We start from the raw sequence: 57,671 nt of genomic DNA, 5'->3' as shown, positions 1-57,671 counted from the left end.
TTAAAGCCCATTGTCTTTTACAAAATAGAAAATGTTGTATTCCACTCAAGAGCAAATAGTCATCAGGATTATACATCTTATAAACCTACAAAATGTTCTACACTTATGCCTAAATCTTCATATTCCTTTAATTTCTCTTCATCTAATCTAAAGTTATAATCTTCATATTTTTTGTCTTTATTTTCTTCTTGATCTAGGTCATAGATAAGCATATCCTTTAACTTTCCACTAGATACATCGCCTATTTTTGAAGAATGATTTATCCAATATATATCTTTTACTTCCATGGAGCCATCAGGTCTTGCAGACGATACATCATTTATAAATAATGTCCTAATTGCTTCTTTTAGCACTTCTAAGTCTTTTTCATCAAAACCAGTTTTTTCTGCAAAATACGCATTTACGCTACCATTTACTACATAAACAGCATAGTCTATATAGTGTTTTGATCCAATAGTATCAGAAGATTTTTTTCCGTCTTTCATTTCTTGCCCATTTACACTTTTTGTTATTTGCATAGTTGTTATTATAGCTGGTTCTACTGACTTAGCTATTGATATAGAAACTGGGCCTCTTATCCCAACTGATTTTTTTAAATAAGTAACAACTTGCCCAAAAGACCTTACGTCTAACCAATATTCACATGATTTCTCTTCAATTTCTTGATTTGTACTCTTATTATCAAATTTAGAAGAAAATCTTGCTTCTAGAGAATTAAATCCATCATCGCTCCTGTTTTCAGATTTTACAAATATTTCGTGCCCCATATCTTGCATTCTATTTCTTATTTTTCTTTTTAAACATACATCACTTATTTCTCCATATCCTCTAGAATCTATTCTAGGCATATTACCTGCTAATGGATCTCCATTTGGATTTGCTCCCTCTACTTTAATTGTAAAAATAAAATCTACTTTGTTATTAATCATCGTTTCCCTCCCTATTTGATTTTTTAGTAAATATATCTTTCATTTGTGCTTCATATCCAAACATAAATCCTGGACCTAAAGGAATATTACTAGATTGTTTTTTATAATTATAATTTTCATCTATTAAGTTAATAACCTCTCTCATTTCATTTTTAAGTTTAAAGTAAATTCCTCTTTTATTCTCATTTATCATTAGTTTATTATGGTATGGCATAATCATGTTTCTTAATCTTGTACTAATTAATACAGGGTTATTAATATATGATGTCCATAGTTTTTCTGCATTTGAAACTCTTATGTCATCATCTTTATCAAAACAAGATTTTTCTATTCTTTCATATATGGCAAGTAGTCTTCCATATAAGTATGACCTATCTTTATTTTCTCTATCTAGCATATTTGTATCTATGTCCTCCTTATATCTTAAAATTGCCATAGCACAATTTTTCATTCTATTCCATGTTTTATCATATCTTTGCCTTTGTTTTAGGTTATTCTCTAATGCTTTTTCAATATTATCGCTTATATCTTTACCTTCAACAATAGAAGAGATTATTATTTGTAATTGACTTTGCAAGAATTTATCGCTTGCTATTTTTAAAGTACTATCTCTTTCTATTCCATAGGCTGAAACTAATATATTGTAAGGACTTGGTGTAAATACCACCTCTTCATCTAATTCTTTATTGTAGCTAAACCAATAATATTTATTTTGCCATTTTCCTAAATTTTCTTTTAATATGGATGTATCCATTTCTTTGAAATATTTGGCTGCCGACCTTCCATTACTTACCTTGTCAAATATTGCCACATAGTATTTAGATGAATCAGAAAATAATATTTTTCCTTTTAAAAATGATTCTCCTATATCTTTACTTGTATCAGTTCCTATCGGAGTAATAGTTTTTATAATTTTAAATACACTAGAATTTAGATTTAACTTAGAATCATTTTTAATATCATCTGAAAACCAATTAACTAAATATGAGTTTGAACCCAACCACACCGAGGTTTTCTTAGATGATAATAAATATTTTGCCATCAAATGAATTTTCTGGCTTGAGTCAGTACCTATCTCTATAGTTTGATCTGGATTAGAAAATCTTCCTAAATAATTTTCATCACTTGCTGTTATTTGAGAAATCAACCTAGCTGTTCCCATTAAAGGTCTATGCTTTGTACATAGATAATCCTCTTTCCCACTTATATTACAAATGATTTTCTCTTTTTCTTCATCATTTTCATTTGAGTATTTTACATATTTAATATATGCTTCATGTAACTTTTTATTTTCACTAACTGATATGTCTTTTATTCCATCATAGTCTTCAATAACGAATGTAAAAAACACTTTAGAAAAATCAAAAGTTTTAGCTTTCTTTTCCCCTTCTTTCTTGTATTCTATTTTCACCCCTTTTCCTATAACATAATGGTTATAAAATTTATCTACAATTAATTTAAAGGAATCATCTTTTGATATAAAATTATATATAATTTTTAAGAAGTCATCTTCTGAGTAGTCTATCCATTCCTCTAATTGTTTTTTATATGCTTCTTCTTTTTTTGAATCCTTATCAAACAAATATGCACCATTATCTACTAGAGGATGTGGTGCTACCCCACTTGATCTTGCTACAGAATCCTCCGTTATAGGAAAAACTATAATTTCATTTTTTTCAAGGAAATTCGCATCTATTATATTAGATTTTTTATCTATTTTTACACTTATTATATTTTTTCCATCAGACTTCTTCTTTTCATGATACATAGGTAGAATAACATCACTTCCATCAAGCTTATCTACCATCTTATTTTTTTCAGCATATTCATATGAATTATAAAGTACTTGAAGTAAACTCATAGGCTATCTCCATAATCTTTTAATTCCTCGTCGACACTCTTAGTTAAGTCAGCTACTTTAAAACTATAATCGTCTAATTCATTTACAATTTCACATTCCTCTGGACGGATAAATTTAATTCTTCCATTTCTCATATCTATATTTGTAAAGGTTGATTTTAATTTATCTCCAGATTCTTTAGGATATATAAAACCATTAAACATTATTCCAAACGATAAACTCTTATTATCATAATATCCTATATCTTTTTCATATTGGTTTTTATCTAGGATTTCAATATATCCAAGGCATTCGCTAACTCCTAAAAATATCGGCCTTCTTCCACCTCTTTTTAAAGATCTTTTTGTTATTTCTTCATGTTTTCTCATATTCCTATCATTTTTAAGGTCAGGCCTATTCTCATTCCATTCGAAATGAAACTTAACATAGTAGCAAACATCAGTCAAATAGGTATATGCACTTAAATCTGACTTATAGCTATTTAACAACAACCTTGTACCTACAGTATAAGTTTCAATTTTTTTTATTACCCTAACTTCATCTATTTCATTTCTGATTGTGGGTTTAAAATAGTTTGAATCTATAATCCCTCTTAAAGATTCTCTTGTTGGGATTTGATAAGTAAGCTTTTCTCCCCCGCTCTTAGATTCTGGAGTAGTCCACAAGGCCCTATCCCCATAAACTTTCGCGTAAAAATATTGTGATTTTTCCATTTTTCCTCCTTTCTATTTTCATGTTATTATTAGTGTAATATATGATTCATTATTTGTCAACTTATTTTTTATTAATAATAATTTTGGGTATAATTTATATATCAGAGTAAACTCTGTGGATTGAAATATGTTTTTATTTGTGTAAGGAGCTGTAGCTCCTTTTAAATTATAAACAAATCATTACTTTCAAAATTAACTCCTATTTTATCGTCATAAAACTCATTATTTAGTATATAAATTTTTCCATCTAAAATCTCTTCACAAGATTCCAAATTGTTTTTTCCAATACTAACACTATATGGATTTAATTTCCTTACTATATTTTTCATTTTCTTAAGTAAGGAAAAATCATAACTTTCTCTAAAGCTTATCTCTAAGTCTCTAATATCATTTATATAATCTTTGGTATCTTCACACTCCACTATGGCTGTGTCCATCTTATTTTCAATCAAATTGAAGTTATTATATGCGCTTTTAAAGCTTTGAGTCATTACTGTTGCTAATATTTCAAAATTATTCAAGTAACTCTCATTACTTGTGCTTATTTTTTCGATAGAACTTTCTATATTAATTAAAGAGTTATCAAGAAATGATAATAAATCTACAAAATTACTTTCTTTTATCTTATAAGATAGTCGATTATAATCTAAATTTGTATAAAGTTTCTTAAAATAAATAGGTATTATTTCTTCTATGTCTTGATTATTACCTAATTTACTTAAGGCATATCGTCCAGCCTCTTTTCTTTCTTTAAGAGATTTTATATAGTCCAAGTTTTCAGCCTCTCTTGATAGGTTAATTAAATATACTATTCCATACTCAAGTTTAGCTTCTCTATTACACCTTCCCATTGATTGAATTATAGAGTCTATTCCTGTATAAGATCTTATGACAACTTCAAAATCAACATCTACTCCAGCTTCTATAAGCTGAGTGCTTATAACAACAATCTTTTCATTATTTTCTAACCTATCTTTAATTTCTTTTATTATCCTTAATCTATCTACAGAGTGTAGATTAGTTGTTAAATAATATAGATTTTCACTTTCTATATCATTTTTCAAAAGCTCATATGTGTTTTTGACAGCTTTTTTTGTATTTAATATAATAAGATTTGACTTATCTTTATTATCTAGAATGAGATTTCTCAAGTCATCTATGGAAGTTTCTTCTCCGTTTTTATATATTTCAACTTTTGTTCTTTTAAAGACAACTTTTTGTTCTTTACTAAGATTTAAAACATCTTTATTTTCTAAATTATCATCACCATATTTTAGCCTATAAACTAAATTTTCGTAATCATAAGTAGGTTGTGTAGCTGTAGATAAAACTATATTAGCCTTCATTACTTCTTTTAAAAAGTTAAGAGCAAGATTTGTAGGATACAAAACATCTACAGGCAAAGATTGCAGCTCATCTAAAATAATAGTTGAATTAGCTAATGATTTAAATCTTCTTATATTTGATGAAGAGCCTTTAAATAATGTATTAAAAAATTGAACCATTGTTGTTAATACAATAAGATTAGTCCAATCATCAAGAATATAATCATGTTTGATTTTTTCAAGACTATCACCAAAGTCATCATTAAAAGAGTTACTCTCTTCTTTTTCCTCTACTACATTCGAATGATGCTCTAGTATGTATTCCTCATTTTTTAAAACATCTTTAATAACTTTAGCGTTTTGTTCTAGTACAGATAAATATGAAGTTATATAGAAAAATCTATCTTTACCTTTATACTTAAGCTGGTTTACTCCATAAGCTAAGGAAAGTAATGTTTTTCCTGCACCAGTCGGTAAATCAAGTCTATAGATTCCACTTCCAAATTTTTTGGAATTTTCGAAAACTTGAGTTGATATATCATATCTCACCTTATTTATTTTTGATTTTGGATTTCCAAACTCCTCGTATTTTAGATTAATTTTATTTACAAATTCATCTTTTACATTTTCTATCAATTTATAATCTTTATCTTCAATAACTGTTTCGTATGAATTTATAGTATCTTTAACATCTGCAGATTTTAATATTGATACAAGTAATCTAATAAGCATAGAATTATAAAATTGTTTTTCTTTAAACTCATAGTTTTCATCAGCCTCATTCTGAGATGATATATCAAGCCTACTTATTATATTTTCATACTCTTTAAAGGAGTTAATAAATATTTTGATAATATCTATATTCTTATCCAATAGAAATTTTTTTAATTCTACATAAAACTCTCTTATATCAAAAGATAATTCTTTTTCTATATTAGTAATCCTATCTAAAGATGTAAAAACATATATTTTATCTTTATTTTTTCTTATCATATTATATTGACCATGATGAGATAAAATCGAATAAATCAAAACATTACAAAAATCTAAAAATATATTTAAATTTTCTTCTTCATTTATATAAGAAGAAAATTTTAAGCAGTTGTTATTATTCTGTATATCTTTAACTAAATATTTTATTAGAATACCGCCTAAAGTAGAATGATCTACACTTTTTTTAGAGTTTTTTGTGATTTTTTCTTGAAATTCATCTCTAGCTTTTCCTATATCATGAAGAAATCCAATTATATAAGCTGAATTCTCAAGATTTAAATCTTGAGCTAATTTTCTTGATTCATTGGCCGTATTAATTAAATGATCAAATAAGCTTTGTTTTCTTTCTATATTTTTTTGATCAATATGAGCATATAAATTTTCAAACATAAAACCATCCATTTCTAAATGTTTTTTATAATTATTTTATAAAATTATCTAATATTATTATGTTTATACCCAATACAAATATTTTACATTCTTAATTTATTTATATTTCAAATATAATAATAAAAACATTCGCATAAAATATAACGTGTGATATAATAATGTCAAAATAGGTATTACCTTTTAAAATTATTCTTTAAGGAGGTCTTATGGAAAAGAAAATAAACATTCAAAATACAGAAAATATCGATATGGATTTTGAAAAGACAGCTGTTCCTAAGAATGCAAGAAAGAGCTTTTGGTCTATCACTATAGTATGGCTTGGCTTTGTTTTTGTAATTACTAGTATGATGACAGGTGGCGGCCTTGCTAGCGGTTTAAGTTTCAAACAAATAATATTCGCTACCACTATCGGAAACGTTTTTCTTTGTCTTATTGCAATTGCTATCGCTAACATGGCAAGTAAAACCGGCCTTAGTTTTGCTCTTATAACAAGACATACATTTGGAAACAAAGGTTCAAAGATAGCAACTCTATTTGTTCCAATAGTTAATATAGGTTGGTACACTATCCAAGCTGCCACATATGGTAAATTTATATCTAGCGTTTTAGGTATTGAAGGCTATGGAGAATTAGCTATTCTTTTCTTAAGTGCTATAGTTATGGGAATATTTTCTTTCGCCGGTATCAAAGCTATAACTATTCTTGGGTATATAGCTATACCAGCTATCATATTTTTATCAATGGGTACTGCTTTAAAATCAGGAAATTTAGCAGGTTGGGATACCATATTTAATTGGATACCTGCTAAAGAAATGTCTATGGTAAATGGTGTAACTATAGTTATAGGAACTTGGATATTATCTACTGCTACTTGTATAGCTGATACTATGCGTTTTGCTAAAAACCCTAAAGAAGCTATGCTTAGTGCATGTGTAGGCCTTTTAGGTGGTAATAGTTTGCTTATCTTATGTGGTTCTATCGCTGGAATCGGAATGAATGATAGCGACTTAACAGCAGTGCTACTAAAATTGGGCCTTGTAATTCCATCATTAATTTTAATGACTACAAATATATTCACCACAAATGCAGCAAATTTATATTCTTCTTCACTAAACTTAGCTAACAGTTTCAGTACAGATAGAAAAAAAATAATAGCAATAGTATTATTGGCTTCTGGTTTACTATGTCTTACAAAGCCTTATGATATTGCTATATTGTTTACCTTTTTAAATTTGTTGGGTGTTATAGTTCCCCCTCTTGCTGGAATTATCTTATCTAATTACTATATTGTAAACGAAAGAAATTATCCTGATTTAAACTCTAATTCAATAAAAGATTGGGCTATTACACCATGGATTAGCTGGGTGGCTTCTTTAGTCATAGTTAAACTTTTAAGCAACGTTGCTGAAGGTTGTAGTGCAATTAATGGTATATTCGGACTTCCTGCCTTAAATGGTATAATAGCAGGATTTATAATCTATAACTTAATTGCTAAATTCACAAAAAAAGGAGCATAAAATGAATGACAAGATTATTAAAAAATATAGGATTATTTCTATAATAGGCATAATAATTATGGGAATAGGCTCTTTTATGTGTTGTTTGTCTTCAACTAAATTTGGAATGAATTTTGGAACTATTTTATTATGTATAAGTATAGTTCTATCAGTTATAGGTTTTTCTAAATGGCAACCATAAATACCGAAGATAATTTAAGGAATAAGGCAAGAAAATATATACTAGATGAGATTGAAAATCTAATTAGCAGAAAACAAAACAAGCTTCCTTCTGAAAAAGATATGGCTAATAAGTTTGGCATAAGTAGGGTTACTTTGAGAAGTGCTCTTTCTGATTTAGAAAGAGAAGGTAAAATTAATCGAATTCAAGGAAAGGGAACCTTTGTAAGTCCAAATTATAAAAATATGAAAATAGATTTATTCAGAATGAAAACTTATGGTGATATTATTGAAGATTTAGGATATAAACAAAAAATTACATCAATAAAAACAAAGATAATTTATACTCCAGATTGGATAAAAAATGATATTTTTGGAAAAAATGGAAAGCTAATCATTAGTGCTAGAGCTTTTTATGCTGACAATAAAATAGCTGTAATATGCTTAGATTTTTTACCTATTTATTTCAAAAATGATTTAGAATATATTAAATCCTATAATGACTCTCTTTTTAATTTTTACAAAGAAAAGTATAATATAAGAATTTCAAGTGATAGTATAGAGTTTCATGCTGTAGAACCAGAAGATATTAAAAAAGTCTTAGATATAGATGACAAATTTCTACCTAATAAATGTATTTTGTTAAGAGGTTTTGAATACGATGATAAGGGTAAAGCTGTATTATATACTATGGAATATGTAGATACAGACTACATACCAATATCAACTATTAGATATAGGTAAATAAAGGGTTATTATGAAAAAAGAATTTAAACTTATATATGAGCAAAAAGAATATTATAAGTTATCAGATCTAAAAGATTTTGAAGTTAAATTATTATATAGAGTTCTTGAAATTTGTAAAGAGTCTAAAGAAAAGGGAAACCACCCTTTTGGATGTCTACTTGCAGATAAGGATGTAAACATACTTATGGAACAAGGTAATGAAGAAGTTAGTCAAAATGGTGACTGCACTGCCCACGCTGAAGCTCTCCTTATGAGAAAAGCTTCACAAATTTATTCTAAAGAAGAAATGAAAGAATTTACCCTATATAATTGTGCAGATTCTTGTGCCATGTGCACAGGAGCTATGTATTGGGGCAATCTAGGTAGGCATGTATATATAGCCAGAGAATCAGAACTTAAAAAATATACAGGTAACGATATAAGAAATCCTACTTTAAATCTACCTAGTAGAGTTGTAATCGCTAGTGGACAAAAAGAATTCAAAACTCTAGGACCATTCCTAGAACTTGAAGAAGAATTTTTTAAGCTTCACAAAGATTATTGGAATAAATAAAGTCAAAGGGGATGTTGTAAAATTATGAATTTATAACGTTGAATCATTACAAGTTACTCATAAAAAATTTGAGAATAACCTTCCAACTCATGAAAGTCAATTGTCGTGGAGGAGCTTGTGATGATTATGAAAAGATTAATTCATTTTGCAACAATCCCTTTTTTATTGAATATATGGAGACTATATAAAATTTTCTTTAATTCATTTAATAAATATATAACTCTCAAAAAAGGTAATTTAAATAAAGATGTATATATTTTTTACTTATTGAAACAATTTATTAGTCAAGTCCATAATATTGTGTAAAAATTACTAGCACAATATTATGGACTTGACTTTAATATTGTGCTACTAATTTAAATATATATTAATTTATTAATCAATACTATAAAATCAATACTTTTTTCTCCTAATTATTATAAAAACTTAGTATATTATGGTAAATATTACATATAATTGACTTTATTATTTTGATTTTGTAAAATTAGATTATGATGCACTTTCTATATATCGGAGTGCGTCTTATCCTAGTTTTCTAGGATTAATTATTTTTACGGAGGTTTTTATGACAAAAGGAAAAGGTATTCTTGATAACTTGCTTGTTAAGTTAATCATTGCTATTGCTATAGGTGTTCTTATAGGAAACTTTGTAAATGAGCCTATTATGGAGGTTATTTCTACTATTAAGTATGTGTTATCTAACCTTATAAATTACATAGTTCCTTTAATTATCCTAGGTTTTATTACTCCCGCTATTGTTTCTTTGAACGAAAATGCAGGAAAGGTCTTGAGTATAACTCTTATTATCTGTTACATATCTTCAATTGGAGCATCATTTTTCTCTTATATTGCAGGAACTTTAATTATTCCTCATTTAAATATTGTAAATGATGCAGCCAATGCTAAAAAGCTTCCAGAGCTTTTATTTCAAGTTGACATACCACCACTAATGGCTGTTATGACAGCTCTTGTTACATCAATTCTTATTGGTCTTGCTGTTATATGGACTAAATCTGGAAGGTGGGAGGAGTTATTAAAAGAATTTAATAATATGATTTTGGCCTTAGTTAATAAGGTTGTTATCAAAATCTTACCAGTCTACATAGCAACCACTTTTGCTGAGCTTTCATATGAAGGCGTTATAGTTAGTCAATTTCCTGTATTTCTTAAGGTTATCCTTATAGTTATGTTAGGACACTACATATGGTTGTTGCTTCTTTACTTAATAGGTGGAGCTATAAGTAAAACTAATCCTATGGAGGTAATAAAGCACTACCCACCCGCCTATCTTACAGCAATTGGAACTATGTCATCAGCAGCAACTCTTTCTGTTTCATTAAAGTGCTCTGCAAAATCCAAAACTTTAGATCCAAAAATTAGGGACTTTGTTGTTTCTCTTTGTTCAAATACACATCTTTGTGGGTCGGTTTTAACTGAAACATTCTTTGTTATGGTTGTTTCTCAAATCCTTTATGGAAAATTACCTGACGTTGGATCCATGATTTTATTTATACTTTTATTAGGAATATTTGCGATTGGAGCTCCAGGGGTTCCTGGTGGAACTGTTATGGCATCTCTAGGTCTTATAACTTCAGTTTTAGGCTTTGATGCAACAGGTACAGCTCTTATGCTTTCAATCTTTGCCCTTCAAGATTCTTTTGGTACTGCTTGTAACGTTACAGGAGATGGTGCTATTGCTCTTATGGTTACTGGAATATTTAAAAAAGTTCCAGGAAGAGATGGTAACCCTCCATATAAGGGAGATTTATCATAATGGATTATAAAGAATTAATTAAAAGAGAATTAATTCCTGCATTTGGTTGTACTGAACCAATTGCTATTGCCTTTGCTTCTGCGAAAGCAAGTGAACTTTTGGGTAAAAAACCCGAGAAAATCATTGCCAATCTTTCTTCAAATATGATTAAAAACGCATATTCTGTTACAGTTCCTGGAACTTTGGGTAGAAAAGGCATAGAAATTTCTATAGTAGCCGGAGCTCTTTTGGCCGACTCTAGCAAAAAGCTTGAACTTTTAAGCACCATTGACAAATCTAGGCTATCTGAGTGCGATGATTTTATTAAAGAAGGACGTGTAGAGCTTAATCTTGCCAAAGGTAAGGCTAATTTATATATAGAAATTATTACAATTAATGAAGATAATTCTTCTAAAGTTGTCGTTGAAGATAGTCATACTAATATTGTTAGAATGGAAAAAAATGGAGAGGTTATTTTTGATAAGACATCAAAAGATAATAACGAGGATTCTTGCTCTTTCTCCTTTAATGAAATTTATAACTTTGCAAGAACTTGTGATTATAACGATATCAAGAATATCCTCCAAAAACAAATAGACTACAATCTCAAAATTGCTCAAGAAGGTCTCGATAATGATTGGGGATCTAATATAGGACGACTAGTTTTAGAAATGGATAACAAGGCTTATTTTGAAAAACTAGTAGCCTTTGCGGCTGCAGGCTCTGATGCAAGAATGAATGGTTGTGAGCTTCCTGTAATTATAAATTCAGGCAGTGGAAACCAAGGCATAACCACATCTGTTCCTTTGATATTGTATGCCAAAGACTACAAATATAAGGAAGATGACCTTTATAGGGCCCTAATCTTTTCAAATCTTATCTCCCTTTATATAAAGGATAAGATAGGAAAGCTATCAGCTTATTGTGGAGTAGTTTCTGCATCAAGTGCTGTATTTTCTTCCATTGCCTTTATAAAAGGAGAAGATAAAAAAATCATAAAAGATACTATAATAAATTCCCTTGCTGTTAATTCTGGAATAATTTGTGATGGAGCCAAATCATCTTGTGCAATGAAGATTGCTTCAAGCCTTAGAAATGCTGCCCTTGCTTATGAGCAAGCAAAACATTATAAGTCATTTAAGTCAGGAGATGGTATAGTTAAAGATTCCTTAGATAAAACTATAGAAACTGTGGCAAATATAGCAAGATATGGAATGAAAAAAACTGATGAAGTTGTACTAAATGAAATGTTAGATAATAGAGACTACATAAAAGATTTCGAATAAAAATAAGACTTGTGTTCAAGAGCACAAGTCTATTTTATTTAATCCAATATATCAATATATTAAATTATTAGTTTCAAAAGCATTTAAATATCTAATTTTTTTAAAGATTATGGTTCACAAGAGTATAGCTTTGACTAAGAATACCAACTTCAAATTCATTAAAAACCTTAGTAAAATTTATGAGATTTTTATTAAGAGAAGAGATATTATAAAAATGACTAATTAAAGTCATAAAATATTATTAAAACATACCCATAAGTCTAGCATGGTTATTTTAAATAATTAATACAATTTTTTCAAATTCCTGGTAAAACTTGTTATTATACAAAACCAGAAATCCATCATTTCACAAAATTTCAACGCAAAATAAAAAAATAAACCATGCTTGTAAGATATAAGAACATGGTTTATTCAATATTTTTAGTTGTTAGCTTATCAGAAAAGTTTATATATTAATTCTAAATTAAGAGATAGTCTTAAACTTTCCTTTAATTTATAATAATAATTGAAATATCATTTACATTAGTCCCAGTAGGACCTGTTTTTATTAAATGATTTATCCTATCAAGGGCATGATAGGTATCATTGTTTTCTAAAGTATCATAGAAAGATATTCCACAATCTTTAAGCTCTTTCATAGTATTTCCATCAACAAATCCACCTGCCGCATCAGTTGGACCATCTGTCCCATCTGATGAATAAGAAATTATCCTAACATTGGAAAGATTTTCTATACCTAATGCAGCTGCAAAGGAAAGTTCTTGATTGCGTCCACCTTTTCCTTTTCCCTTTATTTTTACTACAGTCTCTCCACCAAATATATAAGCTTTTTTGTCATATCTCTTGCTTTGACTTTTTGCAATAGAAGCCATAAAAAAACCCGCCTCTCTTGCCTCACATCCTAAACTTGTAGTAAGGATTTCTGCTTTGTAGCCATAAGATTCTAAAATATTTTTGGCTTTTAAACAAAGTTCATCCACACTTCCTGATATTTTAGTAATTACATTTGGCAAATCTTTTACAGTTTCTGTCTTCATTAAATCATAAGCTTTGTCAGAAAGCTTAAGTTTATATTTTGAGACCAAGTCAAGAGCTTGCTTTGATGTTGACTTATCAACAAAAGTAGGCCCTGAAGCAATCATATCAGCTCTGTTGCCAATAACATCACTTAAAATAATATTAAAAACCGTGGCAGGATAACAAGCTTTAGCAAACTTTCCTCCCTTTAGTTTAGAAAGTCTTTTTCTAATAGTATTTATCTCAACTATATTAGCACCTTTTTTTAGCAAATCCTTATTTATCTTCTGGATTTCTTCAAAATCTATAAGAGGGATTTCAAAAAGAGATGACCCTCCTCCTGAAATAAGCATCAAAACCAAATCATCATCACTTAAATTACGCACTAAATTAAGAGCATACTCGCTTGCCCTTATAGTATTTTCATCTGGAATCGGATGACCTGCTTCAAAGCATATGGCATTATCAAGCTTTTTCTCCGTATAACCATACTTAGTAATAACAAGAGCCTCATCAAATTTAACATCTGACTCAAGAGCTGTCTTTGCCATCTGAAAAGCAGCCTTACCAATAGCTATAAGGATTTTCTTTCCTTTATTTTGCGGTAGATTTTTGAGTTCTTTTTTGACAGATTCATCTGGTAAGCAAGCCTGTATTGGTATATTAACAATATCATTAATAAATTTTTGCATTTTACCTCGCTTTTTACAATGTTTGAATATAATTATTATCTATATACTTTTGTTACAAAAATACATCTTACAAATGTAAATCATCTATTCCTATTCTAATATTGCTCCCTTATTTGCTGAAGAAACCGCTCTGGCATACCTTACTAAATAACCTTCTTTAATTTTTGGCTCCTGCTTTTCTAAATTGTTCAATCTCTCTTGAATTTCCTCTTCACTTAAATCTATATTAATAGATCTATTAGGAATATCGATATCTATTATATCTCCATCTTCTATGATAGCAAAAGGTCCTCCCTCCATAGCTTCTGGAGAAACATGTCCTATAGCTGCTCCTCTTGTAGCACCAGAGAATCTTCCGTCAGTAACTAGCGCAACATCATTATCTAAATGCATTCCTACTATTGCTGATGTAGGAGTTAGCATTTCTCTCATTCCAGGACCTCCTTTTGGTCCTTCATATTTAATTATTACAACATTTCCTTTTTGAACTTTTCCATTGAAAATACCTTCTGTTGCTGACTCCATACTATTAAATACGACTGCTTTTCCCCTATGTCTTAACATCTCAGTTCTAACTGCAGCAGATTTAACTACACACCCATCTGGTGCAATATTTCCTTTAAGTACCGCTATTCCACCTTGTTCATTAAATGGATTATCTATTGGTCTTATCACATCATGATTTCTAGTTTCTTTTCCTCTAATATTTTCTTCTATAGTATTACCATTAATATTTTTTAATTCAACATTTAATAATCCTTTTTTATTCAATTCATTCATTATAGCTGGTATTCCACCTGCCATATGTAAATCAAACATAAATTTATCTCCTGATGGACTTATATGACACAAATTTGGAGTATTCTTTGAAATCTCATCAAATTTTTCCAAAGATAATTCTATTCCACATTCATGTGCTATAGCAGGAAGATGTAATGTTGTATTTGTTGACCCAGCTATTGCCATATCTACAACTATAGCATTGTTAAATGATTCTTCAGTAACAATATCTCTTGGTTTTATATCTTCTTTAACAATATCTACTGATCTTTCACCAGCCATCTTAGCTAGTGCAATACGATCTCCATAATATGATGGAATTGTTCCATTGTAAGGTAAGGCCAAACCCAGAACTTCTGATAAACAATTCATACTATTGGCAGTGAACATACCAGCACATGAACCACATGATGGACAAGCTGCATGAGCATATTCTTCCATTTCTTCTTTGCTTTTTTCTCCTAATTTATATGCAGCAACTTGTTCTATACATGTAGAATAATCAGCTGCTTCATCTTTATAATATCCTGTAGCCATTGGACCCCCACTTACTACTATAGATGGAATATTTAGTCTTAAAGCAGCCATCATCATTCCTGGTACAATTTTATCGCAATTTGGTATTAAAACTAGGCCATCAAGTCCATGAGCCTTTGCCATTGCCTCAATACTATCTGCTATCAACTCTCTTGATGCTAAAGGATAATGCATTCCCGCATGACTCATTGCGATTCCATCGCATATAGCAATTGATGGAAATTCCACAGGAATTCCACCACCAGCTGCAACGCCAAGTTTAGCCGCATCAGAAATGCTTCTTAAATGAAAATGTCCTGGAACTATTTCATTAAACGAATTTACAACTCCAATAAGAGGCTTTTTTCCTATATCTTTTTCCAATTTTCCTGTAGCATATAATAATGACCTAGCTTCAATTCTTTCAGGTCCTTGATATACTTTTTGACTATTCATTTTTTTATTATTCATTCTTAAACTCCTTAAAAATTAATTCCTATTAATCCATATATTATAGTTGAAACAATTGTCATTATTAGACCCACACTAAATTCAAAGGGTAGTAATTTTAATTTTTCTTTTATGTTCATACTGACACTACCAGCACTAGTATGGAAAAAGCTACCATGAGGTAGTCCATCTAATGTATTACTTCCAGCATGTATCATAACAGCGGCTTGCAAAGGTTTTACTCCGAAAGATAAAATAGTTTCTCCAAAAACTTGAGAGCCAACCGTACTCCCTGCTGTTGCTGATGCAGTAGCTGCTCCCATTGTTAAACCAGTAATTGGTGCTAATAGATATCCTGATAGTCCTAAAATATCAACCAAATTAATTAAAGAATCTTTTAATCCAGAATTAGCTATTATTCCCGATAAGGCTCCAGTTCCTAACAGTAGCAATATTACTCCTGACATCATGTTAAGTCCTTTTGTAGAAAATGTAACAAATTTTTTAATATCACCACAAAGAATACAAGTAATTAAGCCTCCTATAGGTAATGCAATCAAAGGATCTATTTCCAATCCTATTAGAGGTCTTAAGGCAAGTAAGATAATAGATACAATAGGACCAGTTATTGAAGAAAATAAATTTGGTTTACATCTTTCCTCTATTGAAGATTCCTCAGCTAGACAAACTTCACTACCCATACCTATTTTATGTACTAACTTAGTTATAAATATTGTTGTTATAAAACCAAATATCGCTGGAATTATTCCTCCCAACATAACAGTTGTTAGTGGAATCTGAAAATAATCTGATAAGGCTATGGCTTGAGGATTTGGAGACATAACATTTCCAGCATGTGTTCCTCCACACATAGCCATCATTATCACAGATTTAGAATATTTTGTTTTTTGTGCAATAACCATTGCTATAGGTGCAACCGTTAAACAAGCAACATCTGCAAAAACACCAATAGCAGTCAATATAAATATTGATGCGATTATTGCTACTAGTGAATTTGCTTCACCTAATTTCTCTACAATATTTTCTGCTATTACATCAGCAGCACCTGAGTTAATTAAGGATCCTGCTAAAACTCCAGCAGCCATAATTCTAAGTAGAGTAGGAGACATTCCACCTGCTCCATTAAACATTAAAGTTACTGTTTCTTTTGCACTTATACCACCTACAATTCCTCCTATTAAGGCTCCTAAAATCATTCCATATGCAGGCGGTGCTCCCATTACAATTACAGCAATAGCTATTACTAATGCGATAAGAGCACCTATTGTTGATACGCTAACCATTTATACCTCCCATTTAATATATATTACATATTGTGCAAACGTTTATAGTGATATATTATCACACTTCTTTTCATAATGCAACAAATTATCCCAAAAAAATAGGCTGTGTTTCATTTTAAAACACAGCCTATAAATTATATTTCTTTATCTTACGCCAAAGAGTGGATCTACTAACCTTTAAAATATCCGCTACCTTGCTCTGATTATATTCTTCTCTAACTAGATATTTCTTTATATATTCTTTTTCTATTTCCTCTAAAGATTTATTTTCTGTTACTATATCTAAACCTATACTGGTGTTATCTTTATAATTGCTCATAAAATCATCATAGCTAATTGTAGATGACTTGACTTCAGCTAATGTTTTTATTAAAACTTCTATTAAATAATCTAAATTGGAATCTAATAAATTTACATTTTTATCAAATATATCTTTTTGAACTTTTAGTGCACTGAAGCCCTTATTATCATGATAATAATTTATATGATTTTCAAAAACTTGTATTAAATCTTCTTTCCTATCCTTAGTATTGGGAATATAAAAGTAATCCAAGTCAATACTTGTCTTAGTTAATAAACACTCTGAATCTAGTAAAATTATAAATATACTTGTACTATTTTGTTGTAAACTACTTATTTTTAATATATCCTGAGGATCAATTATATTATTGAACAATATGAAAGTATATTTTTTAGTATTTAGCTTAAAAAAATCACTAAAATTAAACTCTTTCATATCTATATATAAATTATATTTTTGACTTGAACATTCGATTTGATTTAGTATCTCACTTAAAGTGGTATTGTTATTCTTAATCATTATTATAGCTTTTTTCAATCTAATTGAATCCTCTATTTTTGAGAATATACTTTTCATAGCACTAGATTTTTTTACTGGTAAAAAATTAGATTTTAACTTAAACTCATAAACTCCATCATATTGATTTTCTATTTTTTCTTCAGTGAATTTTAATAAATAATATGTTTTCCCATCCAAAAAAACATGTGTGATTTCAATGTTAAAATTATCAACTCTAAACAAATTCTTTTTTAAATTTTGATTTGTATTTGATTCATAATTAAATTTTATATTTATAATCTTCCCAAATGAAATAGGTAGTTTTCCGAAATGATTAAACTTATAATATATGATTTTATTATCTAACAATATACAATAGTCACTCAATTCATTTGTGAAAAATTCACTTTTTATTTTATCAATTATACTTATTTTATTTATTTGATTTAAAATCATTATTGCATAGTCAATATTGTTTTTTATTGTATCATAGCTAGATTGAAACAGAACTGTTTGAAAACCCAAATCACTAGCAATTTCAACAGCTAATGAATCACCCAATATCAGTTCATAACCCAATGATTTTAACTTTATTAACAGTGAAGTTAAGTCCATACCATCTTTTATATAATGAATTTTAAAATCTAGATCTAATAATTCTATTATTTCTGTAGCTCCATCTGTTATATTAGTATATGAAATTATAGCAGTCTTTAACTTTTTATTTTTTGCTATTAAAATACTTTTTAATAAATCATTACCAGATGGTTTAGCATCAATTATGGGTACTTCTAAATGTCTCTTTAAAAGTCTAGCTGTACCACCTCTAGAGATTATAGCATCGAAATCATTATTTATAGCATTTTGAGCTAGCTTTAGTCCTTCTTCAAGTTTACCTATTCCATATTTTATTTCAATATTTTTATATTTTTTTATTAATAATTTTATGGGCTGTTCCATTGCAGGATAAGTTGCAACTATAAATATTTTCATTAAAACCTCCACAATGTAGTTCTAAATTTTTATTTTAATTAGTACCTGATTACTATACCAAAAGAGAAATTTAATTCTATAGACTAAATTCATTTAATTCAACTAAATAACAAATAAAATAAGTTACAATGAATAATAAAATTGAAATCAAATATATTATTCTCACTTAAGCTTATTCCAAGTTCTAAGATAGTCAGTATAAAAACTCAAATCCTGAACAGTTTCAAGGACTCCTTGATAATTTCCCTCCTTATCTCTTACTGCATAATAAGTTATAGCATGGTCACTTCCTTTTATATTTTTAATGATTTGAAACTTATCCTTTTTACCTTCTTTAAACTCTTTTATAAGATTTCTTACTACAAATTCAACTTGGGGTGGGTGACATGAATAGACACTCCTACCCAAAGATGTACTTGGTCTTTTGAAAGTTTTTTCATCTTTTATGTCATTATAATATGAATTTATATCATTTTTATCAACAAAGGTTATTTCAATCTCAAAAGTATCAAGCATGGCTTCAAGCTCTTCTACTTTTAGTCTTCCCTTAGATAAATTGACATAGCCTTCCTTTTTATTTGATTCTTTTTTACTTTCTTCTGTTAAATCCCAAATTTCTCTTTGGACTATGTCATTTTCATAGTCTGAAAGGTCAAAGTATAGTCCTATGAAGTCCTCTTTTGAGATGATATCTTCCATTAAAGGATAAAGTATATTATCCTCCTTATAGGTCATCTCTTCTGCCCTTTCTAGCACTTTTTCAAGCTCATCAAAGTCCTTTTTCTTGCTTGCCTTTTTGAAATTGTTAGAAATTTCTATATCAACTGCCCACATAACTTCTGATGGGCCTGGTTTGTTATATTTTTCCTTTAGGAGTGGATAGATTAAATCTCCCTTTTTCCTGTAGTGTTTTTTTACCTTAATAAATTCTTTATTTTTGTCCTCATCTTCTATATTCTCTTTAATTTTTTCTATAATCTTTTTAACTTCTTGATTTTCTTCATAGAAAAATCTTAAAGGGTGACCCTTTACTTTTATAAGCTCTAGGTCCTTGTCGTTTTCAGTTTCAGTTACTCCATGAAAAAGAGATGAATGAACATCGCAAAGTCTTTGAACCTCTTCTCTTGGCAAACCTTCAGCCAAAAGTGCTTCTTCTGCATCCATTATTTCTGAAGATGAAACATTAGAGAAATTTTCCCTAAAGTCTTTTCTTACACTTTCCAAATCTTCTCCATTAGATAGCCTCTCTACATAGGATTTTATAAGACTTCTCCTATCTGAAAGCTCCTTATCATTATAAGAATCTATAGCATCATAACCCAAATCTTTTAATTTCTTTTCAACATTATCTATACCTAGCATTGAAGCCCCACGTCTTATAGACATTTTTCTACCCATAGTCTTAAGCATTAAAGGGTTAGATAGTCCTTTAAATCCAATTTCTATTAATTTATCTTTAATCTCTGGATTATCCTTTATAATTTCAGATATAGTTTTGTTTATATCAATTTTTTTATTCATAATATCCTCCAATAATATTATACTTCGCTTTTGAGAATAAGTATTAATAGCAAAAAAGTCTCTTGCAAAATCATTTCTTGCAAGAGACTTTTCTTATCTAAATTGAACTGTATCCTTAATATCTTTTCTTTTAAAATGATTCTCTAAAGGCTCATTTTCCTCACTAGCATAACCTAAATCAATCATAGCAACTATTTCTTCATTTTCTGGAAGTTTTAATTTATCCTTTAACTTGTCTGGATCAAAAAAGTTAACCCAACAAGAATCTACTCCCACACTTTTACTAGCTAAAAGCATATGACTTGCAACAATTGTCACATCTTCTATTCCTGAATTATACCTACCTCCTGGATATGTAAAAGTGTTATCCTTATCATAAGCTATGACAAGGACTGTTGGAGCCTTATAACGGCATGGAGTCTCTTCATCAATTATTTTTAAACTTTCTTCTGATTGGATAACATATATTCTTTGATTTTGATTATTTTTAGCTGTCGGGGCAAAGCGACCCGCCTCAAGAATTATATCCAGTTCCTCTTTTTTTATTTGTTTTCTATCAAAATTTTTACAAGAATATCTTTCTTTAACTAAATCAATAAATTTCATATATCCTTCCTTTCTACTTACTATATGCTTACCCTAATTATTTCTTATAAATCTAAAAATGCAAAGCAAAAAGGCATACTAAATACGCCTTTACAAAAATTATTTAACTATATTTTCTAAGACACCAATATTTTCAATTTCAAGAACCAATTTATCTCCACTTTGAAGGTATTTTGGAGGATTTTGTCCCATGCCAACTCCTGATGGTGTTCCCGTAGCTACTATTGTCCCTTTTTTTAAGGTAATGGATTTGGACAAGTCTTCTATGATTTCATCTATATCTAAAATCATGTTTTGGGTATTATTATCTTGTCTTATTTCACCATTTAATGAAAGCTTTAAATTAAGTTTATTATATTCAAAGTTTTTATCATTTAAAAGGATACAAGGTCCCATTACAGATGAGCCATCAAAGCTTTTTCCATAGTACCACTGCTTGTATTTAGTCTGTAAATCTCTTGCTGATAAATCATTAAAAATTGAAAAACCAAATATATAATTATTTACCTCTTCTTTTTTTATGTTTTTCCCGTCTTTTCCAATAATTACAGCAAGTTCAATCTCATAATCTAGTTTTTCTGTTATTTCACTATTTATTGGAATAAAGTCATCATTTCCTAAAATTTTATTGGCTCTTTTTGAAAAATATATAGTATCTACATCTTTGGAAAAATCTTTTTTTGATACTTTTTCTACTTCATCTTTGTGGTCTATATAGTTCATTCCTATACAGATTATATCTTGTTTTGGATATTCAATTGGACTTAAAATTTTATATTCATTTTTGATTTCCTTTTGATTATTAAAACATAAGTCTTTAAGATTTATTTCACTATCTATTAATTCATTTATGTCTTTAAAATCATATCCAAAATCTTTAAGTAGGTATAGGTTATTATTTTTTTGGACTGCTATTTCTTTGTTATTTTCTATTTCTATAAAAAATAATTTCATAATTTACCCCTATTGCTCACTGTTTGTAAAATCTAATTTCAAATTTTGAATCTTTATAATATCTTCTATAATTTCTTTTTGTTCTAATAAAACTTTAGAGATGAAATTTTCTGTATTTTCAGTTTTTCTAAAATTTGGATAGGTAGCAGACATTGCTCCCTTAATTATCCCATCTTCTCTAATAGGTACAGCTACACATGAAGTATTAAGGGTGAATTCTTGGTTTTCAACCGCATATCCCTTTTCCCTTACCATGTGTATTTCATCAAGTAGCCTATCAATATTTGTTATTGAGTTTTCTGTATACCTTACAAATTCATAGTCTTTAAATTTTTCTATTATTTCTTCATCACTAAATCCAGATAAAAGTGCCTTTCCAAGTCCAGTATATATAGCTGGAATTTTCTTTCCTACAGAACTTACTATTTCAATATTATCTGGTGCGTTTACCTTCTCTAGGTACAGTACCATATCATCTATTAGGACTCCAAATTGTACTATTTCACCAATTTTATCCACTACTATTTCCATCTGCTTTCTAATCATTGAAAGACAATCAAGTCTTCCTGAATAAGATAGGCCTAATTGAAAAAGTTTAAAGGATGCCACATAGCATCCCTTATCATTTTTTTCAATAAAATTAGTAATTTCCAGTGTTTTTAGAATTGGGCTTAGTGTGCTTTTTGGAATTTCTAGTTTAGTTGATATATCTAAAAATGAAAGACCGTTTTCGAAGTTGTTTATTAAATCAAGAATTTTTACTACTCTAAGGGTAGGATTGTGTAATTTATATTCCATGATTCCTCCAGTCATGGAATATTATATCACAATTACTTGATTTCTTCGTACTCTTTAATTACCTTTTCTAGAATATCTTTTCCTTTTTCAAATACTTCATCTGAAAGTTGATTGTATGGAAATATTGACCTAGGAGAGATATCTACTCCTCTTACTGCCATTAATTTTTTGAATAAGTGTGAAAAGTTACTATCTAAATCATATAGAGGCATTAGTTTGTGAATTAAATTAGACAGTTTATATACTCTATCAAAGTTCTTTTCCTTTGTTGATTTAACGAGATCTGACCATATTTCTGGTACTAAGTTTGAAAGAGCACCTATACATCCTGAACCACCTGTTGAAAGGTTATATAAGAATTGGTCATCAAATCCTGAGTAAATTTTTGTCTTATGACCTTCTGTAGCTCTTAGTAGACTATTAGTGTGAAGTGGGTCTAGAACTGAATCTTTAAGACCTACTATATTTGAGTTTTCTTCAACTAATTTAGCATATACTTCACCACTTACAGAGTAACCACTTCTGGCTGGAAAATTATAAATATATACATTTCCATTAACTTTTTTTGCTAATTCATTATAATATATAAAGATTTTTTCATCATCCATGGCAAAGTAATATGGTCCCATAACCATAACACCTTTATAGCCTATTTTTATAGCTTCATTGCTAAGCTTTACTGTATCTTCAAATGAAGCACAATTGCTTCCAAAATATAAATCAACCCTGCCATTTGTATACTCGTAGTAGTCTTTAGCAAATTGTAATTTATCTTCATAGTCTAAAACTGTAAATTCTCCAGTACTTCCAAGTACTAGAATCCCATCAACACCACCTTCAATAAGAAAATCTATGACTTTCTTATTTTCTTCGAAATCCGGTTTTTCATTTTCATCAAATATTGTAACAACTGGTACTATTATTTCACACATAAAGTCCTCCTAAAAATTCAATCCTATAACACCATATAAAAGTACAGAAACTATGGATCCTGCTATTCCTATCAATAACTCATATGGTAGTAATTTTAATCTTTGTTTTATTTTCATATTAACAGAACCACAACTTACATGAAAGAAACTACCATGAGGTAAGCTATCAAACCAAATTGTTCCTGTATATATCATCTGTGCTGCCTGTAATGGAGCAACTCCTGAAGCTAATATTGATTCTCCGAATATATTACCTCCTACAGAAGATCCTGCCGTAGCAGATGCCGTAGCAGCTCCCATAGTAATACCTGCAATTGGAGCTAACATAAATCCTGGTAGACCTACGTGTTCAACAAATCCTATTACAACTTCTTGGATTGAGGAATTTGAAATAATTCCAGAAATAGTACCAGTTCCTAATAGAAGTAACACAACACTACTCATCTTATCCAATCCTAAAGTAGATAGAGATATAAAATCTTTATATTTGCCCATTGCAAGACATCCCACAATACCTCCTACTGGCAAAGCAATTATAGGATCAATTTCTATTCCTGCAATCGGTCTAAGAACCAATAGAGATATAGATACAATCGGACCAATTATTGAGGCAAATAATCCAGGTTTATTTTCTAATATTACTTCCTCTTCATGTTCGCCAAATAAATTTCCTTTATTTACTAGCGTTCTAGATAAAATTATTGTTGCAATAGCAACTGCTATACCAGGTATAACACCAGCTAGCATCAAACTGGTTAACGGTACATTAAAAGGCTCTGCTGCAGCAATCGTATTTGGATTTGGTGACGCCAACTGTCCTCCTTTAACTCCACCTATCATAGCAAATAAAATAGCTAATTTTGATACTTTTGTTTTTTTACCTATTTGTATTCCTATTGGAGATACTGTTAACACTGAAACATCTCCAAAAACACCTATCCCTGTTAATATAAATGTAGAAATAGTTAATGCAATTAATGAATTTGCTTCACCTAATTTTTTTACTATTGTTTCAGCAATTGTACTAGCGGCTCCTGAGCCCATGAGTACACCAGCTAATACTCCTGCCGCTATAATCCTTAATATAGCAGAAGTCATGCCAGAAGCGCCGCCTACCATTATACTCAATGTTCCTGAAAGACCAGCTCCACCTACAATTCCACCTACTAATGCTCCAAATAACATACTATAAGATGCAGGTATCCCAACGATTATTAAAAAAATAGCTATACCTAACGCTAATAAAGCACCTAATAAAGTAACTTCACTCATTTCATGTACGCTCCTTTCATACCTGATGTAGCACTCTCTGTATATTTTTTAAAAATTCCTTTTCTATTAGATAAATTTGGGGGTGTCCACTTTTTCTTTCTTTCCTTCATAATAGACTCTACTTCATACTTATCTACTTTTTTCCCTTTTATTCCCACTATATTAATAGTTCTATTATTAATATCTAACTCAATTAAATCTTCATCTTCAATAAACGCTATTGGTCCTCCTGTGACACCTTCTGGAGATATATGTCCTACGCAAGGACCTCTTGTAGCACCAGAATATCTCCCATCAGTAATTAATACTGTTGATGAATTTATTCTTGGATCACTCATAATAGCTTCAGTAGTCATATACATTTCCGGCATTCCCGAACCTCTTGGACCTTCATATCTAATCACAAGTACATCGCCTGGATCTACATTCCCATCCACTACAGCTTGATTGCAATCTTCTTCACAATTAAAGACTTTTGCTTTTCCTACATGATACATCATATCTTCACTTACAGCTGAATACTTTATAACCGCTCCATCAGGTGCTATATTCCCCTCAAGAACAGCTACCGATCCCTTTTCATTGCTTTCATTAATAGGTGTTATGATGTCAGATTTCTTCAAACCATAATTTGCAAGATATCCAATATTTCTTTCATAAAAACCACTAGATTTTACAGCATCTAAGTTTTCCCCAAGAGTATTACCAGTTACTGTTATAACGTCTAAGTTCAAATATTCTCTAAGTTCTTCTTGAACTGCCGGAATCCCTCCTGCAAACCAAAGTGTTTCGGCTGGATATCTTCCACTTGGTGCAACATTGCATAAATGAGGAATCTTTTTGTTAATTTCATCAAATTTTTTTACATCTAATTCCCATCCTAAAGCATGTGCTAAAGCTGGCAGATGTATCATGGCATTGGTAGATCCTCCAATTGCAGCATGAACAATTATAGCATTTTCAAAAGCTTCTTTAGTTAATATGTCAGATACTTTTATATTTTTTTCTTTTAACCTCATTACTGCTTTTCCAGCCATTCTAGATGTTTGTTGAATATCTATCATTGTTGCAGAAGATAAAGCTGTAGTCGGTAATGATAGTCCTAACGCTTCAGATAAAGCCTGCATTGTATTTGCTGTCCCTAAGAATTGACATGCACCACATGATGGACAACCCGTTTTTTTGTATTGCATTACTTCAAAATCATTTATCTTGTTTTGTTTCTTTTGTAAAGTAATCTCTCCACCTTTTCCAGATGTAGTCATATAAGGTCCTGGTCTCATTGTTCCCCCAGGAACGAATACAGTAGGTATATCTAATCTTGCTGCCGCTATTAAATGAGCAGGAATTGATTTATCACATGATGAAACTAACACCATCCCATCCCAAGGATGCACATTTCCATGAATTTCAACCATATCAGCAATAATCTCTCGTGAAAGTAATATATAATTCATTCCATTATGTCCTTGAGCTATGCCATCACAGATATCAGTAATATGGAAATCTACTGGTTTACCACCGTTTTCTGTTATTCCTGTATTTATTTCTTTAGTTAATTTGTCAAGATGTATGCTCCCTGGATGTGACTCTCCAAATACATCATTTACCATTATTAATGGTTTTTCAATATCATCTTCAGTCCATCCCATGCCCATTCTTAACGCGTCACTTTGAGCCCAAATTTCTCTGATCTTTTTAGCTTTTTGTGTCTTTTTATTCATAGTAATTTCTCTCAATCTTGATTTTTGTTTAATAAATTATAATCTATCACTCCACCTTTTGATCCAGAAGAAGCAACTCTAGAATATAAACCTAAATATCCTGAGTTGAATTTAGGCTCAGGTCTTCTCCATTTACTTAATCGTTCTTCAATAGTTTTATCGTCAACGAGTAAATTTATACTTCTACTTTGTATATCTATCTCTATTTCGTCACCGTTTTCTACTATTGCTATAGGTCCTCCTTCAGCAGCTTCAGGGGATATGTGACCAACAAACAATCCATTATTAGTCCCTGAAAATCTTCCATCTGTTATTAATGCTGTTGATTTTCCCAAACCTCTTCCATATAACAATTTCATAGCTTTAAACATTTCTCTCATTCCAGGACCACCCTTTGGACCTTCATATCTTATAACAACACAATCTCCTTCTTTTATTTGACCTTCTAGAATTGCTTTTTCTGCTTCTTCTTCTGAATTAAATACAACAGCTCTACCTTTAAAATGATCTAAACTTCTATCAAAGGCGCCAGGTTTTGTAACTCCTGTATCAGGGGCTAAATTTCCTCGTAAAATTGCTATTCCTCCATCGTAATCAAACGGATTATCTAATGGTCTAATTACTTCATTATTTTCTTTAAATGGATAAAAATGATCTTCAATATTTTCTCTTACAGTTTTACCTGTTACAGTTAACTGGTTAAGATTTAAGTGATTATCTCCAAGATTTTGCATAATCCTTACTACTCCACCTGCTCTATAAAAATCTGGAACATTCCACTTTGAAGATGGATTAACGGATGCTAACCTCGGTGTATCATAAGAAAACTTGTTGAAAGTATCTAAAACATCAATATCTAATTCTGCTTCTATGGCAATAGCAGCTAGGTGCATTACAGCATTTGTGCTTCCACTCATTGATGTACAAACTTTTATAGCATTTTCTATGGACTTATTAGTAATTATTTTTCTTGAAGTTATATCTTTTTTAAATAATTCCATTATGTAGTATCCCGTATCTTGTGCTATTTGTAATCTTTTTGCACTTGTAGCAGGTATGATACCACCATCAGGAGGAGTCATTCCCATAACTTCAGATAATGCACACATTGTATTTGCTGTCCCCAAAAAAGAGCAAGACCCACAAGAAGGACATGAATGATCTTCTAATATCTTATATTGTTCTTCAGTAATTTTCCCTGCAGCTAACATTCCTAAAGCTTCCATGCTAGAAGTTTGATCGGATTCTCTTCCATCAAATTCAATTCCTCCATCCATAGGTCCACCTGGTAATAAAATAGCTGGTATATCCAATCTAGCAGCTGCCATTAACATTCCAGGTACAATTTTATCGCATGATCCTAATAAAACGATACCATCGAGTGCATTAATTTGTGCCATAGACTCAATAGAATCAGCTATCAATTCCCTTGATGGCATTATATAATTCATTCCAACATGACCTTGACCCATTCCATCGCAACCACCAATTACACCGAATTCTACAGGAGTTCCACCATTTCTGTATATACCGTCTTTTACTCTTTGTGCAACTTGTCGCAAATTATAATGCCCTGGAACTAGTTCACTCCACGCATTAGCGATTCCTATTATAGGCTTTTTTAAATCCTCTGTAGTAAAACCCATAGATTTCATTGTGGCTCTATAATATTGATTTTCTGTTCCTTTTAAAATTTTATCACTATTTTTCTTTGGCATTTTTTGACCTCCTTATAATTTAGTCACTTTTAAACGTTAAAATTACCTTACTTATTTATTTCGTATATACGAATTTAGCTGTATATACGAATTACTTGTCTATAATATATCGTATAGGAAAACACTTGTCAAGTATTTTTTTAAATTAGGTGCTAATAATTTTAGCTATACATAAAAACCTGCTAACAAAAGTCAAGCTTAACCTGAAATTAATTTCAGGCTATTTGATTTAAATTAGTGCATGGCAAATAAGCCGAAGTAAATAATCGGCTTTTTTTAGTATTTTTCCAAATCTTATGCTACTTTTAATTCTTTTTTCTCGGCTTTTCCTTCTTTTTCTTTTTTATCATGTAATTATATATTTCGTTTTCTGGATTTTTAGCACTCATCATACATTTCATTGCCTGGTAGCCTACTTTTCTTAGTATTGTGTTTCCTCTTTTACTTATTTTCCTTTGGTCTGCTTTAAAGTTTCCTGATTCATATGGCAGTGCGTCTATTCCAATAAAAGATATTAGGCTTTTTTTGTTTTTAAATTTTGATAGGTCTCCAAATTCTTCTACTATTTGTACTGCTAATTTTTCTGATATGCCTGAGAATTTTTTTACTTCTTGATATTCTTCTAAGGGCTCGGATATTTCTATCATTTATGATAAAATGTTATTTAGAATCTGATTTATTTGTTTTTTCAGGTTTATTCCTTCTCTGATATTCGTTTCTATTTTTGAGTTATAGGAAGGCTATGTTGAGATACTATCCTCTGCTAATTTGTAAATGGCTTTTGCTTTATTTGCATTTGGATGGTATCTCTTTTCTTTTGCCCACCTTTTATATTCTTCTACAAATTCTTCTTCTGTTTTTTCTAATACTAAGTCTTTATGCCACCATTTTTTTAAAAAGTCTAATAGTTTGTCTTTTGAAAAGTCTCCTTAATTATGTGGAATTAGTGTTTTTATGCCTGGAAATGTTTGATGTGTTATTTGATCTACGTAGTTCATTTGGTTGATTCTTAGCTCCATGTAACATTGGTAGCTTCTGTTTAATTCTTTTAAAACTCTGTAGTTTTCTTCATCTACCTTGTATTCTTCTAATTCTTGCCTATACATTAGTCCATATTCTGCTATTTGTTTTGCGTCTATGTTGTCATTTTTTGCTTTTCTAAAGTTTAAGGCTCGGCAAAATTATTTCATCTTTAATGGATTTATTACTGCTACAAAGTAGCCTCTTTCTTTTAATTCATAAAGTATTGGTAGATGATATTTTCCTGTTGCTTCCATCGTTATTTTTACTTCTTTTAATTTTTCTAGTTTCTTTAATAATTCTTCGACTTTACTTTTGTTTAGGTAAACATCAAATGGTTTCCAGATTATTTTGCTTCCTTGTTCTAATGAACAAACTGTAATTTTATCCTTTGATATGTCTATTCCTACAGATATCATGGTTTTCCTTCTTTCTTTTTTCTTTTGTAGTTTCTACCTGCACTATTACACTCATTTTAGCTTGTGACACGGACGTTTTGCCCTACCTGCTTAACCGAATATTAATAATGAAATGGTAGTTGACAGTTTTATTGTCGGATGTTTTAACCCTAAAAGACTCTCGTCATACTACTTCTTCATTATACAAAAATAGTGCAAGATAGGAATTACTTCCTTTCTTACACTATTTATGGTACTAAAAAGACCCTAAGAAATTTTTCTTAGAGTCTTACTTATCTGTCTTATAATTTTTTTACCTAGCCTCTCTTTTCAGAAAGGTAAGAGTTATTTTTAGAAACTTGTTTTTTGCTTAGTGGATATAAAAATAGTACTACAAGTCCGCCTAAGCCTAGGGCTATGGCTGGTATCAAGGTTGCTATATTGTAGATTCCTACTGCAACTTCTGGCGTTTGGGTTGCTGCTCCTTGTACAAATCCAATTGAAGCTAAAGCAAATCCACCTAGTCCTCCTGCGAAAGCTTGTCCTAATTTTCTTGCAAATGAGTAGATTGCGTATACTTTTCCATCATCTCTTACTCCATTTTTGATTTCAAGATCGTCTATAACGTCTGTAATCATTGCCCAAGTTAGGGTATTAAATATTCCTAAGAATACATAGGCAAGTCCTGTTCCTGCTAAGAATATGTACATATTCTTAACTTTTAGTAAATATAGTATGAAAAATATAGCTGCTGATCCTAAAAGTCCTATTACTGTAGCTTCTTTCTTACCTATTTTTTTCCCTAATTCCATGGCTATTGGTGCTGTTATAAGCATTGGTAGAGTTGTTACAAGTCCTGCAAGTGCTATTCCAGTTGAATCACCAAAGTAGGTTGAGTATACATAAGCGTTCATTGAACCTATTAAAAGCATTCCCAATAGTAGACAAATTGACACTAGGATAATTGATAATAATGATCTTTTAGTAATTACATTTCCAATTCCAGCAAAGACATTTTCGTTTTTGCCGCCTGATTCTCTTGCTATATTTACTCTTTCTGTTACAAATCCATAACATACAAAATAAGCTATTATTGCAAGTATACCATAAAGTCCTGCAACTAATGGAAATCTTCCTTCAAGTAGAACGTCAGGTTGACCTGCTGTTTTTTGATAAAGTATATATGGAGTTACAAAGCCTATTACAAGTCCTGCAATGGTCGCTCCAAGTGTTCTAAAGGTTGATAGCTCTGTTCTTTGGTCAGGATCTGGTGTAATTGCTGATGCCATTGATCCATAAGGAATATTTATAAAGGTATAACATAAAGATCCCCAAAGTATATAAGTTCCATACATTATTGCAATTTTAAGTCCCATTGATAGGTCTTTTAGACCTGTTTGGAATAGCAAGAATCCTGCTACTGCAACTGGTATTGCTCCCCATTTAATAAATGGCCTAAATTTACCATCCTTGTTTCCCGGGAATTTATCTACTATTGTACCCATTCCAACATCTGTGAAAGCATCTATTATTCTTGATACAAAAAATAGGGTTCCTACCATTTTTGGATCTATCCCCCATACATTTGTATAAAATAGCATCAAGAAACTTGAAACTAAGGTAAATGTAAAGTTATTACCAACATCTCCTGCCGCATAACCAATCTTATCTTTTATTCCAAAAGGTTTTGTTCTTTTTTCCATTTTTATTTTTTCCTTTTCTTTTATATTTTTATTTTATTGAGATTTAGTCATCTCCTTTATTCTCTTTTCATGTAAAGATGTGGCATTTTTATAAACCTTATCTTTATTTAATGGATATATAAATATATATATATAAGTGCTGCTATTAGTATAGTTACAGCTGGGTCAAATTTAGTAGCAGGTGAATAGTTGATTATCTCAAGCAAAAATCCTGTAAGTCCACTTGCTGCTGCTTGACCAAGTTTTCTTAAAAATGAGAAAGCTCCATATATTGCTCCATCATCTCTTCTGTCTTTTAATACTTCCAAGTCATCTATTACATCTATAATTATTGCCAATGATGTTATACCTTGGAAGGCCATTCCTATTTGATATACTATTACAAAGTCTATAAATACTTCTACATTTTTTAGTCTTAAGAAATATACTATAGCATAGGATATTCCTGCTATCAATAAACCAAATATAGCAACTTCCTTCTTGCCATATTTAGCTGATAATTTTGCTACTACCGCTGCCATTAGTAGGGTTATCACCATTTGTGATGAGCCTATAAAACTCATAGCCTTAACGTTGTTAAGGTAGTTTTGATAAAGGTATGAGTTCATTCCATTTACTGTCATTACTGATAGTAAGTAAAATAATGAAGCAAGAATTAGCCCTATTAAGGCTCTTGATGAAAACATAACCTTAAATGTTTGTATAAATGAAAATTTTTCTTTTGATACTGGTATCTTGACTCTTTCTGTTGTTAGGCGGAAGCATAGTAAGTAGGTTATGATTACCATTATTGAACAAAATAGAGCAAATTTACTCATTGCTGACCATGAAAGAACTTCATTGCCAGATTTATTTGTATAGTAGACAAACATAGGTCCTACTACCGCTATTACAAATTGTCCTAATTGGGAACCTATAGTCCTCCATGTAGAAAGCTCAGTCCTATGATCTAGGTTTTCACTTACTGCTGATGCCATTGATCCATAAGGGATATTTATGGCTGTATATGAGATAGAGCCAAAAAGTATGTAGGTTACATACATACATCCTTTAAGGTCATTGATGCGTCTTTAAACCAAACCGAATATAACAATAATGATGCAAGAACTACTGTGCCTGAAACTCTTCTTATCCATGGCAAGAATTTACCATCTTTTGTTGGTGGTGTCCTATCTACTATTTGTCCCATACCTATGTCTGTGAAAGCATCCATTACCTTGGCTAGAAGCATCATTGCTCCTATAGCTCCAGGAGAAACTCCCATAACATCTATATGAAATTTCATAAAGAATACTGAAGAAAGAGCAAAGGAGAATCCATTTCCCAAATCCCCAAATATGTATCCTAATTTATCACTTATACCAAAAGGTTTTATTTTTGATTGTATGAAATCTTCCTTTTCTATATATTTGTATCAAGCTTTATGGCTTCTTTTTGACATAATAGGCAAAGTTCTTGTGCCTTGAATATATGCTCTTGTGTCATGGCTTCTTCTGTGCCGTTAATACAGTCTAGAATCATTTGACCAAAGAATGGAAAACCAACTTTCCCATTTACCTTATAATGGTGCTCTCCCTCGCCATCTACTAAAAATACATGATCTCCTGTGGCTTCTTCTCCCACATTTGTGTATTTTCTAACTTCAATTGAACCTTTTGTTCCTGTTATAAAGGTCCTACCATCTCCCCAACTTGAAAGTCCTTTTGGTGAAAACCAGTGAACTTTATAGAAGAATGTTGCGCCATTATCTCCTACTAGTGTTGCATCACCATAGTCTTCTAATTCTGGAACATCAGGATTTGCGTAGTTTCCTACCTTAGATGAAATAACCTTTGCATTTTCATTTCCTGTATAATAAAGGAATTGCTCTATCTGATGACTCCCTATATCTGTAAGAATTCCTCCATATTGTTCTTTTTTAAAGAACCAGTCTGGACGAGATTCTTTGTTTAAACTATGTGGTCCAAAACCTGTAACTTGAACTACCTTTCCTATCTTTCCTTCTTTTATAAGTTCTCCTGCAAAGATTGCTCCTTCTACGTGTAGTCTTTCAGAAAAGTAAACAAAATACCTTCTACCTGTTTCTTTTTGGACCTTTCTTGTTTCTTCTAATTGCTCTAGTGTTGTAAAGCCTGTCTTATCTGTAAAATAGTCTTTTCCTGCTTTCATAACCTTATTTCCAAGCTCAGACCTAAGGTTTGGTATAGCTGCAGCTGCAACCATTTTTATAGAAGAATCTTCAAGGATTTCTTCTAGGCTCTCCGCTCTTTTTACTTCTGGAAATTTTTCTAAGTACTCTTCTATCTTTTTAGGATCTCTATCATATACGTAAACTATGTTGGCACCAGCTTCCTTTAGACCATTGGACATACCATAGATATGTCCATGGTCAAGGGCTGCTATTGCTACAGGAAACTCACCATCTTTAACTACTTTGTTGGCCTTTCCTTTAGGTGCATAGTTCATCCCATCTTTTTTATTGATTGCCATTAGAATAAGTCCTTAAATCCATTATCCACTAACCAATCATAGGAGATTTTAAGTTCATTAAATGGATCTCTACCATAAGACATATCTTGTTCTACTAGTAGGTATCTGCATCCTGATTCTATAGCTTGGTCTGCAATTTCTTTTAATGGAAGAGAACCTTGACCTAATGGTGCAAACCTTGCCCTATTATCAAATGATTGTCTGAAAGCATTCACATCTGTTTGCATAAGTTTTAGATCATCTTCAGTAAGTGGCATTACTTCATAGTCTTTAAGATGAACGAGTTCTACCTTTCCAGCATATTTTTTGAGGATATTTACAGGATTTTCTCCTCCCTTTTGTACCCAATGCACATCAAGTTCAAATCCTAATTCTGGAGCGTTTTCTGCAATTATATCTAATAAGTATTTTCCATCATATTTTACAAATTCTACATGGTGATTATGGTAGTAAAGTTTTATTCCTTCGTCTTTAAGTTTTAGGGCAAATTCATTCGCTTTTTTTGCAAATTCTATTGCTTTTTCAATGTTTGCCATCTTATCAAATGGAAGCATTCCAATTCTTAATAGGTCTGTTCCTACAGCTTTGCAATCAGCCACTATCTTATCAAAATCTGTATCAAGAGATTCTTGACCTTCAAATTGTGGCTCAACAGCAGCAGACATTGCTGCAACTTCCATGCCAAAGTCCTTGCAAGCTCTAATGATTTCATCTATATTTTCCTTGCTTGTTTCGACTTGAGATACCTCTACTGATTTGTAACCTATATCATTAAGTTTTCTAAAAGTTTCATATACTCCATCATTTTTAAAGCTATCAACAACCGTTGAAGCTTGTACTCCTATTTTAGTCATTTAATATATCCTCCTTTGTGATTTCCCTTTTTCCATTAGATGAATTAATTATAGCTTGAATAAGCTCCATAGTTTGTAGAGCGTCAGAAAGATCACAATAATCATCTGTATCATCTATAATGGCTTTGTAAAATTTATTGATTAATTTTTCATGTCCTGCACCATAGTAATCTTTAGTTTGGCTTGATTTTTCATCTTCAGCTAGCATATTAAGCTTTCTATCAAAAAGTCTATTTTCCTTGATAGTGTATTTTTCATTCTTAGAAATAACTTGAAGCTCAATTGAATCTGTGATTGAGTAAGCATTTGTTGCAATAAACAACCCATTTACCCCATCTTCGTATTTTATAAAGGCATTTGCTGTATCTTCTACTTCAATCTCAGTATTCATAAGTTTTGACATTCTTGCATTTAAACTCTTCCAATCCTTGCCTGTCACATATCCCATAAGATCTAGGGTATGAATAGCCTGATTTATGATTACTCCTGCACCTGCTTCTTTAAGTCTTCCTCTCCAAGGTTCTTCATTATAGTAGCTCATATCTCTAAACCAGGTTACAAGGCCCTTTACTGCAAAAACTTCTTCTTTATTTTTTTCTAGTAACTCTTTTAGTTTTACTACTGAATTGTTGTATCTATTTTGAAAACATATACCAAGTTTTTGCTTACCCTTATATTTTTTATAATGGTCATAAAGTTCTTTTGTTTTAGCATAGGAGATATCAACTGGCTTTTCACAAAATACGTTAAGTCCCTTATCAAGAGCATATTTAGAAACTTCTGCGTGTAGGTAGTGAGGAAGACAAATATGAACTACATCTAAATCTTCCTTATCTATCATCTCTTTATAATCAGAATAAGAAGGAGTTACATCACAATGAGTTTGCTGACATTTTTCTCTAGCCTTATCTTCTTTTATATCACATACCGCAACAAGTCTTGCGTATGGAGAATGATTAATAGAGTGTAGGTGGATCGGAGAGACTGTCCCCAATCCAATTACTCCAACTTTTAACATATGTTACCTATTTTCTTTCCTCAAATTTTCCTTCTTCTTTAATTTTTTCGTTTAATAATTCTAGATATTTGTCATCATCGAAGTCTTTAACTGATACAGGTTCGCCTAACCAGCTTGATAAATGAACTGCGTTTGCAAGTCTAACACCATTTATTCCTTCTGCACCATTTGCAAGAAGTTCTTCTCCATCAAGAATATGAGCTGCAAAGTTTCTCATAACTTCACAATGTTGTCCCCCCCATACAGAGTTTTCTTCAATAACTTCTGTATCATAAAGGTCATCAAATTTCATTTGACCTGCAAAAAGCATCTTGACATCATCAATTGTCATTCTAGCATTAAGGTCATTTTCAGTTTCTTTTAGTCTGTAGATAGTAGCTTTTTGGGAATTATCAACTACGATTTTTCCTCCATCGCATACTATTTCAAGCCTATCTGTACCAATGATTTCGTTTGTATTTGTTACAAATACACCTGTTCTACCATCATCATATTCCATAATAAAATGAACTTGGTCATCTACAACTATATTTCTTTGATATCCATAATGAACTGATGAATAAACCCTATCAGGAACTCCTGTCATCCATTGAATAAGATCTAATTGGTGTGGTGCTTGATTTACGAGTACTCCACCACCTTCTCCTCCCCAGGTAGCTCTCCATTCAGATTGCTCATAATATGCGTCTGGTCTCCACCATGTTGTGATAATCCAGTTTGTTCTTCTTATTGGTCCTAGTTCTCCAGCATCAAGGATTTTCTTTAATTTTCTATAAAGTGGGTTTGTTCTTTGATTGAAGAATAGTGCATATGCCTTATCAGACTTTTTAGCAACTTCATTAAGTTCTTTAACTTGTTTTGTATAAACACCTGCTGGTTTTTCGTTAAGTACATTTACACCATGTTCAAGTCCATAAATTGCCATTTCTGGGTGAAGATAGTGTGGCACACAAGTTACAATTCCTTCTACAAGTCCTGAATCTATCATTTCTTTGTAGTCTGTAAAAGTTTTGATGTTTGGATGAATTCCTTTTGCCTTTTCAAGTTTTTCTTCGTCAATATCACATACAGCAACTAGGTCTATGTTAGGAACCATACCTTCAGAAATGAATTTTCCATACATTGAACCTTCTGTACCATAGCCAATAATTCCGAATTTTAATTGTCTTTCTGCCATTATTTTCTCCTTACTTATTTTTTATAATAATTGTTAAATAGTTGCAAACATTTTTTTAATAACTAAAATTTTGCTGATTTTTGTTAATTTTCTCTTTTGATTCAAGCTTAGTTTAGATTTTATTTTTAATTTAGCAAAGCTTTTCTTATATTTTTTTAAAGGGGGCTGTTATTTCTAACTGCCCCTTTTGTTTTATTTATCTTTGAACTCTTCCTGAAGCATCTCCACCAGCAAGTCTTTCGACTTCTTCACGAGAAACATGGTTGTAGTCTCCCTTAATTGTATGTTTAAGTGCTGATGCAGCTACTGCAAACTCTAAAGCTTCTCCTTGGCTCTTTCCATCAAGAAGACCCGTGATAAGACCTGCAGCAAAACTATCTCCACCACCAACTCTGTCTACGATTCTTAAGTCGTATTTTCTTGATTGGTAGAATTCTTCTCCATTATAGATTAAAGCTGACCAACCATTATCACTTGCAGAGTAGGATTCTCTTAGTGTTGATACTACATATTCAAATCCAAATTCTTCTTTCATTTGTTTAAAGATTTCTTTGTAAGCATTGGCATCAAGTTTACCACTTTCTACATCTAGACCTTTTGGTGTAAATCCTAATGAAAGTGATGCATCTTCTTCGTTTCCTATACATACATCTACATATTGCATAAGCTCTTTCATAACTTTTTGAGCTTCTTCTGGAGTCCATAATTTTGCTCTATAGTTTAAGTCGATTGAAACTTTTGCTCCAGCTTTTTTAGCAGCTATCATTGCAGCTTTTGTTATCTCTGCACCATTTTTAGAGATTGCTGGAGTGATTCCTGATGTGTGGAACCATTTAGCATCTTTAAATATTTCATCAAAATCAAATTCGCTTACGTCAGCTTCTGCTATTGCTGAGTTTGATCTGTCATATATTACCTTTGATGGTCTTGATGAAGCACCTGTTTCTGAATAGTAAATTCCTACCCTTTCTCCACCTCTTACTATATAGTCTGTGTTTACTCCATACCTTCTAAGTGAATTTACAGCTGCTTGTCCTATTTCATGAACTGGTAATTTTGTGACATAGTGAGCATCATATCCATAATTTGCTAAAGATACTGCAACATTTGCTTCTCCACCACCGTAGATTGCATCAAAGCTTTCTGCTTGTACAAATCTTTCATATCCTGGAGTGGATAATCTTAGCATTATTTCTCCAAGTGTTACAACTTTTTTACTCATTATTTTCTTACCTCCGCAATTTTTTCTAAATATTGTTTAGCTTTTTTAGTGATTTCTTCTCTACTTCCCTTTACAAGGTTTGAACCTGCTCCTACTGCTACAACTCCTGCATTAAACCAATCTTCTATATTATCAAGGCTTACTCCACCTGTTGGCATAATTTGGAAATGTGGATATGGTCCATGAATTGCTTTTACATATGAAGGACCTGCAAGAGAACCTGGGAATAGTTTTATAATATCTACTCCATATTCATATGCTGTTAACATTTCTGCTGGTGTTACACAGCCTGGCATATAAGGAATATTATATCTGTTACAAAGTTTTGCAACTTCCTTGTCAAATGATGGTGAAACTATGAATTTTGCACCATTCATTATTGCAAGTCTTGCTGTAGTTGGGTCAAGAACTGTACCTGCACCGATTAGAGTATCTTCTGGAAGTTCTTTTTGCAATCTTTGGAATACTTCTATAGCATTTGGAATTGTAAATGTTACTTCAAGTGTATTTATTCCACCATCTATAAGTCCTTTACAAAACTCTATTGCTTCGTCAGCAGAATTTGCTCTAATTACTGGTACTATTCCTATTTCCTTGATTTTTGAAATTGTTTCAATCTTTGACATATTTTCTCCTTTTATTTAAAATCTACTTTTATAAATTTTTTAGCATTGTTTATGCAAATGTCTTCTACAACTTGTCCTAAGAATTTTTCATCCCAAGGATATTCTCCTCTTTCTACAAATCCCCCTATAAAGTTACATAGGATTCTTCTGAAGTATTCATGTCTTGGGTAAGATAGGAAAGACCTTGAATCTGTAAGCATTCCCACAAATTTAGAAAGTACTCCAACTTGTGAGAAAATTTTCATTTGATCTATCATTCCTTCCTTGTGGTCTAAGTGCCACCAAGCTGTACCAAGTTGAACTGTTGATATCTTTTCTTCATTTGCCCTGTTAAATGAACCAGCTATGGTCATTATTGGATATTGGTCTTTTGGATTTAGTGGGAAAATTATAGTTCTTGGCATACCTTCAGCCTCTTCTATATCTGAAAGAATATTTGCAAGGTTTTCTGAGAATGCAAGGTCTGATTGACTATCTCCACCAACATCTGCCCCAAGAGCCTCGAACATCTTCTTAGAATTGTTTCTTATAACTCCAACGTGAATTTCCATAGCCCAGTCAAGTTTTTTATACTCTCCTGCTAAGAATAATAAAATTTCTGTCTTAAACTTCTCTTCTTCTTCTTTGCTTACTTCCACTCCTGAGATTTTTCTTCTTACTATCTCATTTACTTCATCTTCATTAGCTCTTCTATAAGGGATATATTGGAAAGCTTGGTCACTTGCCTTACATCCATTTTCATTAAAGAATTTAATTCTTTGGATTAAGGCTTTTTTTAGACTTGTAAAGTCAGTGATTTTTATTCCACTTACATCTGAAAGATTATTAAGATAGGAGTTAAAGCTATCTTTTTCTATATAGATTGCATTATCTGGCCTAAATGCTGGTTTAACAACAAATCCTAAATCTTCTTTTTCAAGTTTTTTATGATACTCTAGTGTATCTGTTGGGTCATTTGTTGTGCAGACTGCAGCAACATTGCTCATCTTGATAAGTCCTTGTGGTCTATATTCATCTTTAGCCAAAAGCTCATTACACTTATCATAAACTTCTTTTGCATTTTCTTTGTTTAGTGGATAGTCTATACCAAAGTAATTTTTAAGTTCTAGGTGAGTCCAGTGATAAATTGGATTTCCTATTAAATATGGCATTATTTCTGCATATTTTTCGAACTTTTCAAAGTCATCTGCATCACCTGTGATATATTTTTCTTCTACACCACACGCTCTCATAACTCTCCACTTATAGTGATCTCCACCAAGCCAAGCTTTGGTTATTGATGGAATATTTTCATTTTCATAGATTTCTTTTGCTTCTAGGTGACAATGAAAGTCAAAGATTGGAACATCTTTAGCATAGTTATGGTAAAGAGTTTTGGCATATTCATTATCAAGCATAAAATCATCTGTCATAAATTTGTTCATTTCGTCTCCTTTTCTAAATTAAGCCTGCCGCTTGTGGAAGGCCAAGTGATAAGAATGGAATATAGGTTACAAGTATGAGACCTATAAGTATTCCTACATAGAACTTAATCATGTATGGCATAACTTCTGCAAGGGTTGTATCTCCCACCTTTATTGCTACGAATAGAGTGTTTCCTACTGGAGGAGTAATATTTCCTATACATAGGTTATATACAAGGATTAGTCCAAAGTGTACTGGGTGCATTCCAAACTCTGTTACTATCGGTAAAAATAGTGGAGTAAAGATTAAGATTGCTGGTGTTACATCCATAAATGTTCCTGCTATAAGTAGAATTACATTTATGATTAAAAGGATTATATATTTGTTGTCTGTTATTGAAAGTAGGGCATTTCCAATCATTTGTGGAATTCCTGTAAATGCCATTACCCAAGAAAGTATATTTGATACTCCTATAAGAAATACTACAATACCACTCATTTTTGCAGACTCTACTAAGATATTCCATACCTTTTTAAGATTTAGATTTTTGTAAATAAAACCAAGGATTAATGAATAAAGCACTGATACAGCAGAGCCTTCTGTAGCTGTAAATACTCCTGCTACAATACCTCCTATAACTACTACTATTAGTCCAAGTGAAGGAATAGCATCTATTGTTGCATGTCCTAAATTCTTCCATGAAAACTTACCTTCTGTTGATGTATAGCCTTTTTTCTTAGCTATAGCTACTGCAACTATAATACATGCTATAGTCCAGATTATTCCTGGAACATAACCACCTAAGAAAAGTGCTGCTACACTTGTACCACCTGATACTAATGAATATGTTATTAGGGCATTTGATGGAGGTATTAAAAGTCCTGATGGGGCACTTGCTCCATTTGCACTTGATGCTACTGCCTTATCATAGCCTTGTTTTTCTTCTCCATCTTTTACCATTGATCCTACTGCCGCAGCTGCTGCAGAAGCCGAACCTGAGATTGCTCCAAATAGAGCATTTGCTCCTACATTTGTAACCATCAAAGCTCCTGGTAGTTTTCCAAGAATTGCCATTACAAAGTTTACTAGCCTTTTTGCAATACCTCCCTCATTCATGAGGTTTCCTGCAAGGATAAAGAATGGAATTGCTGTTAAAGTGAAAGAACTCATCCCTACGAATGTTCTTTGGGCTGCTGTTACTACTGATATATTTAAAGGTACTGTTAAAAGTATTCCTGAAATTGCTGCTATACCTATTGAAAATGATATTGGAACTCCAAGGATTAATAATATAGCGAGTACCACAAGTATTATCGCTAGTGCTTGTCCTGCCATTATTTATCACCTCCTAGGTATTTTTCTGTTTCGCTATCTAAGGCACTTTCTGTCGAAGATTCCTCAACTGAAGATTTTTGTGTAAATACAATCTTTCCATCAACTATATCTTTTATATTAAGTATTGCATAAATCATATTAATTACACCTGTAACAAATATAGGTATATAAAAGATTCCTATTGGCACTGATAAGGAAGATGTCATTTGTCCCATAGCAAGTTTTGTTATGGAATATCCACCATAAACAAGGATTATAGCTGAGAATAAAAAGATTATAACTTCCGCAAATATCCCTACTATTTTTTGTGTATGTGGACTTCTCCTGTCCATAACTACTGGTATGTTCATATGACCTCTCTCACCTACTACAAGACTTGCTCCAAAAAGTGTGGACCAAGCGAAAAGATAGGCTGTAAGCTCTTCTGTCCATGTAGCAGAATTGTTAAGTATATATCTTGTAAATACTTGCCAAAGCACTAACACTAGCATCACAGCAAGGGTTATAGCCGATAAAATTCTCATTACATTATCTAGAAATTTTCTCATTTATTGTCCTCCTTTGCTGGATACTTTTCATTGTATTCTTTGATTTTTTCGTAATATGGTTTTAATTTTTCATTTCGTGATATTACTTCTTCTTTAAGTGGCTCAACAGCATCAGAAAAAGGCTTTTGATCAGGATAGATAAATTCTACTCCCATTTCAGCTGCTTTTTGTTTTGCATTTTCTACTGCACTCTTCCACTCTTTTCTTTGGGCCTTTGATAAAACCTCAAATCCTTCTTCAAATACTTTTCTATCTTCCTTTGGCATATTTTCAAGCCAGTCATAATTTGCTATAACTATATCTGGTACCATTTGGTGCATATCATAAGAATAGTATTTACAAATTTCACCATGACCATTATCTGTAAGGGACATCTCATTGTTTTCTGCCCCATCTATAATTCCTGATTGAAGGGCAGTGTATACTTCACCAAATCCCATAGGAGAAGCACTTGCTCCAAACATATCCATCATTTTAACGTTTGTAGGTGATTGCTGAACTCTTATTTTAAGTCCTTTTAGATCTTCAGGTTTTTCAATCCTAGTATTTTTTGTATAAAACGACCTACTTCCAGCATCAAGCCAAGTTACTCCAACAAATCCACCCTCTTTTGTAGATGAAAAAATTGGATCTGTTATAGACTTATCATCCATTACCTTATGATAAGACTCTTCTGATGCAAATAAGTATGGTAGGTTAAATATTTCATATACGTCATCAAATGTTTCTAGTATTGCATTACTTGCAACACAAATATCAATAGCTCCTGTTTGAGTTAATTGAACCATATCAGTTTGGCTACCGAGTAATTCAGAGGGAAAAACTTGGATATCATATTTATCTCCAAGCTTTCCTTCTACATACTTTTCAAATTCCAAAAGTCCAAGATGGGTTGGATGCTTTTGAGATTGATTGTGTCCTACTCTTACAATTATTTTTGATTCTTTTTCATTTGATGAACATGATGCTAATATTAATACCATTAATAGGCTTAAAATAATTGTTTTTAGCTTCTTGTTCATTATGTCCCTCTTTTATCTTTCTATTTTCTTTTATTATTTTTATCTATTGCTTCCCATAAACCATTGATATAAGCAACTCCTAGTGCCCTATCATAAAGTCCATAACCTGCTCTTCCTTCTTCTCCCCAAATCATTCTTCCATGGTCTGGACGAAGATAGCCATCAAAACCTGCATCGTATAAGGCTTTCATTATCTCATACATATCAAGACTTCCTGCACTTGAAAGGTGAGCAGATTCATAAAATTGCTTATCTCCTGTAAACTTGATATTTCTTACGTGCATTGCACCAATCTTGCCTCTTTTTGCAAAGTCATAGATTATTTCAGGCACGTTGTTTTCTTTTCTTGATCCAAGAGATCCTGTACATATACAAAGTGTATTAGATGGACTATCTACAAGATTTACAATCTTTTCTAAATCTTCTGGTGTAGATGTGATTCTTGGAATATTAAAGATTGGCCAAGCTGGATCATCTGGGTGAACTGCCATCTTGATTCCTACTTCTTCACAAACAGGTATAATTGCTTCAAGGAAGTATTTGTAATTTTCTCTTAATTTATCTTCGTCTATGTCTTCATAAACCTTAAGAGTATCTTCAAGTTGAGATAATCTCTCAGGTTCCCAACCTGGAAGTTCAAAGTTTCCTGCTCCATCGAGGATTTCATCTACCATATCACGTGGTGAAAGTCCTTCTACCTTATCTTGATCAAAGGCTAGAGTGTTTGATCCGTCTGGCAATTCTTTCTTAAGGTCTGTTTTAACCCAGTCAAACACTGGCATGAAGTTATATATTACAGTTTTAACTCCGCAAGCTGCAACATTTCTTAGAGATTGCTTATAATTTTCTATATATTTATCTCTAGTTGGAAGTCCCATTTTTATGTCTTCGTGAACATTGATTGATTCAATAATTTCACATTCAAGACCAACTGCATGGCATTTGTCTACATATTCTTGGAATACGTCCTTTTCCCAAACTTCTCCTGCTTCCCACTCATTCATCATTACCATAACTCCAGTAACGCCTGGAATTTGAGCAACATATTCTAGTGATATAGGGTCGTCATTTCCATAGTGCCTAAATGTCATCTTCATAAGCTTTTACCTCTATTCTTATAAGTATTTTTTAAGGGTTTCTCTTACTGAACCTGGTTTTTCAGAAAGTTCTTTAAAGTATTCTTTTACCTTGTCAGCTAATCCTACCTCTTCAAGATTAAGTCCAAATATTCTTTCATTTCTTAAAAGATTATCAAGTCCCTCTGTTTCCTTGAATTCACCAAGTTTTATTCCTTCTAGGTCCTTTTGTAGTTCATCCATCAAAGGATCTGATGAAAGCTCGAACTTTTCTCCATCATCATTTACACCTAATAGATATCTTAACCATCCTGCTAAAGCTAGTGGTATATATTTTAAATCTTTAGGGTCTTTTCCTTCTTCATTTACATAAGATTTTATTGTTTCACCAAATCTTATAGCTACTTTTTGTGAAGTATCTGTTGCTATTCTTTGTGGTGTATCTGGTATAAATCTGTTAGGAAATCTTACATTTATAACTTCATCTATAAATTCTTTAGGATCTAAGATTCCTGGATTTACAACTACTGGAAGAGCTTCATCATAGCCGATTTTTTTAATAAGACTTACAAGTTCTTCATCTTTCATCTCAGCTGAGATTGATTCATATCCTAGAACACATCCATATGTTGCAAGAACTGTATGAAGTGGGTTAAGACATGTTGTAACCTTCATTGTTTCAACCTTATTTACAGTTTCTCTATCAGCAAGATATACTCCTACCTTTGAAAAGTCAGGTCTACCATTTTTGAAGTCATCTTCCATAACTAGATATTCTGCTTCTTCACTGTTTACAAATGGTGCAATATAGGTATTTTTGCCTGTAACAACTGTATCCATCTCAGAAAAACCTAAACCTTCTACATATTCTTGAACTTCCTTTGCAGGTCTTGGGGTAATTTTATCAATCATTGTCCAAGGATAGGATACTTTTTCATTAAGGTATGTTATAAATTCATCTGAAACCTTACCATCTTCATTCCATTTATTAGCTATAAGCATTACAGAATCTTTTACCTTATCTCCATTTTTCGAACAATTATCAAGACTTAAAAGAGTAAGTTCTTTTGCATTTTTCTTAAATCTCTTGTACAAAAGATTTGTTAAAATACTCATAAGGTGTTTTGCATCTTCTGGATTATTTTCAAGATCAGCTTTTACTACGTCCATTAACTCTCCATTTGGAGCATATAGGTTATATCCTTTTTCTGTTATAGTAAAACTTGCAATTTGAAGATTATCATTTAAGAAGATCTCTTCAATCCTATCTTTATCTTTAAGAGTTAGGCTTTCTACAAGGTTTGCAATTAAATTTGTATCAAACTTTCCATCTTTATGAAGAGTAACTGATAAGGCAAGATTATCATGTGGTTTGTAAATTTTTTCAATAATTTCTTCATCAAATGTTTCTACTACAGAAATTCCTCTGTCAAACTCCCCAGCATTTATCATATCTTGCCCAATTCTTGCAATGTATCCTCTAAAGATATTGCCTGAACCAAATGCAAGCCATTTCGGATCTTTAATAGAATCATCTACTAACTTTTCTACATCAAAGCAAGGCTTTTTATCAACCTTTTCTTTGATTTTACTCAAATTTTCTAAATTTAGTTTCATACACTCTCCCTTTCTTTATTAAAATATAAAACCAAGCAACATCCAACTAGATATAATGCTATATCTCAATTTATAAAAATAGACTTAAGTGGCGATGTGAAAATTAGATTTTGGTATATTAAATATTAGAAGTTTATGTTAAATTTCTAACACCGCCACATTTTTCTTAAACTCCAACTTAACTTATTAGATTATTACCCAAATTTTATAAAAATTTACTTTTATTTTGCTTAAATCGTTTCTTTTTCTATAAATTTAGCCTTAATCATTTTTACTTTCTCGAAATCCTTACCAAGACCTATATCAATCAAAGTATCAACCGCTGTTTTTGCGAGTTTATCAATTCTTTGATCTATGCTAGATATTCTCTTGTGGGTGTAGTCTGTAAGTATTTCATTATCAAAACCGCATATACCTATATCTTCAGGAATCCTTATCCCTTTTTCATAGAATTTTTTATAAAATTTAACTGCAATAAGGTCTACCTCAAATTGAATTACATCTACACCTTCTCTTTTGATATATGCAATAATGTCATCTATCTCCTCATCAATATCCTTGACTAAAATTTCCAAAAAATCATTTTCCGGAAAGTATGTCTTAAGTCCTTTTATAAAACCTGCTTGCTTAGTAATAGATGCACGAGTTAAAAAACCTAAGTCTCTTGATATAAGTAGAGGCTTTTTATATCCCTTTTTCTTAAAAAAGGCAAGTGATTGTTCCATTGCATCTACCTCATCACAACATACATAAGAAAGCTTATCTCCCTTAATATCACTTTTTACATTTATCATGACAATAGGGATATCCTTGCTTAGTCTAGAAAGAACATTTAGAAAGTCAAGTTCAGCATAGGTTGAACCTACGGTTATAATTCCATCAACCTTCTTTTCTCTTAGAACTTTAAGGTAATCAAGCTTTTCATCATCATAGTCTGAAGTATTGCAAAGAATAGAAACGACTTCATGTTTTTTAAGATTTCTTTCAATTTCATAGGCTGATTGGTTATCAAAATAATTTCTTATATTACCAACCATAACGCCGATGTAGTTAGTCCTACTTGAAGCAAGAGCCCTTGCTACATCATTGGGTACATAATTTAAATCTTTGATTGCCTTCTCTACCTTTTTTCGAGTTTTATCGGATACTTTTCCAGTATTATTAATAACTCTCGATACAGTAGCAACCGATACATTTGCATAATCTGCTACATCATATATGTTCATAACTACTCCTGTTAAGCACAATCTTTTGATAATATTTTTACCAGTTATATGAAAATGCTTTTTTTCTATAAATATATATCAATCTGTAACCGCTTACATTTTTATGATATCAGCTATTCACTTTTATTTCAAGAGCAATCTAAGAATTTATTAAATTAATATAATTATTGATAGAAAATTACAAGTATTGCTGTAACCGCTTACATTTTCTTGTTTTTATATAAGGCCTAGGCCTTACTATTTTAATCTTCGTAAAAAGATTACTTGTTATTTAATTTCTATCCTAAAATAGGATATCATAATTTTTTATAAAATACAAGGATAAACTATTTTTGTCAAAGTAAAACTCAAAGCCTTAAATTTAAAGCTTTGAGTCTTATTTTATCATTTATTTGTAAGAATTTTATATATTTTTATATTTATTTAAATAATTAATATAAAATTCTCTCTTATTTACATAAATAAGTTAATTTTTTAATGCAGAAAAACTTTTTCAAAATTCTTAGAAAATATTTTTTCATAGATGTCTTTATTTATATCTCCATCATCAAGCAATTTCTTGAGATAATCTGCCAAAGGAAAATATTGATCTTTATTATATATATCCGTACCAAATATTAATCTATCTTGGAATTCTTTTAAAAAATCTATTCCCATGCTTTTATTTCTCATTATTGCATTTCCAGCAGAATTTGCTGACAGATCACAATAAAGATTTGAATTTTCTCTTAAAAGATCAAATAGTCTTCCTTCTTCATTTACTATATCTTTTGGATATGAGTTTCTTTCCTCAGGACTAACATCACTATTTTTATTATACATTTCGTACCAGAATGGTTGAGAATGTCCTATTATGATTAAATCTTTATATTTTTTAAGTGATTTCTCAAGCTCTGGTAAAAGAGCTTTATCATAAATTCCATAAGAATTTCCCATTTGATGAGCCATATGAAATAAAATCGGCATCTTATTTGCCTCAGCCACTTTAAAAAGCTTTTGAATATCGAAAGATTCTATTTCTTGATTTTCTACTAGTTCTCCTATACCTATGGCACCTTTTTCTTTTTCTTCTTTAATCCTTTTATCTAAATCAGTTTCATTTAAACAAAGATTAAAGGTAGCCATATACATGAATCGATTAGGGTATTTCTTGATAATTTCTAAGGCTTCTTCATTTGAGCCTTCGCCTTTCAATGAAGTAGTCATTATTACTGATACATCTATGTCCCTCTTATCCATTGACTTTATCATTTCTTCACTTGTTATTAGGTCTTGGCCATTTATCTTTCTACCTTTTATAGGAGATAAATGAACATGATCATCATACTTAATCATTACTTTCTCTTTTCGCAAGTTCATGTGATATTTTTTCACTATCTTTTGCAGTCAAATTGAACACTAATTTAATTCCTATAAGTTCAACTATACAAGCTATAAAAGGTATAGCAGTTCCTAAAGATCTTACCGCAGTTACAACTTCATGTGATTGTGCATCTGCTCCTGATACAAATCCTATTGCTGCAAGAATTGCAGTTGCACCTGCAGACACTATGGTCGTACCAATTTTTCTTGAAAATGTATAAGTTGAGTAAAGGGTTCCATCATTTCTAGAATTAAATTTATACTCATGATAGTCTATAGCATCCCCAACAAAGGCCCAAACATAAAGTATAAAGAATGATTGACCAATATTTCCTATAGAATAAAGCAAAGCATAAAATCCTACACTTTTAATAGGTACAAAGAAAAGAAAAGCTGAAACAATTAAGTTAAATACTAAAGCTATTGAGAGTACATTTCTTTTTCCATATTTTTGACCTAATTTTGGTCCTATAAAGAATAAGGCTACAGTAATAGGAATTTGTAAAAATGTAGCAATTGTTTGCATCTTTGGAGCTTGATAAAATTCCTTATAAACGAATCCTCCAAACTGAGAGTTTCCTGTTATATAGATTAAAGAACCTATAGAAGCAAGCATTATTCCTAGAAGAGGTCTATTTTTTAGTGCTTCTTTTAATGTTTTGGTAAATGAATATCCTTCCTTTTTTTCATTGTCATAATTAGGTGATGAATATCTCTCAATTGTCAATTTATTTAATAATGTATATGAAATTAAACATCCTAGTGCTGCTATAATAGCCATTATCATGTAACCTTGTGGATTAGGATTATTTTGTTTATCCCAAATTAATAATGGTACAAGACCTAAAAATCCGAATCCTATTGCTGTACCACCTATTGCTCTAGATGCTGAGAGTTTTGATCTTTCTTCAGGTTTTTTTGTAACTACATTTGCCATAGCCCCAAAAGGCATTGATGTTCCTGTATAACTCATTCCATAAAGAATATAGAAAAAAGCTACCCAAATATGTTTAAAACTTTCTGATACTCCCCAAGAATTTATATTCATAAAACCAAAGAATATTGAGGCTGCAAGTGGCCACATAAATAACTTAATCCATGGTTTAAACTTATCTCCACTTTTACCAAGCCTCCATCTATCAGGAAATGATCCAATAATAGGGTCATTGATAGCATCGAATAATCTTGCCACTAGAAACAGTGTTGACATAAATTTAGGATCAATATTTAAAACATAGGTTGCAAATATTAAATAAAAAGCATCGAAAGTTAAGTTTACAAAACTTCCTGCCATATCTCCAAATATATAACCTAGCTGGTCTTTGACACCAAAAGGTCTATGATTTTGTTTATTTTTGTTTTTTTCCATTTTTTACCTCTAAAATTCTATCTCTCTCGCTCTATTAATAGCTCTATTTCCATCTTCTTTTGTTAACAATCCAGTCTTAATTTGGTTTTCTACACAAGATTTAAATTTATCTAAGTAGTTTTCTTTCGTTTCATAAATCTCTTTTAGTTTCTCTTTACTAAAATATTCCATTTGACCATTTGTTTCTCCAACACCAACACTCGCCTTATAATAAGCTACAGGAACTTCTATAAAAGGTGACCTTATTCCACCTAAAGCATGACCAAACTCATCTCTTTTAAATCCATTCTTATCACGTTTAAGGTCTTCGACTATAGGCGGAGTCTTTTTTTCGCTTGCCCATTCATGCATCCTATCAAATAAAGCATTTACATGATATTCAACAGGTATATTATTTAAAGTAAAATCATATTCCCCATCTAACTTTCTTCTTGGATTTTTTGTTTTTTCAATTTCACTATTTTCTGGAACAAGTGGACTTGCTGCATCTGTGTGAGCTGCTGAGCTTATTTCATAATATCTTCTTAAATTATTAGGATCATCAGAATTAGAACTTTTAGCTAGTCCTGTATCATCCATAACAAGAAAAAGATTGTAATCACATTCAGTATTTACAGTTATAACTGGAACATCAATCTTATCTTCTTTGTTTGCTCTTACAGACATCATCTTATCATTGGGGATTTGTCTTAAAGCACGAGTTAGACCACCAGAAGCTAATGAGAAATACCCATCATATAAGTTTTTTATATTATTTTCCTTATAAAAATTATGCATGTAATTTATATAAGTATTTATATATATACCAGATTGAGATTGACCTGAAAGATAAATATATTCTGGCTTATGTCCTAAAAATCCATCTAAATTCTCTTTACAAATAAGGCCTACATCTCTAATAATGTCCCAAACCAGACCTTCTTCGCACCCCTCTATTTGATCTATATCAGGATTGTTAACTGAAGGCATATTCACAACTTCGCCATTTGACCAATTTAAGCTTTTATATCTATCAAAATCAAAATTTTTTAAACTTTGAACATTTATAGGTTTTGTTGTTATGCCAACATATGTATGCTTATTTTCCAACACATTTTGGTAGTATCTTCTCCATAAATCTTCAATATCATAACCATTTGAGGCATTCATTATATCCACGTAGCATCTGTTTGAAAAATCTTTTTTTGGTCTTCTAACAATAATTCTTGTTCTATAAGCTAAGTCCTTTTTGTAGACTACAACTTTACCATCTACCAAGTCATATACATTTGCAGTATTTTCAATAAAATATTCTTCCTCTACAAATCCATACTTTTCTAAATCAAGTGGTTTTCTAACAAACTTATTTGCTGAAAACATATGACTTTTATCATTTGATTCAATAGGTCCTATTATTTTCATATTCTCTCCAATCTTGAAAATATTTTTATTTGTTACAAGTTTACGGTGACGATTTGTTTTTAATAATAAAAAATAATAAAAATTTAAAATTATAAACAATCTAAGCGTTAGTAATCGATTACGTTTTTTCAAAAAAATATATCAGACCAATGGTCTTTAATTTTAAATATCAATTTATAATCGTCTATGTATTAACTTTCTTCTTGCAAGTAATATATCACATCCTTTCATAAAATAAAATATTTTTTGTTGAGTTTTTGGCAAAAGCTTACAATTAAAAGCTTTTGCCAAGTATTTTCAAATTTAGCTTTAAGGAATTTTATGAATATTTCCATTATTTTACTCTTATTTTTAAATTACCAATCAAAAAAAGTCTACCACTCTATTCTTCCAGAGTGTTTTCCTCTTACAAAGTCTTCAACTTCTTCTCTTTCAGATAAATTATAATCACCTTTTATGGTATGCTTCAAGGCAGATGCTCTTATAGCAAATTCTACTGCATCATTTTTATCTTTACCATCTAAAAGCGAACATAAAAGACCTGCCGTATAGGAATCGCCCCCACCTATTCTTTCTTCAACTCTTACATCAATTTCATCTGTGAAGTGGGCATCTCGACCATTATAAATGCCTGCAGAAAGCCTATTATCAGTTGCTGAAAAGCTCTTTCTAATTGTTGAAGTTATGTACTTTATACCTGTTCTTTGGTAGGTTTCTTCAAACATTTTTTCAAGAGACTTTTCATTGAACACGCCCTTAAACGATGGATGGATTTCAGGAATTACTCCTATGCATAAGTCTATATATGGACTAACTTCCTCATAAAACTTAACAGCCTCATCTAGTGGCCAAAGTGTGGACCTATAGTTAAGATCAAAGGATACAAATACTCCCGCCTCTTTTGCCTTTTTTAAAGCTATTTTTGTTAGCTCCTTACAAGATTTTGAAAGTGCTGGAGTTATACCTGATATGTGAAAGATAGATGCATTTTTAAATATTTCATCAAAATCAAAATCATCGATACTTGCTTCAGCTATTGATGAATTTAGCCTATCATAGATTACATATGATGATCTTACTCCTGAGCCTTCTTCAGAATAATAAAGACCTAGCCTTTCTCCTCCAAATTTAAGGAAATCAGTATTTACACCATTTTCATCTAAAACATCCTTACATGCAAGACCTATTTCATTATCTGGAATCTTTGAAACAAACAAGGATTCATGCCCTAGATTTGCAAGAGAAATAGCAACATTGGCTTCCCCTCCACCAAAGATTGCACGAAAAGAATCAGCTTGAACCAATCTTTTATAATGTCTTGGTGTCAGTCTAAGAAGCATCTCACCCATAGTAACAACCTTTTTCATAAAACCCCTCCTTCTCTTTTAATATAATAATATATTAAATTTAAAGAATATACAAGCTATTAAATAAGGTGGCAAGAAATAAAAAAAGCTTGCATATAGTTAAATATGCAAACTTCTTATCTAAGACTCGAATGAAAGAACCGAGCAAAGAAGAGACCCAGGACCTAAGTGAACTCCAAATACTGGTGGAACTGTGAATTCTTTAAATATTTTAGCCTTTTCTATCTCTTCTCTCAATTCTTTTTTTAAATCCTTTATCTCCTTTTGACTTTCTCCTCCTGCTATAGCGAGAATATAGTCTTTTTCTTCCTTTGCCATATCTTTTATAAGCTTTACAAATTCTTTGAAAGATTTTTTCTTTCCTATTGTTTTTTTGGCAATCTTTATCTCCCCTCCATCCATTGTGAAGATAGGTGAGAAATTTACAAAACTTGCTACTTGGGCTATAGGTTTAGGAAGTCTACCTCCCTTTACAAGGTAGTCTAGAGTATCAACTCTTGCCAAGATATTTACCCTTTCTATCTCTTCCAAAGCTTTTTTATAAATAGTTTCATAGTCTTCATTATTTTTTGCCTTTATAGCTGCGTTTTTTGCTACAAAATATAGGGGAATTGAAGCAATCTTGGTATTTATAATATCAATTTCTACATTTGGATTATCTATATGATCTTTGGCAAGATTCATCATATTATACATACCTGAAAGTTTTGGAGATATTGCAAAACAAAGTATCTTATTGTAACCTTCTTTAATATAGCCTTCTAATATTTCTATAAACTCTCCAACTCCTGGAATAGATGTGGTTACTTTTTTATCTGTCTTTTTAAGCTTTTTGAAAAATTCCTTTGATGTAAGATCAACCTGATCTGTAAAAGTCTCATCTCCAAAGTGGATTTTAAAGGGAATAACTCCTATATTTAATTTTTCTGCCTCATCTAAGTCTACAGAATTTCCTGAATCAACTACTATCTTTATTTTATCCATGTTTACTCTTTTCTTTTTTTCCTTTTCTATATTATCATTATTTTACCACATCTAGTATTAAATACTAGGTTTCTTTTACTTTATCCTATAAATTTTATCTATATGATGATAATAGATAAATTTAAAAGGGGGGTATCTCAGTATATAGATGAAGATAAAAGTTCATATCTTGTAAAAATATAGTTATAAATCACACACCTAATCCTATTAAATATTAGATAATATCTTCGGCATAAAAGCTCTTAAAAGTTGATTTGCAGTTGAATTTTTTCATTTATTTCTATTTATAGATTATCTGGTATTATCTTATTTAAAATTATTGCCAATAAAGATGAACTTGCTATTGATGAACCTAGTATATATTGAACTATGGTTGGAAGACTTTTAATAATCTCTTCTGGCATAAGATTTAAGGCAAGTGATGTTACCAAACTTAAGATTATAATATAGGTATTTTTATTTGTAAATTCAATATTTTTTAACATACCTATACCAGCTAAAGCAATTATACCGCTAGTTATAAGAAAAATTCCTCCTATAGCAGCTGTTGGAATAACAGTTATTAGGGCTGCAAGTTTTCCTGATAAGCCCACTAGGATTAGGATAGCTCCCACAAATTTCATTACATGTCTACTAAATATCTTACTTAAAGCTAGAACTCCAACATTAGAAGAATATCCAGTCATTGGACTTACACCTAAAAGTGATGAAATAAAGTTAGATATGCCTAAACCAAGTATTCCATTATTTACCCTTTTTTCACTTAGGCTAGTATTAGTTGTTGAAGAAGTAGCTAGCCATGACCCTACCGTCTCTGTCATTATTACAAAATATAGGATTATCATGGTCAATATTGATGATGGATCAAATTTAATAGAAAAATCTACAAATGGTAGAGATGGTCTAGATATTATTGAAGCAGTTTTTATGGCATCAAAGTTATGATAACCAAAAGAAATATAGGTTAGCAATCCACAAAAAAGTGCTAACATAGCTGACCCAACTCTTAAAACTGACCCTATTTTATTGTTCTTTTCTCCTAACAGTGAAAATATAATCATAAAGACCATAGTAATTATTGCTATTATAATATTTTCTCCCATGCTAGCTTCATTTTCTATAAAAATATTAGATTTTAAGGCTAGTGGAATAAGTGATAGACCTATAGAAAATACTACACAAGCCCCAACTACAGGAGATATTAAACTTTGTAATATTCTATTAAATTGTTTGGACAATCCTAACAAAATTTGTATTATAGCTCCTACAAGACACGCTCCTACAACGTAGGACCAAGAATTATAATTTCCTCCATTAATCATATATATTCCTATAATTCCACCAACTGGAACGAAAGATGGACCATAAACAAGCGGGTATTTCATAAATAAAACAGCTTGAAGAATGGTTGTAATTCCAGAAGCCAAAAAACTCGACTGAATTAGTCTTATCTTTTGTTGATCATTAAAGGCAAGTATTGATGCTAGAATCAAAGGAACTACATAGGCATTCATTACTAAAGAATGTTCAATAGCTAGGATAATAGCCTTAGTTGTCGGTATTTTCTCTTCGATTTTTTCTTCGTTTATATCCTTAATCTGTTCTGTCATAATATCCTACTTTACTCTATTACCTTGAATCCATACTTCTTCAATATTAGTAGATTCTGCTAATAAAATAGCTTTATGAAATAAGTCTAGATTAGACTTTTCTTTATAAAAACTTGGTATATTATCATCTATCTTTATAATTTGAATATCAAAGGCATAGTCTTTTTCTAACTTTCCTACAGGAAGCTTAAGAGCTTTCCCACCGGCTAGTGTTGCAAGGTAAAAAGCATTGTTTAGGCTAAGACTAGAATCCTCTCTTCCTCTTTTCCCACTTCTTAATCTAGGATCAACCCCATCATTTAACATTCTTGATGAAATGATTGCTTGCCTTATAGCTGTATACATTGATGGGCTATATCCACCAGATATATCGGTTGCCAATCCTATATTTAAAGATTTATCAATAGCATCTTTTACTGGAAGAACCGCATTTGCAAAGTATGCATTTGAAATCGGACAAGATGCTATAGAAGAAGATCTGTCAGCTAAAAGTTTCATATCATCATCTGATAGATGACAACCATGGGCAAGTATAGTTCTATCTGTTAATAAATTAAAACTATCAAGTGCAAAACTATCATTTATTCCAAATCTTTCTTTAACATAGGAATGTTCCCAATCACTTTCACTAACATGACTTTGGATATATATCCCTTTGTATTCTTTTGCTAATTCACCTAGTCCTTTAAGTACTTCATCTGTACATGATGGAATAAATCTTGGTGTTATTACTGGATAAACTTTTTGTTTGCAAGAATCCTTAATGGCGAGAACATCATTTATAAAATATTCTGTCTTTTTAAGGCTATCTTTAGCATTTTCATCTCTATAATAACTAGGATTACTTATCTTATCATCCATTACAACCTTTCCAACTAAAGCTCTTTGTCCAAGTCTTGCGCATATTTTAGCCAACATACTTGATGACTTCACATCAATTGTTGCAAAATACATAGCTGTTGTTGTTCCAAATTTTAGGCTTTGCTTTACAAAGTTTGTATAAACTTCACTTGCAAATTCTAAGTCCTTAAACTTACTCTCTAGGGGAAAAGTATACTTATTAAGCCAAACTTCAAGAGCTTGGTCAAGAGCACTACCTGATTGAGGCCATTGAGGTGCATGTATATGTAAGTCTATAAAACCTGGTATGATAAAATGCTTATCATCAAGAACCCTAAGTTTCCCATCCTCTACAAGTTTTTTCCTAATACTTTTATATTCAACTGAGTCTTTTTCAAAAACATCTTCTATAAATCCTTCTTCATTGACAAGAAAAATACCACTTTCAACAAATTTTACATTATCAAAGCTAATACTATAATATGCATTAGCTTCTAGTGCAAAAGAACAATTCATAATTACCTCCCAATATATTATAAGTCTATGATATAGTGTATAGTAACTATATAGTCAAGGCTAATCATGAATTAATTGGTATTTGTATTTCTGTTATATATTTTTGGGGATTTTTTTCTAAGAAGGGATCAACGATATTTAAACAAACAAAATCTTTATTTAATTTTAGCTTATCAAATTTTCCACTGATTTTTTTTATATAATTTGGTATTTGATTATAGGGACCCTTAAAATATGATACTAAAGATTTAGAAATTTGTATTTCTTTAAGGTAATTTCTATATTCTTCTCTTATATCTTCTTTAGAAACTAGAGCTCCAAAAATCTTATTGTAACTCTCTTTATCTTTTTTATAGGTGTAAATAACTATAGTTGGATAGTTGAAAAAAAGGTTATTGTTGTAGATGTTATCCTCATATCCCAGAGAATAATAATATCTTTTTGGTATTTCAACAATATTGAAGATATTACTTTTAGCTTCATTATTTTTTGTTTCGATAAAATCAAGCTTACTGTCAATAACAGAACTTAAGTCAATTAATCTCCTGCTTTCTTCTATTATTTCATTTCTTTTTTTATCTAAATCTTTTTTAATTAATTCCACATCATCTTCTTCAAGCATTTTTTTTATCTTTCCAATGGAAAAATCTAGATTTCTTAAAAATTTAATAAAGGAAAATTGAGAAAATTGATTATAACTATAGTATCTATATCCATTATTTATATCCACATATTCAGGCTTAAATAGTCCGACCTTGTCATAATAGATAAGAGTTTGTCTACTTACATTAAATTTCTCAGCAAATTCATTGATTGACATATATTTCATATTAACCCCTTTAATTTTAAATTATATTCTATATTCTATTAAAACAAAAAACCTAGAATTTTGTCTATTTATAATCTTAAATAAATTCCAGGTATTAATTAATAAGCTTGCAAATCCACTTATTTGAGCTTAATAAGGATTTTTAATATGAATGCAGTATAATCTTGTTTTTATTTTAAGAACTATAATCTAAGTCAAGTCCATAATATTGTGTAAATTATCCTAGTTCAATATTTACTATTTCATTCTAATATACAATTTAGAAGATGTTATCCAATCCTCATTGATATCAATGAGGATTGCTCCTATTAGTCTAATAGCCGATTCTTGATTTGGAAATATTCTAATCACTTTT

General features: G+C 31.0%; 49 protein-coding genes and 1 pseudogene (1 of these 50 running past the window's edge). 6 read left to right on the top strand and 44 right to left on the bottom strand.

From position 1 onward, the window contains the following. The 5 genes from cas4 to cas3 all read right to left on the bottom strand — a co-directional run. A protein-coding gene (cas4, locus tag FYJ26_RS08615; RefSeq protein ID WP_154541552.1) for a CRISPR-associated protein Cas4 crosses the window boundary here: on the bottom strand, positions 1-76 show its 5' end (the start). It extends 578 nt beyond the left edge of the window; the window shows 76 of its 654 coding nt (coding positions 1-76); its start codon is at positions 74-76; the stop codon falls past the left edge of the window. Position 77: 1 nt separating this feature from the next. Continuing rightward, a complete protein-coding gene (cas7c, locus tag FYJ26_RS08610; protein WP_154541550.1) occupies positions 78-929 on the bottom strand; it encodes a type I-C CRISPR-associated protein Cas7/Csd2 in 852 nt (283 codons plus the stop codon). Next, positions 922-2,790 carry a type I-C CRISPR-associated protein Cas8c/Csd1 gene (gene cas8c, locus FYJ26_RS08605; RefSeq protein WP_154541548.1) on the bottom strand — a complete coding sequence of 623 codons (1,869 nt, stop codon included), beginning with the start codon at positions 2,788-2,790 and terminating at the stop codon, positions 922-924. The genes cas7c and cas8c overlap by 8 nt, the downstream gene beginning before the upstream one ends. Then, complete coding sequence (gene cas5c / locus FYJ26_RS08600; protein WP_154541546.1) at positions 2,787-3,503, bottom strand: type I-C CRISPR-associated protein Cas5c; 717 nt, start codon at positions 3,501-3,503, stop codon at positions 2,787-2,789. Before cas5c ends, cas8c begins: the two co-directional genes overlap by 4 nt. 161 nt (positions 3,504-3,664) lie before the next feature. Next, a complete protein-coding gene (gene cas3, locus FYJ26_RS08595; protein ID WP_154541544.1) occupies positions 3,665-6,211 on the bottom strand; it encodes a CRISPR-associated helicase Cas3' in 2,547 nt (848 codons plus the stop codon). Positions 6,212-6,417: 206 nt separating this feature from the next. Between cas3 and FYJ26_RS08590 the strand changes: the two genes are divergently transcribed. From FYJ26_RS08590 to FYJ26_RS08565, 6 genes are all read left to right on the top strand, one after another. Next, on the top strand, positions 6,418-7,728 hold the full coding sequence (locus FYJ26_RS08590; protein ID WP_154541542.1) for a cytosine permease: 1,311 nt from the start codon (positions 6,418-6,420) through the stop codon (positions 7,726-7,728). 1 nt (position 7,729) lies between these two features. Continuing rightward, positions 7,730-7,909: a hypothetical protein gene (locus FYJ26_RS08585; RefSeq protein ID WP_154541540.1), complete on the top strand. Its 180-nt coding sequence runs from the start codon at positions 7,730-7,732 to the stop codon at positions 7,907-7,909. Further along, the gene (locus FYJ26_RS08580) at positions 7,897-8,631 is read left to right on the top strand and encodes a GntR family transcriptional regulator (RefSeq protein WP_154541538.1); all 735 of its coding nucleotides are present in this window, start codon (positions 7,897-7,899) and stop codon (positions 8,629-8,631) included. The genes FYJ26_RS08585 and FYJ26_RS08580 overlap by 13 nt, the downstream gene beginning before the upstream one ends. Positions 8,632-8,644: 13 nt before the next feature. Continuing rightward, positions 8,645-9,187 carry a nucleoside deaminase gene (locus FYJ26_RS08575; protein WP_154541536.1) on the top strand — a complete coding sequence of 181 codons (543 nt, stop codon included), beginning with the start codon at positions 8,645-8,647 and terminating at the stop codon, positions 9,185-9,187. Positions 9,188-9,752: 565 nt separating this feature from the next. Beyond that, complete coding sequence (locus FYJ26_RS08570; protein WP_154541534.1) at positions 9,753-10,961, top strand: dicarboxylate/amino acid:cation symporter; 1,209 nt, start codon at positions 9,753-9,755, stop codon at positions 10,959-10,961. After that, on the top strand, positions 10,961-12,226 hold the full coding sequence (locus FYJ26_RS08565) for an L-cysteine desulfidase family protein (RefSeq protein ID WP_154541532.1): 1,266 nt from the start codon (positions 10,961-10,963) through the stop codon (positions 12,224-12,226). The genes FYJ26_RS08570 and FYJ26_RS08565 overlap by 1 nt, the downstream gene beginning before the upstream one ends. A gap of 488 nt (positions 12,227-12,714) precedes the next feature. Here the strand turns inward: FYJ26_RS08565 and FYJ26_RS08560 are convergent, their stop codons facing one another. From FYJ26_RS08560 to FYJ26_RS10830, 39 genes and pseudogenes are all read right to left on the bottom strand, one after another. Next, a complete protein-coding gene (locus tag FYJ26_RS08560) occupies positions 12,715-13,935 on the bottom strand; it encodes a glycerate kinase type-2 family protein (protein ID WP_154541530.1) in 1,221 nt (406 codons plus the stop codon). A gap of 90 nt (positions 13,936-14,025) precedes the next feature. Then, a complete protein-coding gene (ilvD, locus tag FYJ26_RS08555; RefSeq protein ID WP_268234526.1) occupies positions 14,026-15,702 on the bottom strand; it encodes a dihydroxy-acid dehydratase in 1,677 nt (558 codons plus the stop codon). Positions 15,703-15,713: 11 nt separating this feature from the next. After that, on the bottom strand, positions 15,714-16,985 hold the full coding sequence (locus tag FYJ26_RS08550) for a GntP family permease (protein ID WP_154541528.1): 1,272 nt from the start codon (positions 16,983-16,985) through the stop codon (positions 15,714-15,716). Positions 16,986-17,112: 127 nt separating this feature from the next. Beyond that, a complete protein-coding gene (locus FYJ26_RS08545) occupies positions 17,113-18,777 on the bottom strand; it encodes a sigma-54-dependent Fis family transcriptional regulator (protein ID WP_154541526.1) in 1,665 nt (554 codons plus the stop codon). 162 nt (positions 18,778-18,939) lie between these two features. Further along, positions 18,940-20,298 carry a DUF438 domain-containing protein gene (locus FYJ26_RS08540; RefSeq protein ID WP_154541524.1) on the bottom strand — a complete coding sequence of 453 codons (1,359 nt, stop codon included), beginning with the start codon at positions 20,296-20,298 and terminating at the stop codon, positions 18,940-18,942. 93 nt (positions 20,299-20,391) lie between these two features. Further along, entirely contained in the window at positions 20,392-20,904 is a 513-nt protein-coding gene (locus FYJ26_RS08535; RefSeq protein ID WP_154541522.1) for a nitroreductase family protein, read from the bottom strand. A gap of 99 nt (positions 20,905-21,003) precedes the next feature. Further along, a complete protein-coding gene (locus tag FYJ26_RS08530) occupies positions 21,004-21,858 on the bottom strand; it encodes a fumarylacetoacetate hydrolase family protein (protein WP_154541520.1) in 855 nt (284 codons plus the stop codon). Between the two features lie 9 nt (positions 21,859-21,867). After that, on the bottom strand, positions 21,868-22,656 hold the full coding sequence (locus FYJ26_RS08525; protein WP_154541518.1) for an IclR family transcriptional regulator: 789 nt from the start codon (positions 22,654-22,656) through the stop codon (positions 21,868-21,870). 32 nt (positions 22,657-22,688) lie between these two features. Further along, positions 22,689-23,588, bottom strand: a complete 900-nt coding sequence (locus FYJ26_RS08520; protein ID WP_154541516.1) for a dihydrodipicolinate synthase family protein — start codon at positions 23,586-23,588, stop codon at positions 22,689-22,691. A 9-nt stretch (positions 23,589-23,597) separates the two neighbouring features. Further along, positions 23,598-24,860, bottom strand: a complete 1,263-nt coding sequence (locus FYJ26_RS08515; RefSeq protein ID WP_154541514.1) for a GntP family permease — start codon at positions 24,858-24,860, stop codon at positions 23,598-23,600. Continuing rightward, positions 24,857-26,584: a dihydroxy-acid dehydratase gene (gene ilvD, locus FYJ26_RS08510; protein WP_154541512.1), complete on the bottom strand. Its 1,728-nt coding sequence runs from the start codon at positions 26,582-26,584 to the stop codon at positions 24,857-24,859. The genes FYJ26_RS08515 and ilvD (FYJ26_RS08510) overlap by 4 nt, the downstream gene beginning before the upstream one ends. An 11-nt stretch (positions 26,585-26,595) precedes the next feature. Further along, entirely contained in the window at positions 26,596-28,302 is a 1,707-nt protein-coding gene (ilvD, locus tag FYJ26_RS08505) for a dihydroxy-acid dehydratase (protein ID WP_154541510.1), read from the bottom strand. Between the two features lie 305 nt (positions 28,303-28,607). Beyond that, positions 28,608-28,949, bottom strand: coding sequence for an IS110 family transposase (locus FYJ26_RS11100; RefSeq protein WP_229771238.1), 342 nt, complete (start codon positions 28,947-28,949; stop codon positions 28,608-28,610). Positions 28,950-29,231: 282 nt separating this feature from the next. Then, a pseudogene (locus FYJ26_RS11095) lies at positions 29,232-29,741 on the bottom strand (IS110 family transposase). A 296-nt stretch (positions 29,742-30,037) separates the two neighbouring features. Continuing rightward, complete coding sequence (locus FYJ26_RS08495) at positions 30,038-31,423, bottom strand: MFS transporter (protein ID WP_154541508.1); 1,386 nt, start codon at positions 31,421-31,423, stop codon at positions 30,038-30,040. Positions 31,424-31,530: 107 nt separating this feature from the next. After that, positions 31,531-32,466, bottom strand: a complete 936-nt coding sequence (locus tag FYJ26_RS08490; protein ID WP_268234525.1) for an MFS transporter — start codon at positions 32,464-32,466, stop codon at positions 31,531-31,533. Continuing rightward, positions 32,457-32,708 carry an MFS transporter gene (locus tag FYJ26_RS11255; protein WP_268234524.1) on the bottom strand — a complete coding sequence of 84 codons (252 nt, stop codon included), beginning with the start codon at positions 32,706-32,708 and terminating at the stop codon, positions 32,457-32,459. The genes FYJ26_RS08490 and FYJ26_RS11255 overlap by 10 nt, the downstream gene beginning before the upstream one ends. Before the next feature lie 116 nt (positions 32,709-32,824). Beyond that, positions 32,825-33,913 carry a Gfo/Idh/MocA family protein gene (locus FYJ26_RS08485; RefSeq protein ID WP_154541506.1) on the bottom strand — a complete coding sequence of 363 codons (1,089 nt, stop codon included), beginning with the start codon at positions 33,911-33,913 and terminating at the stop codon, positions 32,825-32,827. Then, positions 33,913-34,767, bottom strand: coding sequence for a sugar phosphate isomerase/epimerase family protein (locus FYJ26_RS08480; RefSeq protein WP_154541504.1), 855 nt, complete (start codon positions 34,765-34,767; stop codon positions 33,913-33,915). Before FYJ26_RS08480 ends, FYJ26_RS08485 begins: the two co-directional genes overlap by 1 nt. Then, entirely contained in the window at positions 34,760-35,785 is a 1,026-nt protein-coding gene (locus FYJ26_RS08475; RefSeq protein WP_154541502.1) for a Gfo/Idh/MocA family protein, read from the bottom strand. Before FYJ26_RS08475 ends, FYJ26_RS08480 begins: the two co-directional genes overlap by 8 nt. Before the next feature lie 7 nt (positions 35,786-35,792). Continuing rightward, the gene (locus tag FYJ26_RS08470) at positions 35,793-36,962 is read right to left on the bottom strand and encodes a Gfo/Idh/MocA family protein (RefSeq protein WP_154541500.1); all 1,170 of its coding nucleotides are present in this window, start codon (positions 36,960-36,962) and stop codon (positions 35,793-35,795) included. A 196-nt stretch (positions 36,963-37,158) separates the two neighbouring features. Further along, entirely contained in the window at positions 37,159-38,184 is a 1,026-nt protein-coding gene (locus tag FYJ26_RS08465; protein ID WP_154541498.1) for a sugar kinase, read from the bottom strand. Continuing rightward, positions 38,184-38,810 (bottom strand): bifunctional 2-keto-4-hydroxyglutarate aldolase/2-keto-3-deoxy-6-phosphogluconate aldolase, encoded by a 627-nt coding sequence (locus FYJ26_RS08460; RefSeq protein WP_154541496.1) that lies wholly within the window; start codon positions 38,808-38,810, stop codon positions 38,184-38,186. The genes FYJ26_RS08465 and FYJ26_RS08460 overlap by 1 nt, the downstream gene beginning before the upstream one ends. 11 nt (positions 38,811-38,821) lie before the next feature. Beyond that, positions 38,822-40,234, bottom strand: a complete 1,413-nt coding sequence (uxaC, locus tag FYJ26_RS08455; protein WP_154541494.1) for a glucuronate isomerase — start codon at positions 40,232-40,234, stop codon at positions 38,822-38,824. Between the two features lie 13 nt (positions 40,235-40,247). Beyond that, entirely contained in the window at positions 40,248-41,549 is a 1,302-nt protein-coding gene (locus FYJ26_RS08450) for a TRAP transporter large permease (protein ID WP_154541492.1), read from the bottom strand. Beyond that, positions 41,549-42,097, bottom strand: a complete 549-nt coding sequence (locus tag FYJ26_RS08445) for a TRAP transporter small permease (protein ID WP_154541490.1) — start codon at positions 42,095-42,097, stop codon at positions 41,549-41,551. Before FYJ26_RS08445 ends, FYJ26_RS08450 begins: the two co-directional genes overlap by 1 nt. After that, positions 42,094-43,119: a TRAP transporter substrate-binding protein gene (locus FYJ26_RS08440; RefSeq protein ID WP_154541488.1), complete on the bottom strand. Its 1,026-nt coding sequence runs from the start codon at positions 43,117-43,119 to the stop codon at positions 42,094-42,096. The genes FYJ26_RS08445 and FYJ26_RS08440 overlap by 4 nt, the downstream gene beginning before the upstream one ends. A gap of 20 nt (positions 43,120-43,139) precedes the next feature. Then, a complete protein-coding gene (gene uxuA, locus FYJ26_RS08435) occupies positions 43,140-44,216 on the bottom strand; it encodes a mannonate dehydratase (RefSeq protein WP_154541486.1) in 1,077 nt (358 codons plus the stop codon). An 18-nt stretch (positions 44,217-44,234) separates the two neighbouring features. Further along, positions 44,235-45,812: a mannitol dehydrogenase family protein gene (locus tag FYJ26_RS08430; protein WP_154541484.1), complete on the bottom strand. Its 1,578-nt coding sequence runs from the start codon at positions 45,810-45,812 to the stop codon at positions 44,235-44,237. A 230-nt stretch (positions 45,813-46,042) separates the two neighbouring features. Further along, positions 46,043-47,038: a LacI family DNA-binding transcriptional regulator gene (locus FYJ26_RS08425; RefSeq protein ID WP_154541482.1), complete on the bottom strand. Its 996-nt coding sequence runs from the start codon at positions 47,036-47,038 to the stop codon at positions 46,043-46,045. Positions 47,039-47,512: 474 nt separating this feature from the next. Then, complete coding sequence (locus FYJ26_RS08420) at positions 47,513-48,373, bottom strand: amidohydrolase family protein (protein ID WP_195837856.1); 861 nt, start codon at positions 48,371-48,373, stop codon at positions 47,513-47,515. Beyond that, positions 48,366-49,769, bottom strand: a complete 1,404-nt coding sequence (locus FYJ26_RS08415) for an MFS transporter (RefSeq protein WP_154541478.1) — start codon at positions 49,767-49,769, stop codon at positions 48,366-48,368. Before FYJ26_RS08415 ends, FYJ26_RS08420 begins: the two co-directional genes overlap by 8 nt. A gap of 9 nt (positions 49,770-49,778) precedes the next feature. After that, entirely contained in the window at positions 49,779-51,170 is a 1,392-nt protein-coding gene (locus FYJ26_RS08410; protein WP_154541476.1) for an alpha/beta hydrolase domain-containing protein, read from the bottom strand. Positions 51,171-51,544: 374 nt separating this feature from the next. Continuing rightward, positions 51,545-52,537 (bottom strand): sugar kinase, encoded by a 993-nt coding sequence (locus FYJ26_RS08405; RefSeq protein WP_154541474.1) that lies wholly within the window; start codon positions 52,535-52,537, stop codon positions 51,545-51,547. Between the two features lie 120 nt (positions 52,538-52,657). Beyond that, positions 52,658-53,521, bottom strand: a complete 864-nt coding sequence (locus FYJ26_RS08400; RefSeq protein ID WP_154541472.1) for a DegV family protein — start codon at positions 53,519-53,521, stop codon at positions 52,658-52,660. A 284-nt stretch (positions 53,522-53,805) separates the two neighbouring features. Continuing rightward, positions 53,806-55,131: a uracil-xanthine permease family protein gene (locus FYJ26_RS08395; protein WP_154541470.1), complete on the bottom strand. Its 1,326-nt coding sequence runs from the start codon at positions 55,129-55,131 to the stop codon at positions 53,806-53,808. A 6-nt stretch (positions 55,132-55,137) separates the two neighbouring features. Then, positions 55,138-56,487, bottom strand: coding sequence for a guanine deaminase (gene guaD / locus FYJ26_RS08390; protein WP_154541468.1), 1,350 nt, complete (start codon positions 56,485-56,487; stop codon positions 55,138-55,140). Positions 56,488-56,551: 64 nt separating this feature from the next. Then, the gene (locus tag FYJ26_RS08385; RefSeq protein WP_154541466.1) at positions 56,552-57,316 is read right to left on the bottom strand and encodes a MerR family transcriptional regulator; all 765 of its coding nucleotides are present in this window, start codon (positions 57,314-57,316) and stop codon (positions 56,552-56,554) included. A gap of 237 nt (positions 57,317-57,553) precedes the next feature. Continuing rightward, on the bottom strand, positions 57,554-57,671 hold a 118-nt coding region (locus FYJ26_RS10830; RefSeq protein WP_154541029.1), incomplete at its 5' end, for a transposase.

The organism is Anaerococcus porci (genome assembly GCF_009696575.1).
GTDB classification, from domain to species: domain Bacteria; phylum Bacillota; class Clostridia; order Tissierellales; family Peptoniphilaceae; genus Anaerococcus; species Anaerococcus porci.
The sequence above is the reverse complement of the archived record's forward strand: the minus strand, read 5'-3'. Positions and strand labels throughout refer to the sequence as shown.

Excerpts from the sequence above, each read along its gene's own strand:
- cas7c (WP_154541550.1), bottom strand. The coding sequence starts at position 929 with ATGATTAATAACAAAGTAGATTTTATTTTTACAATTAAAGTAGAGGGA.
- cas8c (WP_154541548.1), bottom strand. The coding sequence starts at position 2,790 with ATGAGTTTACTTCAAGTACTTTATAATTCATATGAATATGCTGAAAAA.
- cas5c (WP_154541546.1), bottom strand. The coding sequence starts at position 3,503 with ATGGAAAAATCACAATATTTTTACGCGAAAGTTTATGGGGATAGGGCC.
- cas3 (WP_154541544.1), bottom strand. The coding sequence starts at position 6,211 with ATGTTTGAAAATTTATATGCTCATATTGATCAAAAAAATATAGAAAGA.
- FYJ26_RS08590 (WP_154541542.1), top strand. The coding sequence starts at position 6,418 with ATGGAAAAGAAAATAAACATTCAAAATACAGAAAATATCGATATGGAT.
- FYJ26_RS08585 (WP_154541540.1), top strand. The coding sequence starts at position 7,730 with ATGAATGACAAGATTATTAAAAAATATAGGATTATTTCTATAATAGGC.
- FYJ26_RS08580 (WP_154541538.1), top strand. The coding sequence starts at position 7,897 with ATGGCAACCATAAATACCGAAGATAATTTAAGGAATAAGGCAAGAAAA.
- FYJ26_RS08575 (WP_154541536.1), top strand. The coding sequence starts at position 8,645 with ATGAAAAAAGAATTTAAACTTATATATGAGCAAAAAGAATATTATAAG.
- FYJ26_RS08570 (WP_154541534.1), top strand. The coding sequence starts at position 9,753 with ATGACAAAAGGAAAAGGTATTCTTGATAACTTGCTTGTTAAGTTAATC.
- FYJ26_RS08565 (WP_154541532.1), top strand. The coding sequence starts at position 10,961 with ATGGATTATAAAGAATTAATTAAAAGAGAATTAATTCCTGCATTTGGT.
- FYJ26_RS08560 (WP_154541530.1), bottom strand. The coding sequence starts at position 13,935 with ATGCAAAAATTTATTAATGATATTGTTAATATACCAATACAGGCTTGC.
- ilvD (WP_268234526.1), bottom strand. The coding sequence starts at position 15,702 with ATGAATAATAAAAAAATGAATAGTCAAAAAGTATATCAAGGACCTGAA.
- FYJ26_RS08550 (WP_154541528.1), bottom strand. The coding sequence starts at position 16,985 with ATGGTTAGCGTATCAACAATAGGTGCTCTTATCGCATTAGTAATAGCT.
- FYJ26_RS08545 (WP_154541526.1), bottom strand. The coding sequence starts at position 18,777 with ATGAAAATATTTATAGTTGCAACTTATCCTGCAATGGAACAGCCCATA.
- FYJ26_RS08540 (WP_154541524.1), bottom strand. The coding sequence starts at position 20,298 with ATGAATAAAAAAATTGATATAAACAAAACTATATCTGAAATTATAAAG.
- FYJ26_RS08535 (WP_154541522.1), bottom strand. The coding sequence starts at position 20,904 with ATGAAATTTATTGATTTAGTTAAAGAAAGATATTCTTGTAAAAATTTT.
- FYJ26_RS08530 (WP_154541520.1), bottom strand. The coding sequence starts at position 21,858 with ATGAAATTATTTTTTATAGAAATAGAAAATAACAAAGAAATAGCAGTC.
- FYJ26_RS08525 (WP_154541518.1), bottom strand. The coding sequence starts at position 22,656 with ATGGAATATAAATTACACAATCCTACCCTTAGAGTAGTAAAAATTCTT.
- FYJ26_RS08520 (WP_154541516.1), bottom strand. The coding sequence starts at position 23,588 with ATGTGTGAAATAATAGTACCAGTTGTTACAATATTTGATGAAAATGAA.
- FYJ26_RS08515 (WP_154541514.1), bottom strand. The coding sequence starts at position 24,860 with ATGAGTGAAGTTACTTTATTAGGTGCTTTATTAGCGTTAGGTATAGCT.
- ilvD (WP_154541512.1), bottom strand. The coding sequence starts at position 26,584 with ATGAATAAAAAGACACAAAAAGCTAAAAAGATCAGAGAAATTTGGGCT.
- ilvD (WP_154541510.1), bottom strand. The coding sequence starts at position 28,302 with ATGCCAAAGAAAAATAGTGATAAAATTTTAAAAGGAACAGAAAATCAA.
- FYJ26_RS11100 (WP_229771238.1), bottom strand. The coding sequence starts at position 28,949 with ATGATAGAAATATCCGAGCCCTTAGAAGAATATCAAGAAGTAAAAAAA.
- FYJ26_RS08495 (WP_154541508.1), bottom strand. The coding sequence starts at position 31,423 with ATGGAAAAAAGAACAAAACCTTTTGGAATAAAAGATAAGATTGGTTAT.
- FYJ26_RS08490 (WP_268234525.1), bottom strand. The coding sequence starts at position 32,466 with ATGTATGTAACCTACATACTTTTTGGCTCTATCTCATATACAGCCATA.
- FYJ26_RS11255 (WP_268234524.1), bottom strand. The coding sequence starts at position 32,708 with ATGAAATTTCATATAGATGTTATGGGAGTTTCTCCTGGAGCTATAGGA.
- FYJ26_RS08485 (WP_154541506.1), bottom strand. The coding sequence starts at position 33,913 with ATGGCAATCAATAAAAAAGATGGGATGAACTATGCACCTAAAGGAAAG.
- FYJ26_RS08480 (WP_154541504.1), bottom strand. The coding sequence starts at position 34,767 with ATGACTAAAATAGGAGTACAAGCTTCAACGGTTGTTGATAGCTTTAAA.
- FYJ26_RS08475 (WP_154541502.1), bottom strand. The coding sequence starts at position 35,785 with ATGTTAAAAGTTGGAGTAATTGGATTGGGGACAGTCTCTCCGATCCAC.
- FYJ26_RS08470 (WP_154541500.1), bottom strand. The coding sequence starts at position 36,962 with ATGGCAGAAAGACAATTAAAATTCGGAATTATTGGCTATGGTACAGAA.
- FYJ26_RS08465 (WP_154541498.1), bottom strand. The coding sequence starts at position 38,184 with ATGAGTAAAAAAGTTGTAACACTTGGAGAAATAATGCTAAGATTATCC.
- FYJ26_RS08460 (WP_154541496.1), bottom strand. The coding sequence starts at position 38,810 with ATGTCAAAGATTGAAACAATTTCAAAAATCAAGGAAATAGGAATAGTA.
- uxaC (WP_154541494.1), bottom strand. The coding sequence starts at position 40,234 with ATGAACAAATTTATGACAGATGATTTTATGCTTGATAATGAATATGCC.
- FYJ26_RS08450 (WP_154541492.1), bottom strand. The coding sequence starts at position 41,549 with ATGGCAGGACAAGCACTAGCGATAATACTTGTGGTACTCGCTATATTA.
- FYJ26_RS08445 (WP_154541490.1), bottom strand. The coding sequence starts at position 42,097 with ATGAGAAAATTTCTAGATAATGTAATGAGAATTTTATCGGCTATAACC.
- FYJ26_RS08440 (WP_154541488.1), bottom strand. The coding sequence starts at position 43,119 with ATGAACAAGAAGCTAAAAACAATTATTTTAAGCCTATTAATGGTATTA.
- uxuA (WP_154541486.1), bottom strand. The coding sequence starts at position 44,216 with ATGAAGATGACATTTAGGCACTATGGAAATGACGACCCTATATCACTA.
- FYJ26_RS08430 (WP_154541484.1), bottom strand. The coding sequence starts at position 45,812 with ATGAAACTAAATTTAGAAAATTTGAGTAAAATCAAAGAAAAGGTTGAT.
- FYJ26_RS08425 (WP_154541482.1), bottom strand. The coding sequence starts at position 47,038 with ATGAACATATATGATGTAGCAGATTATGCAAATGTATCGGTTGCTACT.
- FYJ26_RS08420 (WP_195837856.1), bottom strand. The coding sequence starts at position 48,373 with ATGATTAAGTATGATGATCATGTTCATTTATCTCCTATAAAAGGTAGA.
- FYJ26_RS08415 (WP_154541478.1), bottom strand. The coding sequence starts at position 49,769 with ATGGAAAAAAACAAAAATAAACAAAATCATAGACCTTTTGGTGTCAAA.
- FYJ26_RS08410 (WP_154541476.1), bottom strand. The coding sequence starts at position 51,170 with ATGAAAATAATAGGACCTATTGAATCAAATGATAAAAGTCATATGTTT.
- FYJ26_RS08405 (WP_154541474.1), bottom strand. The coding sequence starts at position 52,537 with ATGAAAAAGGTTGTTACTATGGGTGAGATGCTTCTTAGACTGACACCA.
- FYJ26_RS08400 (WP_154541472.1), bottom strand. The coding sequence starts at position 53,521 with ATGGATAAAATAAAGATAGTAGTTGATTCAGGAAATTCTGTAGACTTA.
- FYJ26_RS08395 (WP_154541470.1), bottom strand. The coding sequence starts at position 55,131 with ATGACAGAACAGATTAAGGATATAAACGAAGAAAAAATCGAAGAGAAA.
- guaD (WP_154541468.1), bottom strand. The coding sequence starts at position 56,487 with ATGAATTGTTCTTTTGCACTAGAAGCTAATGCATATTATAGTATTAGC.
- FYJ26_RS08385 (WP_154541466.1), bottom strand. The coding sequence starts at position 57,316 with ATGAAATATATGTCAATCAATGAATTTGCTGAGAAATTTAATGTAAGT.